Genomic DNA, 55,667 nt, shown 5'->3' with positions numbered 1-55,667 from the left:
GACCTCGCGGTCGGCGGCGATCAGCACCAGGTCGGCGTCGGCGATTTCCTGCTCGGTCAGGGGATCGCCCGCGCCGACCGAGCCCTGGGTTTCGACGCGCAGCGGGTAGCCGAGCTGGCGGGCCGCCTCTTGCAGGCCCTCGGCCGCCATGAAGGTATGGGCGATGCCGGTGGGGCAGGAGGTGACGGCGACGATGCGCGGCGGATGCCCGGCCGTGGATTGCGCCGTGGATTGGGCCGTGGACTTGGCGGCGGGGGCGGCGGCCGGGGCGGCGGTGTCCAGCCCGTCCAGCGCGCGGGCCGGGTCGGCCAGCACGGCTTCGAGCGTCAGGTGGCGGTTGGCGCGGGCGGCCAGCGCGTCGCCGGCCTGGCCGCTGGAGCCGACCAGCAGCAGCGTGTCGTCGGCGCCCGGCGCGTCGTCGGGCAGCGGGGCGAGGACGCCGTGCGCGGTGCGGATCTCGATATCCAGCGTGCGGCCGGTTTCGCGCGCGGCGCGGCGCAGGGCCTCGCCCGCGAGGACGCCGGTGACGCTTTCCTCGCCTGCTTCGATGACGGCCAGTATGTGCTTCATGTTGTCTCTCCCGCCCCGCCGGCTTCTGTGCGTCCGGCTGTTGCGATCGTTACCTTGCCCATCAGGGCCCGGACCGCGTCGCGGCCCGGCAGATTGGGGCCGGCCAGGCCGAGCTTGCCGACCGCGAAGGCGGTGGACAGGCGCGCGATGTCCGGCAGCGCCAGGCCATCGGACAGCGCGGCGACCAGGCCCGCGACCATGGAATCGCCCGCGCCGACGGTGCTGGTGACCGACTCCGCCCGCAGGCGCGCGGTGAGCGCGGTCGTGCCCGAAAGGAACAGCGCGCCGTCCGCCCCCATCGAGACCACCACCAGGTCGACCCCCCTGGCCAGCAGCCGGGCCGCGACGCGCTGGGCGTCGTCGGCCGTGGCGACGGGTTCGCCCGCCCAGTCCGCGAGTTCGCGCAGGTTCGGCTTGACGATGTCGGGCGGCGTGTCGCCCTGGAGCGCCAGCATCAGCGGCGTGCCGCTGGTGTCGAGCAGCACCCGCGCGCCCTTTTTGCGCAGCCGGGCGATCAGGCCGGCATAAAGATCGGGCGGGCAGCCGGGCGGCAGGCTGCCGGACAGGACGATCAGGCTGTCGGAGCCGGCGAAATCCTCGATCTGCGCGCTTTGCCGTTCGACGGCGACGGCATCGACGGTGGCGCCGTCCATGTTGATGTCGGTGGTGTCGCGGTCGTCGACGATCTTGAGATTGACGCGGGTGGCGCCGGGGATGCGCAGGAAACGGTCGACGATCTGCTTTTCCGCGCACAGGGCCTGGAACGATTCCGCATTGTCGCGGCCCAGCAGGCCGAAGGCGGTGACCGCGATGCCCCAGTCGGCGAGGCAGCTTGCGACGTTGACGCCCTTGCCGCCCGCGTTCTGCCGCACGGCGCGGGCGCGGTGGACTTCGCCGGGGGTCAGGTGATCGACCGTGATGGTCTGGTCGATCGCCGGGTTGAAGCTGACGGTGGCGATGCGCATCACGATTCCTTTCCGGCCGGCGCCGCGTCCGGAGCCGTGGTCGGGGCGCCGTCCAGGGCCCGGACGGCGTCGGGGGTGCCGGCCTGCAATGCCCGCGCGGCCAGGGCGCGCAGGTCGGCCAGGCTGGTGCCGCGGATCCGTGCCTTCACGGCGGGGATGTCGCGCGGGGTCATCGACAGTTCGTCGACGCCGAGCCCGGTGAGCAGCGCCGCGCCGAACGGGTCGCCCGCCAGGCCGCCGCACACGCCGACCCAGCGGCCGTGGCGGCGCGCGCCCTCGACCGTCTGCGCGATCAGGTTCAGCACGGCGGGGTGCAGGCTGTCGGCCTCGCTGGCCAGCTCGGGGTTCTGCCGGTCGATGGCCAGGGTGTATTGCGTGAGGTCGTTGGTGCCGACCGAGAAGAAATCGGCATGTTCCGCCAGGACATGGGCCTGCACCGCCGCGGCAGGGACCTCTATCATGATGCCGATCGGCACCGACGGCGCGTCGAACTCGGCGCGGATGGCCTCGCACCGTCCGCGCAGCGCGACCAGTTCGGGCACCGAGGTGATCATCGGGAACATGATCAGCAGTTCGCCGCCCGCCTTCGCCGCCCGGTAGAGCGCGCGCAACTGCGGGTCCAGCAGGTCGGGCCGGCGCAGCAGCAGCCGGGCGCCGCGCACGCCCAGGAAGGGATTCTCCTCGTGCGGCAGGTCGAGATGCGGCACCTGCTTGTCGCCGCCGATATCGAGCGTGCGCACGATCAGCGGGCGGTCGCCCAGGGCCTCGATCATGTCGCGATAGACCGTGTACTGCTCGTCCTCGCTGGGGGTTTCGCCGCGTTCGAGGAACAGGAACTCGGTCCGCATCAGGCCGACGCCCTCGGCCCCCTGCGACAGGCAGAACGCCACCTGGTCGGGGCGGTTGACGTTGGCGCCGATGGCGACGCGATGTCCGTCGGTCGTCTCGGCGGGGTTGGCGCGCTTTTCTTCCTCCGCCGCGCGCAGGCGGGCGCGCTCGGCCAGCCATGCGCGGGCCGATTCCAGGTCGGCTTCAGCCGGGTCGAGCCAGATGCGCCCGGTATCGCCATCGACGATCGCCGTGGTGCCGGGCGCCAGGGCCAGCAGCCCGGGGCCGCCCGCCACGGCCGAGGGCAGGCCCAGCGTGCGCGCCAGGATCGCGCTGTGCGAGGTCGGGCCGCCCAGCGCGGTGGCGATGCCGGCCACGCGGTCGATGTCCAGTGTGGCCGTGTCGGAGGGCGACAGGTCGGAGGCGACCAGGATGCAGGGTTCCTCCGGCAGGTCGGCCAGCGTGCCGGTGCCGAGGTCGGGATCGATCTGCGCCAGGACGCGGCGCCCGACATCGCGCAGGTCGGCCGCCCGCGCGGCCAGGACCGGGTTGCCGAGCGAGGCGAGCTGCGTCGCCATCCGCTCGATCGCCTCGTGCCACGACCAGGCGACGCCGTGGCCCTCGACCATGATCTGGCAGGTCAGCGTGATGAGGTCCGTATCGTCGAGCAGGCCGGCCTGCGCGACGAAGATCGCCGCGTCGCCGGCGCCCAGGCGGCGCGTCGTCTCGTCGACCAGCGCCGCCATCTGCGCGCGCGTGCGGACCAGCGCGCCGTTGAGCAGCGCGCCGCCGGCCGCGAGATCGACCGGCTTGTCCGGCACGTCGGCCTCGGTGGCGGCGAGGATGTGGATCCGGCCGATGGCCAGGCCGGGGCTGGCGGCGACGCCGGTGACGAGGCGGGGCGTGCCGACCGGCGTCCAGCCCTTCAGCGGCCCGGCCTTGGCCGCCGCCGCCGCCTTTTCCGCCGCGCGGGCGGCGTCGGCCTTTTCCTGCGCCGTCAGCCGGGTGACGACGCCGTGAAACCGGTCCAGCGCCGCGCGGGCGTTGGCGCCGCCGGCCGAGATCACGATCGTGTCACCAGCCTTCAGGCCGAGTTGCAGCAGCGCGACCAGGCTGCGGGGATCGGCGGCCTCGGTGCCATGGCGCACGCGCAGCGGCGCGCCGGCGCCCTTGGCGGTTTCGGACCAGGTGGAGGCCGGACGGGCGTGCAGGCCGGTGGGATAGTCGACGATCCACTCGACCCGTTCGGGATAATCCTCGGCGGCGCCGGTGGGGGCGGGGGCCGGGGACTCGTCGCGCAGGGCGGCGGCGATGACCTCCGGGTCGTGCGTCGTGGCCAGCGCGCGCAGGCGGTCCTCGTTCTGGATCAGGCGCGTCAGGCGGCGGAGGATCGCGATATGGCTGTCCGAGCCGGCGGCGATGCCGACGACCAGGTGGGCGACCTGCCCGGGATTCCATGTGATGCCATCGACGAATTGCAGGACCACGATGCCGTCGCGCCGCACCAGCCCCTTGTCCTCGCCCGTGCCGTGCGGGATGGCGACGCCCGAGCCGAGATAGGTGTTGGCCACCTGTTCGCGCCGGATCATGCTCTCTTCGTAGCCGGGGGCCACGCAGCCGGCGGCGACCAGCAACTGCCCCGCCTGGCGAATGGCGTCTTCCTTGTCCGCCGCGCGGGCATCGATTCTGATCAGGGTTTCGACCTCGCGGCCGAAGGATGGGGTGGGGGACATTCGCTGGCCGCTCCGTCTTCTTATTTTAGAAATTCTTATTTGAAAAATAGGGAAAACGTTCTCTGATGTTTTTGTCAATAGACAGGATACGGGAACGATGCCATGGGCATACGCTCTTTGCGTGTATGCCCTTTCATGCAGCATGTGGAGGGAGAACGTTTTCCCGATGAACGTCGGAATCAAGGATGTCGCCCGAGTGGCGGCGGTCTCGCCCGCCACGGTGTCGCGGGTGCTGGCCGGGCGGACCGTCGACCCGGTCATGCGCGACCGGGTGCTGGAGGCGGTGCGCGAGACGGGCTATCGCCCCAATCTCGCGGCGCGGCGGCTGCGCTCGCGCCATACCAAGACCATCGGCCTGATCGTCGCGGATATCCGCAACCCGTTCTTTACCGCCGTGTCCCGCACGGTGGAGGCCATCGCCTACGACCATGGGCTGCGCGTCATCTTCTGCAATACCGACGAGGATGCGGCGAAAGAGGCGATGTATATGCAACTGATGCAGGAAGAGCGCGTGACCGGCGTGATCCTGGCGCCGACGCGCGAGGGGGCGGACAGGATCGCGCATCTGGAGAGCGACTTTCCGATCGTGCTGATCGACCGTGCCGCGCCCAATGCCTCGTGCGACAGCGTGGTGCTGGATAACGAGGCCATGGCGGCGCGGCTGGTCGTGCATCTGCACCGGCTGGGGCATCGCCGCATCGCCGGGCTGTTCGGCACCGACACCGTGACCGGGCGGGAGCGCTGCGACGGATATGAGCGGGCCATGGCCGAATGCGGCATCCCCGGCGAGGTCGTGCCGGTACCGCATGAACGCGAGCAGGCGCAGCGCGTGATCGCGGCCCTGCTGGGGGACGTGGCGCGGCGGCCGAGCGCGCTGGTCGTCAGCAACAGCGTCATGCTGCAAAGCGTGCTGCGGGTCGCCGACACGCTGGGGCTGGAGATTCCCCGCGACCTGGCCCTGACGAGTTTCGACAACGAGCCGTGGATGGAATTCGTCGCCGGGGGGCTGAGCGTGATCGAGCAGCCGGTGGAGGAAATCGGGCGCACCGCCGTGACGATGCTGCTGGACCGGCTGGACCATGCGGATTGCGTCACGCGCCGGGTCGTGCTGGCGGGACGTTTCATCGCCAGGGGGTCGGGGGGCCGGGGAGCCGAGGCCTGATCGCGGCCCGGAAAACCGTCGCCCGGAAAAAAGAAGACAGGAAAAAGAGAGGAGACTGCCGATATGAAACCGCCGATTGGTCGTGACACGAAATTGTGCATGTCGCTGTCCGGCAGGCCCGGCAATGCCGGGTCGCGGCTGCATAACCGGCTCTATGAGCTGCTGGAGCTGGATTATATCTACAAATCCTTCAGCACCACCGACCTGCCGGCGGCGATCGGCGGGGTGCGGGCGCTGGGGATCCGGGGCTGCGCGATCTCGATGCCGTTCAAGGAGGCGGTGATTCCGCTGATCGACCGCATGGAGCCGTCGGCCCGGGCGATCGAGAGCGTCAATACCATCGTCAACGACGATGGCGTGCTGATCGGCCACAATACCGACTACATCGCGGCGCGGACGGTGCTGGCCCAGCGCGGGGTGGACCCCGCGACCCCCTTCCTGCTGCGCGGCAGCGGCGGCATGGCGCGCGCGGTGGTGGCGGCCCTGCGGGACAGCGGCTTCACCGACGGGACGGTCGTGGCCCGCAACGAGGAGGCCGGCCGGCGCCTGGCCGAGGAGTATGGCTATCGCTGGCGGGCCGACCTGCCCGGGCAGGGGGCGCCGCTGCTGATCAACGTGACGCCGCTGGGCATGGAGGGGCCGGACAGCGCGGCGCTGGCCTTTCCCGAAGCGATGATCGATGCCTGCGCCGTCGCCTTCGACGTGGTGGCGCTGCCGCCGGAGACGCCTTTCCTGAAGGCCGCGCGGGCACGCGGGAAGACCGTCATTTCCGGGGCCGAGGTGATCGTGTTGCAGGCGATCGAGCAGTTCGTGCTCTATACCGGCATCCGGCCGTCGGCCGCCGACATGCGCGAGGCGGTGCTGGCCGCGCACGGACCCGCCACCGCCGACGCGCTGGCGCTCTCGGCGGGCTGAACCCCGGCCGCGCGGGTGCCTATGCGCGGAGCGCCATCCGCGCGGCCGTGACCATCGCCGCCAGGGTGTAGAAGCCGATCAGCGTGTGCGCCATGCCGGCGTAATGGGGCATCAGCAGCATCAGGGCGGCCGCCGCGGCGCAGGCGGCGAGGCAGCAGAGAAAGAAGGTCCGTGAGGCCTGCATGGTTCCGGTGTCCTTTTCAGACCGGGGTGAGGGCCGGGCGGCCGGCCAGGATGGCGTCGACATTGTCCAGCGCCAGCATGCACATGTCGGTGCGGGTTTCCACCGTGGCGCTGCCGACATGGGGCGTCATGAACAGGTTGGGCAGCGCCAGCAGGCGCGGGTCGGGATCGGGTTCGTTGCGGCAGACATCCAGCCCGGCGCCGGCCAGGTGCCCGTCCTTCAGCGCCGCGATCAGCGCGCCCTCGTCCACCAGGCTGCCGCGCGCGGCGTTGACGAAGATGGCGCCGCGCGGCAGCAGGCCGAACAGTTCGGTGGTCATGACCGGCTGTCCGTCCTTGCTGCCCGGCATGTGCAGGCTCAGGATGTCGCACCGGGGCAGCATGGCGCGCGGGTCGGCGAAATAGGTGGCGCCCTCTTCCAGTTCCGGCGCCAGGCGGCTGCGGTTGGAATAGAGGACCGTCATCTCGAAACCGCGCGCCCGGCGGGCGACGGCGCGGCCGATGCGGCCCATGCCGAGGATGCCGAGCGTCTTGCCCGTGACCTGGGTGCCCAGCATTTCGTCCATGCCCAGGCCCCGGCCCCAGCCCGCCGCGACCAGGGCCAGATATTCCTTCGCCCGGCGCGCCGCCGCGAGGATCAGCATCATCGCCAGGTCGGCGTTGCTGTCGGTCAGCACGTCGGGCGTGCTGGTCAGGGCGATGCCCCGCGCGCGAATCGCGGGGATGTCCAGATGGTCGGTGCCGACGCTGATGGTGGCGATGACGCGCACGCTGTCCGGCAGGGCGGCGACGGTGGCGGCGGAGACCGGCGTGCTGCTGGTCACCAGCACCGCGTCGGGGCGGAAGGCCCGGGCCTGCGCGACCAGTTCCTCCGCCGTCAGCTTGTGGTCCGGGGCGGGCGGGGCGTCGTAGTCCCGGGCGATCCGGGCCTGGGCCGCGGCCAGAAGATGCTGCGAGACGATCAGGCGGGGGCGGGTCGGGGACATGGGGCGGCCTTTATGTCTTGGGGCGGCGGGCTTCGTGCGACAGGATCGGTCCATTGCCGGTGCGTGTCCAGACGGCCGGCGTGACGGGAGGACAGCACGATGGGCGGCGGGATGGACATCACACCCGAGATCATGATCCAGGCCTATTCGATCGGCCTGTTTCCCATGGCGCCGGACGCGCGGTCGCCGCGCCTGGAATGGTATGACCCCGAATCGCGGGGGGTGCTGCCGCTGGACGGGTTCCATGCGCCCCGGCGGCTGCTGCGCACCGTGTTGTCCGACCGGTTCGAGATCGTGTCCGACCGCGATTTCGAGGCGACGATCCGGGCCTGCGCCGCGCCGGCGCCGGGGCGCGAGGAGACGTGGATCAACGAGCGGATCGTCCGGCTGTTCTGCGACCTGCATGCGCTGGGCCATGCCCACAGTGTGGAAAGCTGGCAGGGCGGCGAACTGGTGGGCGGCCTGTACGGGGTGGCGATCGGCGGGGCGTTCTTCGGCGAAAGCATGTTCAGCCGGGCCCGCGATTCGTCGAAGGCGGCGCTGGTCTCGCTGGTCGCGCGGCTGCGGCGGGGGGGATTCACGCTGCTGGATACCCAGTTCGGCACCGCGCATCTGGCGCTGTTCGGCGGGATCGAGATCCCGTCATGGCGCTACAAGGCGCATCTGGCGGCGGCGTTGCGCCTGCCGGCCCGCTGGCCGGACGAGACGCGGCCCCGCGAGCGCGAGGCGATCCGTCATGAAATTATCGCCATGCGGGATGCGAGGGGCGCCGACGCGATTTCGTCCGGCGGCGGAAGCGGTTAGGGTCGGCGGGCATGATACGGAAGCAGGAAGGGAATTCGGGACCATGATCCATCCGACAGGGGCGCGCGCGGGCCTGGCTGGCGCGCTGGCGGTGAGCCTGATGATGGCCGGCGCGACGCGGCCGGCGCGTGCGCAGGCCGACGCGGACCATCCGCCGCTGGCCCCCGCGCGCGACGTGCAGGTGGAATATTCCGTCCAGCCCGACGGCGCGCCGGCGCCGAAGACGATCGAGGCGTGGTTTACCGCGAATGGCGGGATGATGCGGATCGACAGTCCCGAGGGCATGGGATCGACCATTCTGAACCGCACCACGCGCCAGGTGACGATCGTCCTGAACAAGCAGAAGGTCTATACGCAGTTCGACGCGCGCAACGGCATTCGCAACCCGTTCCTGCTGGACTTGCAGATGCAGTATACCCGCAAGGGCACGGCGCGGGTCGCCGGCGTGCCCTGCACGGAATGGGGCGTGGTGTCGGGGCGCGGGACCGCGACCGCCTGCGTGACCGATGACGGCGTGATCCTGCGCGAGGACGGGGTGGACGGCGACGGCATGAAGGGGCGGCTGGAGGCGACGCGCGTCATCTACGGACCGCTGCCGGCCAGTACGTTCCAGCCGCCCGCCGGCTACCAGATGGTGACGCGCCATCGGGTTGCGCCGTCGCATGCGCTGGGCGGCGGGCAGCCCGTGACCGGGGGAACGGCGCAGTCCGGCCGATGAGCGGGCCGTGGCGCCGGCTGGCGCCGGCGGCGCTGGCCGTGGCCCTGGCGCACGCGGCCGGCCCGGCGGCGCGGGCGGCGGAGGACGCGCCCTTCGTCACGCCGCAGCGGGATGTCGATATCCGCTATGCGCTGGCCTCGCCCGATCCGTCGGTGCCGTTGCAGCACCAGCGCATGCGCTGGTCGGCCGGCACGCGCCGGCAGCGCGTGGACCCCGAGGGCTCCGCGACCTACATGATTACCGATTATCGGGCGGGACGGCTGACGGTCGTGGACCTGGCGCGCGGCGCGCGGACGGTGATTCCCGCCCCCGGTCCGGCGCTGTCGGAACCGGGGCAGCGGGCACCGGGGGACTGGTCGCGCGGCGAGACGCTGCTGGTGGCCGGCGAGCAATGTACCGTCTGGCACACGCGCGACACCGACGGCCGGGTCAGCGATGTCTGCTACAGCGACGAGGGCGACTTGCTGCAAGCGGCCCAGGGCGACCGGATCGTGGTGCGGGCCGAGCAGGTGAGCCATGCCGCCCAGCCGGAGGCGATCTTCGTGCCGCCGGACGGGCTGAGGACGATCCAGGCCGCCCATCCCTGACGGGCCGGCCGGGCGGGGGTGGTGGCGAAAATGGGGCGAAACCTGCCCGTAAATCGCCATCAGCCGGTGGTGTTCTTCCTTTTACGCGGGGCGCACGGTTCGCTCCCGTTCTGAAGGAAAGGGTACGGCCATGCATAAAATCGCGCGGCTTCTGCTGGTGGTTCCGGTGATGGCGGCGGGTCTGGCCGCCGCGGCCCCGGCGGCCCATGCGCAATGGTACGGCCACGGATATGGCGGCCCCGGTCCCGGCTGGCATGGTGGCTGGCATGGCGGCTATTACGGGCATGGTCCCGGCTGGGGTGGCCGGGGGTATTACCGTCGCGGCCCCGGCGTAGGCGGCGCCTTTATCGGCGGGTTGATCGGCGGGGCGCTGATCGGCGCGGCGGGAAGTGCCATCGCGGCCGAGGCCTATGGGCCCCCGCCGCCGCCTCCTCCGCCGCCCCCGCCACCCCCTCCGCCGCTGGTCTATGCGCCCTATGGGTATGCCTATCCGGCCTATTGACCGGGGGCCGAGAGCCGTGACGCGGCCTGCATGACGTCGGCGACGTGGCCGGGGACCTTGACGTTGCGCCAGACATGGGCGACCCGGCCATCGGCGTCGATCAGGAAGGTCGCGCGTTCGATGCCCATGTATTTGCGGCCGTACAGCGTCTTTTCGACCCATACGCCATAGGCCTCGGTGACCGTGCCCGTCGCGTCGGAGGCCAGGGGGAAGGCGAGGTTCTGTTTCGTCGCGAAATTGTCGATCGCCTTCATCGAATCGCGCGATACGCCGATGACGGGCAGGCCGGTGCCGCCCAGCGCGGCCAGGGCTTCCTGGAAATCGCAGGCCTCTGTGGTGCAGCCGGGGGTGCTGGCCTTGGGGTAGAAATACAGGACGAACGGCCGGCCCTTCATCGCCGCCAGGCTGACCTGGCGGCCCTTGCTGGCCGGCATGGCGAAATCGGGCGCCGGGGCGCCGATGGCGGGGAAAAGCGGGGTGTCGGCCATGGTCGGGTCTCCGTTCGGGTCCTGTCGGACTATCTTGAGGGCTTTGGCGTCGTCTGCAAGCGATCGGCCGGGTCTTCGACCGGGCCGATCAGGGTGGTGAACAGGGCGCGCACCGTGTTCGCGAGGGCGTCCATCGCCGAAAGGGCGGCTTCGATCGACGGGGCCTCGATCTCGCGCAGCAGGATGTCGCGCGTGGCGGGGGGGATGGCGGCGAGGTCGGCCGGAGGGTGGGCGCCGAAGAGCAGGCGCAGCATGCTCTGCACCGAGCGCCAGGTGCGGTCGGCGCCCAGCAGGACGCGCGCGGCCGCCGGGTCGAGCGCGCCATGCCGGGCCAGCAGGCGCAGGGCGTCGCGGGTGCAGGGCGCGCGCACCGCCGCCGTGCCGACGGCCAGTTGCAGCGTCTGGGCGATGAATTCCACATCCATCAGGCCGCCCGGCCGGCGCTTGATGTCCAGCGGCCCCGACGGCGGCAGGTCGCGCGCGATACGGGCGCGCATGGCGCGGGAATCGTCCAGGATCGTCCGGCGGCCCGACGGGTCGCCGTCCAGCGCGTGGCCGATCGCGGCGCGCGTGGCGCGGACCAGCGTCGGCGCGCCCGCGACCACCCGGGCGCGGGTCAGGGCCATGCGTTCCCACGTCCAGGCGCTTTCGGCGTGGTAGCGGCGGAAGGCCTCCAGCGACAGGGCGACCGGGCCCTTGGAGCCGGAGGGCCGCAGGCGCATGTCGACCTCGTAGAGCGGCCCTTCCGGTCCCGGGGCGGTCAGGGCGGCGATGACGCCATGGGCCAGCCGGACGAAATACTGCCCCACGGGCAGGGGGCGCGGCGGCAGGCCGCCGTCGCGGGCGGCGGCGCGGGGCGGGACCACGCTGTCGGCGACCTCGGCGGGGTGGTCGTAGATCAGCATCAGGTCGAGGTCCGAGCCCGGCATCATCTCGCGCGATCCGGCCTTGCCCAGCGCCACCACCACCATCGCGCCGCCGGGGACGCGGCCGTAGCGGTCGCGATGTTCGGCGGTGACGCTGCGCAGCAGGCCGCGAATCACCGAATCGGCCATGTCGGTGCGGGCGCGGCTGGCGGTGTCGACGTCCAGGCGATGTTCCAGCCGGGCGGTGGACAGGCGAAATTCCTCGCCGCGCACCAGGCCGCGCAGGACCGGCAGGAGTTGTTCGGTCGAGGCGGCGGCGGCCACGTGCTGGCGGACCAGTTGGGCGGGCGGCAGGTCGGAGGTGCTGGAATCGGCTTCGTCGTCGCCGATGCCGCCCAGCAATCCTTCCAGCGCCGCCGGGGTTTCCGCCAGGTGGTCGGCCAGGAAGGGCGAGCCGTCGAGGATGGTGGCGATGCGGCCGATCAGCGCCGGATTGCGTTCCAGCAGGGAGAGGAACTGCACCCCGGCCCATTGCCGCGCCAGCATGGCGTCGAACCGGCGCAGGCAGGTCAGCGGGTCGCGGCGCTGGCCGAAGCTGGACAGCAGGCCGGGCATCAGCCGGCGCAGCAGGCTGCGGGCGCGGTCGGAACGCAGCGCGCGCAGGCGGTTGCCGCTCCAGCGGGCCAGCAGGGCCAGGGCATCGGGGATGTCGGCGCCCGGGAAGCCGGCGCGGCGGAGATGGTCGGCCATGTCCTCGGCCTCGGGGTCGATCGTGGCGTCGGTGCCCTGGGATTCGGCGAACTGGCGTTCGAAGATCCGCCGAGACTCCTGCATGATCGGCAGCATCATGCCGGCCAGGGCGCGGCCGCCGTCTTCCTGCATGAAGGTCGCGTAGGCGTTGAAGGCGTCGCGCGTCGCGGGCAGGCGGTGGGTCTGGTGGTCGGCCTGCATTTGCAGGCGGTGTTCGGCGCGGCGCAGCATGCGATAGGTGCGGGCCAGGCTTTCGCCCTGCGGGCGGGGCAGGATGCCGGCGCGGACCAGGCGCCGCAGGGCGCCGAGCGTGGTGGGGTCGCGCAGTTCGGGCTGCCGGCCGCCCCAGACCAGTTGCAGGGCCTGGGCGACGAATTCGACCTCGCGGATGCCGCCCTGGCCCAGCTTCAGGTCGTGGCCCAGCAGCCAGTCGCGGGCCAGGCCCGGGTCGTGGACCGTGCGGTCGCCCAGGCGCGACAGGCCGGTATGGCCGGCATTGCGGTGGCGGTCGATGCGCGCCTTCATGTCGTGCAGGTCGTCGATCACCGCGAAGTCGAGATGGCGGCGCCAGATGAACGGGTGGATCGCGCGCAAAAAGCGGCGGCCGGCGCCGATATCGCCCGCGACCGGGCGGGCCTTGGTCATCGCCGCGCGTTCCCAGGTCTGGCCCATGCTTTCGTAATAGGCGATGCCGGCGGGAAAGGAGATGGCCGGCGGGGTGGCCGACGGGTCGGGGCGCAGGCGCAGGTCGGTGCGGAAGACGTAGCCGTCGGCATCGCGTGCTTCCATCAGGCCGACAAGGTCGCTAGTCATGCGGATGAAGATCCGGCGCAAATCCTCGTGGCCCGGATGGCAGTCGGGATCGTAGAGCACGATCAGGTCGATATCCGAGGAGTAGTTCAGTTCCCGCGCACCCAGCTTTCCCATCGCCAGCACGACGAATCCGCTGCCCCGGGTCGGGTGGGCCGGGTCCGGCAGAGCGAGTTGCCCCGTATCATGCGCCGTCCGCAGCAGATGTCTGACCGCTTCGTCCAGCGCGCCTTCGGCCAGGCGGCTGAGGGCGAGGGTCACTTGTTCCAGCGTCCACAATCCGCCGATATCGGCCAGGGCGATGGCCAGCGCGGCCTGGCGCTTGGCGGCGCGCAGCGTCGCGGCGATGGCGGCGCGGCCGTCGCGCGGGGTCAGGGCCGCCATGCTCTCCAGCGCCGCGGCCATGCCCGCGTCGGGGCCCTCGGCCAGCAGGCGGGCGAACGGGACGGGGTCGCGCCGGACCAGTCCGGCCAGGTAGGGGCTGTTGCCGCCGATCGCCGCCAGCATCGCCGCCACGCCCTCGGCCGCCAGCAGGGCCGGGTCCAGCGCGTGGTCGCGCCACGATGCATCCACGTCCTCGCGCAGCAGGGTGGCGCCGCGCGGATCGGCGGGGGCGGGCCAGGCGCGGGCCGTCCAGGCGGGCGCGGTTCGGGCGGGCGCGGTTCGGGCGGGAGCGGTCCGGGCGGGGCGGGGTGGGGGCATGGGGCGTCCTGGTCCGGAAGACGGCGGAGCATGGAGGCCGTCGGCCGGGCCGCACCCTGGACGGCCCGATGACCCGAGGTCAAGGCCCCCTGCCGTCCGGGTCGCGGCGGTGGCGGCGTATCCTGTCGGCCGTGGCGGCGGGATGCGTGATCGTGCCGGTGCTGGCCCTGTCCGGGCTGGCGGCGTGGCTGTCGTGGCGGCCGGTCGACGTGACGCCGCTGGCGCGGCTGGCGCTGGCGCGGGCGATGCCGCCCGGCGCGGCAGGGCGGCTGGAACTGGGGCGGATGCGGGTCGGCTGGGACTGGCTGCATCGCGGCCTGGCCGCGCCGCTGGAGGTGACGGCCGAGGAATTGCGCCTGCGCCGGGTCGATGGCGGCGTGGCCGAGCGCGTGGGGGCGCTGCGGCTGGTGCTGGCCAGCGGGCCGCTGCTGCATGGCCGGCTGGTGGTGCCGGACCTCGTGATGTCCGGGGCGCGTCTGGCGCTGCGGCGGGGGCGGGATGGGGCGATCGGCCTGGATAGCGGGCTTGCGTCGGGCGGGGGCACGGCGGGGTTGCCGGTCGACCCCAGGCAGATGGAGCGGCTGGCGCTGGACGATGTCGCGGTGACGCTGCGCGATCTGGCGTCGGGGCGGACCTGGCGGGCCGAGGGCGTGACGGCCGACCTGCATGCGGTGCGCCATGGCGCGCTGTTCGGGCTGGCCGGCCATGCCGCGGCGACGCTGGCGGGGCCGGGCTTGCTTGCATCGGTACGGGCCGATGGCCAGGCGGATGGGGCGGGGCTGGTGTGGCATGTCGCCACCACGGCGGTGATGCCGAGCGCGCTGGCGCCGCTGATGCCGGGGCTGGCGCATGTCGGCCTGCCGGTCGGGCTGGAGGGCACGATCTCGCTGGCGGGCGGCGGGGGCGGGTTGATGGCGCGGCCGGTGAGGGCGCGCCTGCGGGTGCGGGCCGGCGACGGGCGGATCATGACCGGGGCCCATGGGGTGATCCGCGTGGCCGGGGGGATGGCGGATCTCGCGGCCGATTTCACCCCCGCCGCCGGTGGCGGCATGATGCCGGGCGGGGCGAAGGTCCGGCTGGAGACGCTGGAGGCCGGCATCCTGCCCTCTGACCGGCCGGCGGGCGTGCCGGGCGACACCATCACGCTGGAGGCGCGCGGGACGCTGGATATTGCCAGCCTGGCCGGCCCGGGGGCGATCGCGGCGACAGTGGAGGGGAGCATTCCCGCGCTCGATTTCGCGACCCTGGGCGGCTACTGGCCCGAGGGGGCGATGAAGGGCGCGCGGGCGTGGGTGACGCGGAACATTACCCATGGCGCCGCGCATGGCCTGCATGTCGCGATCGGGCTGGGCAGCGTGGCGGGGTGGCGAGGGATCGCCATGCGGTCGATGACCGGCGGGGTCGTCGGTTCGGACCTGGAACTGCACTGGCTGCGGCCGATCGCGCCGATCCGGGGGGTGGGCGCGGTCTTGACCTTCGAGGGGCCCGATGTGCTGTCGATCGCCTTCGATGGCGGCGTGCAGACGGTCGCGGGGGGCGGGCGGCTGGCGGTGGGCGACGGGTCGATGCGGATTGCCGGCCTACAGCAGAAGGACCAGACCGGCGACATCGCGACGACCCTGCGCGGCGCTCTGCCCGACGTGCTGGCCCTGCTGGCCGAGCCGCGCCTGCATCTGCTGTCGCGCCATCCGGTCGCCTTCGACCATCCCGGCGGCAACGCGCGGGTGAGGCTGCATCTGGTCCTGCCGCTGGACGACAAGGTGTCGGTGGATCAGATCCGGCTGAACGGCCATGCCGATATCGACCATCTGCACCTGGGCAATGTGGTGCAGGGGCGGGCGCTGGATGACGGGCGGATGGCGCTGGATGCCACCACCGAGGGGCTGACCATGCGGGGGACCGCGTTGTTGGGCGGCATGGCGTCGGAACTGACCTATGGCATGGATTTTCGCGGCACGCCGGATGTCCGCGCCACCGAGAGCGCGCATGCGCTGATCCATGTCACGCCCGAAAGCGCCGCGCGCGCGGGGTTCGATGCCGGGCAGCGCTTCCGTGGCAGCGCGGAGCTGGATGTCGCGTATGACCGTTTCCCCGACCGGACCGGGCGGGTGGCGCTGAACCTGGATCTGGCGAAGGCCGCGCTGACCATTCCGGTATGGAGCAAGCAAATGGGGCAGCCGGCGGCGGCCTCGGCGCGGCTGGGGCTTGAGGATGGGCGGCTGGTGTCGGTCGAGGCGATCCATGCCGCGGGGCCCGACCTGCTGATCGACGGCCGGGCGACCATGGGGCGTGGCGGCGCGCGCGCCCTGGTGATGCGCGGCTTCCGCGTCGGCCGGTCGCGCGGGGATGCGACGGTGGGCGTGTCGCCGCGCCCGGCCGACCCGCTGCGGGTGACGGTCCATGCCCCGGTGCTGGACCTGTCGCCGCTGCTGGCGCCCGCGCCGGCGGCCGCGCCGAAGCCGGCCGGCTATCACATGCCCGAGGCCGCGTCGGGGCGAGTGCATGGGCCGCCGGGGCGAAGCTGGCTGATTGATGCCGATGTGCGGACCCTGTTCTATGCGCGCGATGCCAGCCTGACCGGGGTGCGGGCGCATCTGGAGGATAATGGCGTGCGCCTGACCCGGATGCGGTTTTCCATGGCCGGGCCGGCGCCGGCCAGTGCGACCCTGACGCCGGAGCGCGACGGACGGCATCTGTGGGCCCGTGTCGAGAATCTGGGCCTGATGCTGCGCGCGATGGGGGTGACGGCGCAGGTCGAGGGCGGCCGGGCGGTGATGCGGGGCGTGTTCGACGATTCGCAGCCCACCGCGCCCTTTGCCGGCGTGCTGACCGTCGAACCCATCATGGTGCGGCAGGTGCCGCGGATGGTGCGGCTGGCCAACAATGCCTCGCTCTATGGCTGGGTGCAGTCGGTGCCGGCGCCGGGATTCGCGATCCGCAACGTCTCGCTGCCGTTCACCTTTCGCGACGGGGTGCTGGCGGTGCATGACGGAGTGGCCAGCAATGCCTCGCTGGGCGTGACGCTCCAGGGGCCGGTCGACCTGGACCGGGGGACGCTGGACCTGAAGGGGACGATCGTCCCCGCCTTCGCGGTGAACACCATTCCCGGCCACATGCCCGGCGTGGGGCGGCTGATGAGCCCGGAGAAGGGCGGGGGGCTGCTGGCGGCGACCTTCGTGGTCGACGGGACGCTGGACAGTCCGGCGCTGCGGGTCAATCCGTTCTCGATCTTTCTGCCGGGCGTGATGCGGCGGCTGGTCGAGTAGGTGGGCGGGTTGGAGAGAGTGGCGATGTCCGACGGTCTGGGGGCCGGTGTGTGGGGGCTGGTGGCGCTGGCGGCGATCGCGATCGCGGGTGCCCTGGTGCTGATGGCCCGGCGGGGACGTGGGGCGGACGGAGGCGACCTGCTGGCGCGGATCTATGTGATGGTGGAGCGCGAATCGGCCGCGCGGCTGGCCGAGGGCGAGGCGCAGCGCGGCCGGCTGGACCAGTTGCGCGCCGAGACCGCCGACCGGCTGGGGACGATGGCGCAGTCCCTGACCCGCGACCTGGCCGAGGCGCGGCTGATGCAGGGCGCGGCGCTGCGCGAGATCGCGGAGGCGTCGGCGCGGCAGATCGAGGCGGTGCGCGCCACCGTGGACGAGCGGCTGCACGAGGCGGTGGAGCGGCAGATGCAGACCTCGTTCCAGCGGGTGCTGGAACAGTTCACGGCGATGCAGAAGGCGATGGGCGAGGTCTCGGCGATGACGGCGCAGATCGGCGACCTGAAGCGCCTGTTCTCCAACGTCAAGACGCGCGGCGGGTGGGGTGAGGCGCAGTTGCGTGCGATCCTGGACGACGTGCTGCCGGCCGGGGCCTATGAGGCCAACCGCCGCCTGCGCGAGGGCAGTTCGGAGGTCGTGGAGTTCGCGGTGCGGATGCCGGTGAAGGCTGCCGTGCCGCCGCTGCTGGCGATCGATTCCAAATTCCCGACCGAGGCGTACGAGCGGCTGCTGGATGCCGTGGAGCGGGTGGACGCGGAGGCCGAGCGGGCCGCCCGCCGCGCGCTGGAAACGACGGTGAAGATCGAAGCGCGCAAGATCGCGTCCAAATATATCGTGCCGCCGGTGACGGTGGAATTCGCGGTGCTGTACCTGCCGACCGACGGGCTGTATGCCGAGGTCGCGCGGATTGCCGGGCTGATGGACGAGATCGGGCGGACCTGCCGGGTGCTGGTCATGGGCCCCGGCCTGCTGCCGGCCATGCTGCGGACGATCCATCTGGGCTATGTTACCCTGGCGCTGGAGGAGCGGACGGACGGCATCGCCCGCCTGCTGGGGGCCACGCGCCAGGAGATGCTGCGGATGGACGGGGTGCTGGAACGGCTGGCGCGCAATGCCTCGGCCATGTCATCGTCGATCGACGAGGCGCGGCGGCGGACCCGGGTGGTGGCGAAGCAGTTGCGCGGGCTCGACGGGATCGATCCGGATGGCGTGCCGCCGGTCGGCGAGGACGTGGCGGGGCCAGGTGAAACCGAATTTAATGGAGCTTGAGGCGGGGTGCGATCATGCCTGACCGGACCATGAATGCGATATCGACCACGGAACCGTTTGCCCAGGGTGGGGAAGGTGGACCGGACCGCGAGGGCTGGCCCCGGGTGCTGCTGGTCGAGGATGACGGCAAGATCGCCCAGGAAGTGGCCGACGAGCTGGAAAGCCGGGGCTTTGCCGTGCGCCATGTCCAGACCGGGCCGGCCGGGCTGGCGGCGGCGCTGGCCGAGACGTTCGACGTGATGATCGTGGACCGGATGCTGCCCGAGATGGATGGGCTGACGCTGATCGAGACCCTGCGCGGGCGCCAGGTTTCCAGCCCGGTGCTGGTGCTGTCGGCGCTGTCGGCGGTCGATGACCGGGTGAGCGGGCTGAAGGCCGGCGGCGACGACTACCTGACCAAGCCCTTCGCGATGGAGGAGCTGGCGGCGCGGCTGGAGGCGCTGATGCGCCGGCCCAACAATACGCGCGAGACCATGCTGCATGTCGGGCCGCTGAGCATGGACCTGATCGAGCGCACGGTGACGCGGGACGGGCAGGAGATCGACCTGCTGCCGCGGGAATTCCGGCTGCTGGAATATCTGATGCGCCGGCCCAACCAGGTGCTGACCCGCACCATGCTGCTGGAAGATGTGTGGCATTACCGCTTCGTTCCGCAGACCAACCTGGTGGACGTTCATATCGGCAAGCTGCGGCGCAAGATCGACGAGGCGGGCGCCGTGCCGCTGATCCAGAGCATCCGGGGCACCGGATTCATGCTGCGCGTGGCCGAATAGCCCATGCAGCCGGGCGAGGTGCTGCGCACCGCGACCTTTCGCCTGACGCTGGCGGTGGTGGTGGCGATGATCGGCACGGCGGCGCTGCAATTCGCTGTCGGATATTCCCAGACCAAGGCGTTCGAGTTCCGGCGCACCGACGAATTGCTGCATCGCGAGGCCACCCTGCTGGCGCCGGAACGGCCGCAGGACCTGGAGCACAAGATCGGCGAGCGCGCGACCGACGACCTGCGCGTGGTGATCAACCAGGCCGCGCTGTTCGATTCCGCGCATCATCACATCGCGGGCGACCTGCGGACCTGGCCCGAGGGGCTGGTGGTCGACGGGCATGTCCATGAGCTGACCGTCCGGCCCAACGAGGACGAGCCCTATGTGCTGCGGATCCTGGCCGTGCCGGTGGCCGGCGACCGGGTACTGGTGCTGGGGCGCGGCCTGCACATGATCGCGGAATGGCGGCTGATGATGCGCCATTCGCTGCTGGTCTCGATCGTGCCGACGGTGCTGTTCGCGCTGCTGTGCGGCATCGTGCTGAGCCATCGCGCCCTGGGCCGGGTGGCGCGGATGCATGAGGCGATCGACCGGATCATGGATGGCGACCTGCATGAGCGCCTGCCCGCCGGACGGCAGCGCGACGAGATGCAGCGCCTGGCCGGCAGCGTGAACCGCATGCTGGACCGGCTGGAGCATCTAATGGGCGAGATCCGCGATGTCGGGAACGATATCGCCCATGACCTGCGCACACCCCTGGACCGCGCGCTGGCCGGCACGCTGTCGGCCGACGACCTGCGCACCGTCATCGCGCGGGCGATCGACGACCTGGACCAGTGTTTTTCCGTCATCACCGCGCTGCTGCGGATCGCGGAGATCGAGAATGCCCGGCGGCGGGTCGGGTTCGCGGTGCTGGACCTGAACGAGATCGCGGCCGATATCGTGGACCTGTACGAGCCGATCGCCGAGGGCAAGCAGATCCGGCTGGAACTGCTGGCGGCGCCGGTGCCGGTGCCGGTGCATGGCGACCGCGACCTGCTGATCGAGGTGCTGGCGAACCTGATCGACAATGCCTTGAAATTCACCGATACCGGCGGCGATGTCACGCTGGCGACCTTTCCCGACGGCCAGGGCGGGGCGCGGCTGGAGGTGGCCGATACCGGCATCGGTATCATGCCCCAGGAGCGCCAGGCGGTGCTGAACCGGTTCTATCGCTCGGACAAGAGCCGCCATGTGCCGGGCAGCGGGCTGGGGCTGAGCCTGGTCTCGGCCATCCTGCGCCTGCACAACGCGCATCTGAGCATTTCCAGCGCCCGCCGGCACGATGCGCGGCCGGGCGCGCTGTTCGGCGTCGTGTTCCCGCCGCCCGCGCCGGTTGCCATTCCGCCGGCCTGAGCAGGGTCTTTAAATGGAAATTTCATTGGCGCATCGGCACGGCGTGCTAACGAAGCGCCCGAACGATCGGGAGTGACGACGATGCACGCTTGCGGGCCAGATCGCAGGGGCGTGGGGAACAGGGCGGACGGACGGCGCGCGACTCCGCGCGCAGGGGGTTCGCGCCGCGCATGAACGCCATTGTCGTCACCGCGCTCAAGCGGCCCTATACGTTCGTCGTCCTTTCGATCCTGATCGTCGTCTTCGGTGTCCGGTCGATGGTCCAGACTCCGACCGACGTCTTTCCCAGCATCAAGATCCCCGTGGTCGCGATCGTCTGGGGCTATACCGGCCTGATGCCGGAAGACATGTCCGGCCGCGTGATCTATTATTACGAGCGCGCGCTGACCGCGACCGTCAACAATATCGAGCATATCGAAAGCCAGTCCTATTACGGGCGCGGCATCGTCAAGGTGTTCTTCCAGCCGGGCACCGATACCGCGGTCGCCCAGACGCAGATCACGTCGGTTTCGCAGACCGTGATCAAGCAGATGCCGACCGGCATGACCCCGCCGCTGGTGCTGACCTACAACGCGTCCTCGGTGCCGGTCCTGACGCTTCAGGTCTCGTCGGATTCGATGACGGCGTCGCAGATCTACGACATGTCGTCGAACCTGATCCGGCCGGCCCTGGTGTCGGTGGCGGGGGCGGCGATCCCCAACCCGTATGGCGGCCAGCCGGGCAACATCATGGTCGAACTCGACCAGGCCAAGCTGCTGGCGCACGGGCTGTCGGCGACCGACGTGGGCAACGCGCTGGGCAAGCAGAACATCGTGCTGCCGGCGGGCGACCAGCAGATCGGCGCCTTCGACTGGATGGTGCAGACCAACGCCTCGCCGCGCGAGATCGATACGTTCAACGAGATCCCGGTCAAGCAGGTGGGCAATTCGGTGGTCTATCTGCGCGACGTGGCGTGGGTGCATTCGGGCGGGCCGCCGCAGACCAACATGGTGCTGGTCAAGGGGCACCAGGCGGTGCTGATCGTCATCATGAAGAGCGGCGATGCCTCGACCCTCGACGTCGTGTCCGGGGTGAAGGCGCTGCTGCCCTCGGTCACCGCGACGCTGCCGCCGGGCGTGCAGATCCATATCCTCAACGACGCCTCGACCTTCGTGAAGGACGCGGTGCGCGACGTGGTCCAGGAAATGGGAACCGCCGCCCTGCTGACCAGCCTGGTGGTGCTGCTGTTCCTGGGCTCGTGGCGCTCCACGGTCATTATCGCCACCTCGATCCCGCTGGCCATGCTGTGCTCGATCATCGGGCTGGGCTGGGCCGGGCAGACGATCAACGTCATGACGCTGGGCGGGCTGGCGCTGGCCGTCGGTATCCTGGTCGACGACGCCACCGTCATGATCGAGAATATCGATGCCCATCTGGAGATGGACAAGGATCTGGAAACCGCGATCATCGACGCGGCCAACCAGATCGTGGTACCGACCTTCGTCTCCACGATGTGCATCTGCGTCGTCTGGATGCCGCTGTTCCAGCTGACCGGCGTGGCCGGGTGGCTGTTCATGCCGATGGCCGAGGCCATCATCTTCGCGATGATCGCCTCGTTCATCCTGTCGCGGACGCTGGTGCCGACCATGGCGAAATACCTGCTGGCGGCCCAGGTGGCGGCCCATGACGCCGCCAGGCACGGCCACGCGCCGCCGAAAGGGGTCTTCGGCCGCTTCCAGCAAGGGTTCGAGGCGAAATTCACCGCCTTCCGCCACCGCTATCGCGACCTGCTGACCGGGCTGGTGGCGTCGCGCACGCGCTTTCTCGCGTCCTTCCTGGCGCTGGCGGTCGGCTCGATGCTGCTGCTGATCTTCGTCGGCCAGGATTTCTTCCCCGAGATCAATTCGAATGCGCTGGCGATCCATATGCGCGCGCCGATGGGGACCAAGCTGAACGTGTCCGGCAAGATCTCGATGCTGGTCAGCGACGAGATCCATGCCCTGCTGCCGGGGCAGGTCGACAGTATCGTGGCGAATTGCGGGTTGCCCTTCAGCGGACTGAACCAGGCCTTCATCCCGACGCCGACCGTCGGCACCCAGGATTGCGACCTGACCGTCACGCTGCATGACGACGACTCGCCGGTCGCGTCCTTCCGCAACATCCTGCGGCGTGGGCTGGCCGAGCGTTTCCCGGGCACCGAGATCACGTTCATGCCTGCCGACCTGACCGCGAAGATCCTCAATTTCGGCCTGCCCGCGCCGATCGACGTGCAGGTCAGCGGCCGCGACCTGATGGATAATTTCACCTTCGCCCAGCATCTGGCGGAACGGCTGCGCCATGTGACCGGCCTGACCGACGTGACGGTGCAGGAGCCGATGAACACGCCCACCCTGCGGGTGAACGCGCGCCGCTCGTTCGCGCTGGGGACCGGGCTGACGGAGGCGGATGTCGCCAACAATACGCTGGCGACCCTGTCGGGCAGCGGGCAGGTCTCGCCGACCTACTGGCTCGACCCCAAGACCGGGGTGTCGCATCTGGTCGATATCCTGACGCCGCTGCAATTCCTGCAGACGCTGAACGACCTGGAGACGATCCCGATCGACCGGGGCGACGGCAACCCGACCGGCGCGCCCCCCCAGATCCTGGGCGGGCTGAGCCAGATCGTGCAGACGGGGACGCCGGGGGAGGTCGGGCACTATAATATCATGCCCGTGTTCGACATCTACGCCACCAATGACGGGCTGGACCTGGGCACGGTCTCGCGCGCTGTGAACCGGGTGGTGGACGCGTCGCGCCACGACCTGCCGCGCGGCTCCAGCATGGTGGTGCGCGGGCAGGCGACGACGATGAACGGCGCCTATCGCCAGCTTGGCATCGGCCTCGCGATGTCGATCCTGCTCGTGTACCTGATCATCGTCGTCAATTTCCAGTCGTGGCTGGATCCGTTCATCATCATCACCGCGCTGCCCGGCGCGCTGGCGGGGATCTCGTGGAGCCTGTTCCTGACGCACACCACGCTGTCGGTGCCGGCGCTGACGGGCGCGATCATGTGCATGGGCACCGCGACCGCGAATTCGATCCTGGTCGTGGCCTTTGCCCGCGAGCGGCTGGACGTGCATGGCGATGCCGTGAAGGCGGCGATCGAGGCCGGGTTCGAGCGTATCCGGCCGGTGCTGATGACGGCATCGGCCATGATCATCGGCATGCTGCCGATGTCGCTGAGCAATTCGCAGAACGCGCCGCTGGGCCGGGCGGTGATGGGGGGCCTGATGATGGCGACGGTGGCGACGCTGCTGTTCGTGCCCTGCGTCTTCGCCCTGCTGCATGGCCGGCGATCCGAGAGACATAGTAGCGCCGAAGGAGAACGCGCATGAGCGCCGTGGAACAGACCCGCGGGCCGGGACCAGCCGGACAGGGACCGTCGCGACGCGGGAAGCTCCTGGCCGGCGCCGGCGTCATTCTCGCCCTGGTGGTGGTCGGCGGCGGGATCATCCAGCGGCAGGCGCATCTGGCGTCGCTGCGCCACCGGACCGAGGACGCCGCGATCCCCCGGGTGCAGCTTGTTTCGCCCGCCAGGGGGCCGAGCATCCGCACGCTGGACCTGCCGGGCAATATCTCGGCCTGGTACCTGGCGCCGATCTATGCCCAGGTCTCGGGCTATGTGCGCATGTGGTACAAGGATTTCGGCGCCGAGGTGAAGGCGGGCGACGTGCTGGCCACCATCGACACGCCGGGGCTGGATGCGCAATACGCGGCGTCTAAGGCGAATTTCGACGTGGCGATGGCGCGCTACAAGCTGGCGCAGATCACGGCCAGGCGCTGGAAGGCGTTGCAGGGTACCCAGGCCGTGTCGCAGCAGGAAGTCGACGTGCAGGCCGCGAACGCCGAGGCCGAGCAGGCGCAGGTGGAAGCCGCGCGGCATGAGGTGTCGCGCTATGCGGCGCTGATCGGATTCAAGCAGATCGTCGCCCCGTTCGACGGGGTGGTGACCTCGCGCCTGGCCGATGTCGGCGACTATGTGAATGCCGGCGGCGGCGATGTGAGCGCGCACGGGACGGCGACGGAGCTGTTCAGCGTCGCCGACGTGCATCGCATGCGCGTGTTCGTGTCCGTGCCGCAGGATTACGCCGACATCATCAGCCCGAAGCTGACGGCCGAGGTGACGGTGCCGCAGCATCCGGGCCGGGTGTACAAGGCGACGTTCCTGGCCACCGCCGCCGCGTTCAACGCCGCCACCCGGACCGTGACCACCGAGCTGACGCTGGACAACAGCGACCGCACCCTGTGGCCCGATTCCTACGCCACGGTCCATTTCAGCGCGCCGGGCGACCCGACGATCCTGGTGATTCCGGAGGGGGCGCTGATCTTCCGCGCCGAGGGCATGCAGGTGGCGCTGGTCGACGAGCATAACCGCGTGCGCCTGCATAATGTGACGGTGGGGACCAATCTGGGCACGATGGTGCAGATCCGCGGTGGGCTGAAACTGACCGATCGGCTGATCAACAACCCCTCGGCGGGCCTGCTGGACGGGCAGGAGGTGCGGGTGGTGGATGCGACGCCGGGCTACAACGCGCAGGCGGGCACCAGCCCGGAGCCGGCGCGCACCGATGATGTCCGCGCCATGCCGAACGATCGGTCCGGCTCGGAGGAGGCGGGAGCCCGTCAATGACCCTGTCCTCTCCCGCGCGGCGAGCGCGGCGCCATTCCGCCCGCCGGCTGCGGCATGCGGCCCGTCTGGCCGGCGGCCTGGCGCTGTTGGCCGGCCTGGCCGGGTGCGACATGGCGCCGTCCTATCATCCCGATCATTTCGTCCTGCCCGACGACTGGAAGGGCGCGGGCATGATGCGCTATGCCGCGCCCGATGCGGCGGCGCTGCGGGGGGACTGGTGGACGCTGTTCAACGACCCGGCGCTGAACCGGCTGGAAGAGCAGGCCAATCGCGTCAACCCAGACCTACAGGTGGCGGCCGAGACGTTTACCCAGGCGCGCGACATGGCGGCCGAGGCCCAGGCGGGCCTGTATCCGCAGGTCGCGCTCGGCGCGGGTGCCGGAAAAAACAAGGCGTCGCAGCATCGGCTGTGGCGCGGGCATGGCGCGACCGGCCCGACCTACATGTCGTCGGAGCAATATAGCGGCACCGCGACCTGGGAGCCCGATTTCTGGTCGGCGATCCGCAACCGCAAGCGGATGCGGGTGCAGGAGGCGCAGGAACGCGCGGCGGATTACGCGGTGACGCGGCTGAGCATCGATGCCGAACTGGCGTCCGACTATATCGCCCTGCGCGGGCTGGACGTGCAGGACGCGGTCTATCGCGACTCGATCCGCACCTACACGCTCGCGGTGCAGATCACCCGCATGCGCCAGGCCGGGGCGATCGCCGCCGGGCTGGACGTGTCGCGCGCCGAAAACCAGCTCTATGCCACCCAGGCGCAGGAAACCGACCTGCTGGCGCGGCGGGCCGTGCTGGAACATGCGATCGCGGTGCTGGTGGGCGTGGCGCCGGCATCGTTCCATCTGGAGCCGGAAAGCCAGATGCATTTCCCCGACGTGGGGGTGCCGCTGCTGCTGCCCTCCGCCCTGCTGGAACGGCGGCCGGACGTGGCGGCCGCCGAGCGGGAGATGGCGCAGGCCAACCGGGCCATCGGCGTGTCGCGCGCCGCGTTCTATCCGAACGTGTCGGTGAACGCGATGACCGGGTTCATGGATAACGGCTTCACGCTCGCCGACCTGTCGAACAGCATGTATTCCTATGCCGTGCAGGCGGTGATGCCGCTGTTCCAGGGCGGGCTGCGCCGCGCCGAGCTGCAACGGACCTGGTCGCAATATCGCCTGGCCGAGGACAATTATCGCGGCGTGGTGCTGGGGGCGTTCCAGGATGTCGAGGACGGGCTGACATTGACCGGGCAGTTGCGCGCCGAGCTGAAGCAGCAGCACCAGTCGGTGCAGGCCGCGGTGCGGACCCAGGGCATGACCATGGCGCTGTATACCGGCGGGCTGACCAACTACCTGGACGTGGTGGTGGCGCAGATCGCCGCCCTGACCGCGCGCATCGCCGAGGTGCAGGTCGAGACCCGGCGGCACCAGGCGACGGTGGCGCTGGTGCGTGCGCTGGGCGGTGGGTGGTCGCGGGCCCAGTTGCCCTCGGACAAGTCGGTCATGCCCTTCGCGCCGCTGCAATATGAGGGGCTGCGCGTGCCCAAGGAGGCGGGCGGCATCGCGACCGGCAGCGGGCCGGACCAGTTGAACCTGACCGGGGCCGGACTGGGTGGGACGGGCTTGACAAGGCCGGTGCAATAGGGGTAGGGACCCGCCTCTTACGGAACGCGGGAGGCCGCGTCCGCCGTCTTGCACGGTGGACCGGCCGCACGAACCGCGGTCCGGGTGAAACAGTCAGGAGCCCCGGATATGGCCAAAAAGATCGTTGGCTACATCAAGCTACAAATTCCCGCCGGCAAGGCGAATCCGTCGCCGCCGGTCGGCCCGGCGCTGGGTCAGCGCGGCCTGAACATCATGCAGTTCTGCAAGGAGTTCAACGCCAAGACGCAGGGCCTCGAGCCCGGCATGCCGATCCCGGTCGTCATCACCGCCTTCGCCGACCGCACCTTCACCTTCATCACCAAGACCCCGCCGAACACCTATTTCCTGATGAAGGCGGCGAACATCAAGAAGGGCAGCTCGACGGTCGGCAAGTCGGCCGCCGTCGGCAGCGTGACGATGACGCAGCTGCGCGAGATCGCCGAGCAGAAGAAGCAGGACATGAATGCCAACGACATCGACGGGGCCGTGCGGATGCTGATCGGTTCCGCCCGCTCGATGGGCCTTACGGTGGTGGAGGGCTGATCCCATGGCCAAGAACAAGCGTCTGACGGCCGGCCAGGCCTCTGTCGACCGGAACAAATCCTATGGCCTGGACGAGGCGATCGGCCTGGTGAAGCAGACCGCGACCGCCAAGTTCGACGAGACGATCGAGATCTCGCTGAACCTGGGCATCGATCCGCGCCATGCCGACCAGATGGTCCGCGGCCTGCTGTCGCTGCCGAACGGCACCGGCAAGACCCTGCGCGTGGGCGTGTTCGCCCGTGGCGCGAAGGCCGAGGAGGCTCTGGCCGCCGGGGCCGACGTGGTGGGTGCCGAGGACCTGGCCGAGAAGATCCAGGCTGGCGAGATCGCCTTCGACCGCTGCATCGCGACCCCCGACATGATGGCGCTGGTCGGCCGGCTGGGCAAGATCCTGGGCCCGCGCGGCCTGATGCCGAACCCGAAGCTGGGCACGGTGACCATGGATGTGAAGGGCGCCGTGACGGCGGCCAAGTCCGGCCAGGTCGAGTATCGCGCCGAGAAGGCTGGCATCATCCATGCCGGGATCGGCAAGGCGTCGTTCGACAGCGACAAGCTGATCGAGAACATCCGCGCCTTCGTCGATGCGGTGCAGAAGGCCAAGCCGACGGGTGCCAAGGGCACCTATCTGCGCAAGGCCGCCCTGTCCTCGACGATGGGCCCCGGCGTGCGCGTCGATGTGTCCTCGTTCTCGGCGGGCTGAGACCACGAGATGACGTGAGGCCTGGAAGGGCCTTGCGGACAGGAGGCGGGGCGCTTCGGGGTCCCGTTCTTCCGAACCTGTCCATGACCGGATGTGGCGTTTGCCTTGATGGGCCCCCGGGCCCGCAGCCGGAAGACGGGGATTGCCGGATTGGGGCGGTCATGCCGCCCGCACTGGTTGTTCCGTTGTTCACAGGACAGGCGAACCGGAGGATGGGCCGCGAGGTCGTATCCTCCTAGGGCAAACCCGGCCTGTTGGGGCATCCCCGGCAGGTCACGACGGAGACGGGAATTGGACCGTACGGAGAAGCGGGAGTTTGTTGCCTCCCTCGCGGCCGTGTTCGCCGAGACGTCCATGGTTGTCGTTACCCGCAATGACGGGCTGACGGTGGCCGATGCGACGATTCTGCGGCAGCGCGTGCGTGCGGCTGGAGCGACTTACAAGGTCGCGAAGAACCGGCTGGCCAACCTCGCCCTGGCAGGGACCCGATTCGAAGGCATTTCGCCGCTGCTGAAGGGGCCGACCGCGATTTCGTGGTCTGCCGATCCTGTGGCCGTGGCCAAGGTGCTTGTCGAGTTCGCCAAGACCAACGAAAAGCTCGTTCTGCTCGGTGGAGCGCTCGGCACCCAGACATTGAATGTCGATGGGGTGAAGGCGCTGGCCGAACTGCCGTCCCTGGATACGCTCCGGGCGCAGCTGGTGGGGATGATCTCCACGCCGGCCACGCGCATCGCGGGTGTGCTCCAGGCGCCGGCCGGACAGCTTGCGCGGGTTTTCGGCGCCTACGCCAAGAAGGACGAGGCTGCCTGAGCCATCTGCGCCCCGCACGCGCGGGGCGAGGAAATTTGCACAGTCTCGTGAAATCGGGATTGTGTTGCGCCAATCAGTATATACATTAGGAAGACCAAATCATGGCCGATCTGACCAAACTCGTTGACGAGCTGTCTGCCCTCACGGTTCTCGAGGCCGCCGAGCTCTCGAAGCTGCTGGAAGAGAAGTGGGGCGTTTCCGCCGCCGCTCCGGTGGCCGTTGCCGCCGCGCCGGCTGCCGCCGCCGCTGCCCCGGTTGAAGAGCAGACCGAGTTCACTGTCGTCCTGGCCAAGGCCGGCGACAAGAAGATCAACGTCATCAAGGAAATCCGCACCATCACCGGTCTGGGCCTGAAGGAAGCCAAGGACCTGGTCGAGGGCGCGCCGAAGACCGTGAAGGAAGGCGTGAACAAGGACGAAGCCGAGAAGATCAAGAAGGTTCTTGAAGAGAACGGCGCGTCTGTCGAGGTGAAGTAATCTGCCGGATGGGCGGCCCCGGGGCTGTCTCTCCTGCTTGATGCCAGGTGAGGGCGGGAAACCGGAAGGTGCCCGCCCCCTTGGCCGTTCTGGCGCCCTGACCGCGAGGTCTCGGGCGCCTTCGGCGGTAGAAGGCCCATTCTTCGGGGTGGGCGGGGGCGCCGGATTCCGGTGCCCAGGCATGGATGGTTTGTGATGATCCGCTTTCGGTCGCCGTGGCCCCGGGTTCCGGGCGCGGAAAGGTCCGGGTCGTCGGGGATGGGGGCAGGATAGACGATGAACGCCATTACGAAATCGTTCACGGGACGCAAGCGCATCCGCAAGAGCTTCGGGCGGATACCCGAAATCGCTCCGATGCCCAATCTGATCGACGTGCAGCGCGCCAGCTACGAGGCGTTCCTGCAAATGAACGTGTCGCCCGACAGTCGGACGCAGACCGGCTTGCAGGAAGTGTTCCGTTCGGTTTTTCCGATCAATGACTTTGCTGGGCGCGGGCGCCTGGAGTTCGTGCATTACGAACTCGAAGAGCCGAAATACGACGTCGAGGAATGCATCCAGCGCGGCCTGACCTTCGCCGCGCCGCTGAAGGTGGTGCTGCGCCTGATCGTGTGGGATGTCGACGAGGACACCGGCTCGCGCTCGATCCGCGACATCAAGGAGCAGCCCGTCTATATGGGCGACATGCCGCTGATGACGGATAACGGCACCTTCATCATCAACGGGACCGAGCGCGTCATCGTCAGCCAGATGCATCGCAGCCCCGGCGTGTTCTTCGACCATGACAAGGGCAAGACCCATTCGTCGGGCAAGTTCCTGTTCGCCGCCCGCGTCATCCCCTATCGCGGCTCGTGGCTCGATTTCGAATTCGACAGCAAGGACCTGATCTACGTCCGCATCGACCGCAAGCGGAAGCTGCCGGTGACGACGCTGCTGTACGCCCTGGAAGGCGAGGCATCGGCCGCCGCCCGCGCCGCCAAGATCGCCGAGGGTGGCGATGTGGACGCGCTGGAAATCCGGGGCATGGATGCCGACGAGATCCTGGGCTATTTCTACAATCAGGTCGTCTTCACCAAGACCCCCAAGGGCTGGGCCCGGCCGTTCGACGCCGAGTCGTTCCGTGGCATGAAGCTGCTGGAGCCGCTGGTGGACGCGCAGAGCGGCGACGTGGTGGCCGAGGCCGACGCCAAGCTGACCGCCCGCATGGTGCGCAAGATCGCCGAGACGACCAAGGAAGTGCTGGTGGGCGCCGCTGGCCTGGTCGGGCGCTACGTGGCGCATGACCTGGTCAATCCCGAGACCGGCGAGATCTATGCCGAAGCCGGCGAGGAACTGACCGAGGCCCGGCTGGAGGCGATGGAGGCGGCCGGCGTCGATCGCCTGCCGACGCTGGCGATCGACGCGGCCAACGGCCCGTGGATCCGCAACACGCTGGCGGTGGACAAGAACGGTTCGCGCGATGACGCGCTGACCGACATCTATCGCGTGATGCGCCCGGGCGAGCCGCCGACGCCGGAAACCGCCGAGGCCATGTTCTCGGGCCTGTTCTTCGACGCGGACCGCTATGACCTGTCGGCGGTCGGCCGCGTGAAGATGAACATGCGCCTGGGCCTGGATGCGCCGGATACGATGCGCGTGCTGCGCAAGGAAGACATCCTGCGCACCGTCAAGATCATGTGCGAGCTGAAGGACGGGCGCGGCGCGATCGACGATATCGACAATCTGGGCAACCGTCGCGTCCGCTCGGTCGGCGAGCTGATGGAGAACCAGTATCGCGTCGGCCTGCTGCGCATGGAACGCGCGATCCGCGAGCGCATGGGCTCGGTCGATATCGACACCGTGATGCCGCACGACCTGATCAACGCCAAGCCGGCGGCGGCCGCGGTGCGCGAGTTCTTCGGCTCGTCGCAGCTCAGCCAGTTCATGGACCAGACCAACCCGCTGTCGGAAGTGACGCACAAGCGCCGCCTTTCGGCGCTTGGGCCGGGCGGCCTGACCCGCGAGCGCGCGGGCTTCGAGGTGCGTGACGTGCATCCGACCCATTATGGCCGGATCTGCCCGATCGAGACGCCGGAAGGGCCGAATATCGGCCTGATCAACTCGTTGGCGACCTATGCCAAGGTGAACAAATACGGCTTCATCGAGACCCCGTATCGTCTGGTGCGCGACGGCGTGTTGCAGGATGGCTGGAAATACCTCTCCGCCATGGAAGAGGAGAAGCTGATCGTCGCCCAGGCCGATGCGAAGCAGGATGTCGAAGGCCGCCTGACCGACGAACTCGTCTCGGTGCGCCGTGGCGGCGATTTCCGCCTGGTGAAGCCGGAGGAGGTCACGGCCTGCGACGTGTCGCCCAAGCAGCTTGTTTCCGTCGCGGCGGCGCTGATCCCGTTCCTGGAGAACGATGACGCCAACCGCGCGCTGATGGGATCGAACATGCAGCGCCAGGCGGTGCCGCTGGTCCGCTCCGACGCGCCGCTGGTCGGCACGGGCATGGAAGCGGCCGTGGCGCACGATTCGGGCGCGACGATCGTGGCCCGGCGCAGCGGTGTGATCGACCAGATCGACGGCGCGCGCATCGTGGTCCGGGCGACCGACGCGGCCGGGGCGACCCAGGGTGTCGATATCTACCGGCTGCGTAAATATATGCGCTCGAACCAGTCGACCTGCATCAACCAGCGGCCGCTGGTGCGCGTGGGCGACCAGGTGCTGGCCGGCGACATCATCGCCGACGGTCCGTCGACCGAGCTGGGCGAACTGGCGCTGGGGCGGAACGTGCTGGTCGCGTTCATGCCGTGGAACGGGTACAATTTCGAAGATTCGATCCTGATTTCGGAGCGGATCGCGCGCGATGACGTCTTTACCTCGATCCATATCGAGGAATTCGAGGTCATGGCCCGCGACACCAAGCTGGGCCAGGAGGAAATCACCCGCGACATTCCCAATGTCGGCGAGGAAGCGCTGCGCAACCTCGACGAGGCAGGCATCGTCTATGTCGGCGCCGAGGTGAACCCGGGCGATATCCTGGTCGGCAAGGTGACGCCGAAGGGCGAGAGCCCGATGACGCCGGAAGAGAAGCTGCTGCGCGCCATCTTCGGCGAAAAGGCGTCGGACGTTCGCGATACCTCGCTGAAGCTGCCGCCCGGCACGACCGGGACGATCGTCGATGTGCGCGTCTTCTCACGTCGTGGTGTCGACAAGGACGAGCGCGCGATGGCGATCGAGCGCGCCGAGATCGAGCGTCTGGCCAAGGACCGCGACGACGAGCGCGCGATCCAGGAGCGGTCGTTCTACAACCGGCTGCGCGAGCGGCTGGTGGGCCAGGTCTCCGGCACCGGCTTCAAGGGGCTGCGGTCGGGCACCGAGATTACCGAGGAGGTGCTGGCCGAGCATCCGCGCGGGGCGTGGCGCAACATCACCGTGGCGTCCGACCCGGTGATGGTCGAGCTGGAAGTGCTGCGGCGCGAGTTCGATGCCGCGGTGGCGCGCATCCAGGCGCGGTTCGAGAGCAAGGTCGAGAAGCTGCAACGCGGCGACGAACTGCCGCCCGGCGTGATGAAGATGGTCAAGGTGTTCGTCGCGGTGAAGCGCAAGCTCCAGCCCGGCGACAAGATGGCCGGCCGCCATGGCAACAAGGGCGTGGTCTCGCGCGTCGTGCCGGTGGAGGACATGCCGTTCCTGGAGGACGGCACGCCGGTCGATCTGGTGCTGAACCCGCTGGGCGTGCCCTCGCGCATGAATGTCGGGCAGATCCTGGAGACGCATCTGGGCTGGGCCTGCGCCAATATCGGCAAGGGGATCGGCGGGCTGGTGGACGAGTATCAGCGGACCGGCGAGAAGAAGCAGGAACTGCTGGAGCGCCTGAAATCGGTCTATGGCGACAAGGTGTATGACGACGCCATCGCCACCCTGCCCAACGAGCAATTGGTCGAACTGGCGAACAACCTGCGCAAGGGCGTTCCGATCGCGACCCCGGTGTTCGACGGGGCGTCGATTCCCGATATCGAGGCGATGCTGGTCGATGCGGGGGTCAACAAATCGGGCCAGTCGCAGTTGATCGATGGGCGCACCGGCGAGAAGTTCGAGCGTGTGACCACGGTGGGCTACATCTACATGCTGAAGCTGCATCACCTGGTCGACGACAAGATCCATGCCCGGTCGATCGGTCCGTATTCGCTGGTCACGCAGCAGCCGCTGGGCGGCAAGGCCCAGTTCGGCGGCCAGCGTTTCGGCGAGATGGAGGTCTGGGCGCTGGAAGCCTATGGCGCGGCCTACACGCTCCAGGAAATGCTGACGGTGAAGTCGGACGACGTGTCCGGCCGCACCAAGGTCTACGAGGCGATCGTGCGCGAGCAGGACGATTTCGAGGCCGGTATTCCCGAGAGCTTCAACGTCCTGATCAAGGAACTGAAGTCGCTCGGCCTGAACGTGGACCTGGAGCAGAGTGGCGACTGACGTGGACGTCGGTCACACCATTCCGTCTCTGTCTGTTCTTTTTTCATGGATGGGAGCGGCCCGGCGGGCTGTTTCCATCCATTTCCCCCAGGGGGTTTGCGGCGCATGAACGAACTCATGAAGATCCTGGGCCAGACTGGCCAGACCACGGTCTTCGACCAGATCAAGATCCAGCTCGCCTCGTCCGAGCAGATCCGGTCGTGGTCGTACGGCGAGATCAAGAAGCCCGAGACCATCAACTACCGGACCTTCAAGCCCGAGCGCGACGGCCTGTTCTGCGCGCGGATCTTCGGGCCGATCAAGGACTATGAGTGCCTGTGCGGCAAGTACAAGCGCATGAAGTTCCGCGGCATCATCTGCGAGAAATGCGGTGTCGAGGTCACGCTGGCCAAGGTGCGCCGCGAGCGGATGGGCCATATCGAGCTGGCCAGCCCGGTCGCGCATATCTGGTTCCTGAAGTCGCTGCCCAGCCGGATCGGCCTGATGGTCGACATGACGCTGAAGGATCTGGAAAAGATCCTGTATTTCGAGAGCTATGTGGTGCTGGAGCCCGGCACCTCGCCGCTGAAGCAGTACAGCCTGCTGACGGAAGACCAGTATCTCGACGTCATGGACGAGCATGGCGAGGAAGGGATCGAGGTCGGGATCGGTGCCGAGGCCATCAAGAAGGTCCTGGAGCGGATCGACTGCAAGGCGGACAAGGATCGGCTGCGCCAGGAGCTGAAGGACACGACGTCCGAGGCCAAGCGCAAGAAGCTGGTGAAGCGGCTGAAGCTGATCGAGGCCTTCGCCGAGAGCGATTCGCGCCCCGAATGGATGATCATGGACCTGATTCCGGTGATTCCGCCGGAACTGCGTCCGCTGGTCCCGCTGGATGGCGGCCGGTTCGCGACCTCGGACCTGAACGACCTGTATCGCCGCGTCATCAACCGCAACAACCGTCTGAAGCGGCTGATCGAGCTGCGCGCGCCGGACATCATCGTCCGCAACGAAAAGCGCATGCTCCAGGAATCGGTCGATGCGCTGTTCGATAACGGCCGTCGGGGCCGCGCGATCACGGGCGCCAACAAGCGGCCGCTGAAATCGCTGTCCGACATGCTGAAGGGCAAGCAGGGCCGCTTCCGGCAGAACCTGCTGGGCAAGCGCGTCGATTATTCCGGCCGTTCGGTGATCGTGGTCGGGCCGGAGCTGAAGCTGCACCAGTGCGGCCTGCCCAAGAAGATGGCGCTGGAGCTGTTCAAGCCGTTCATCTACTCGAAGCTCGAAAAATACGGACACGCCACCACCATCAAGGCCGCGAAGCGGATGGTGGAGAAGGAACGCCCCGAGGTGTGGGATATCCTCGAAGAGGTGATCCGCGAGCATCCGGTGATGCTGAACCGCGCGCCGACGCTGCATCGCCTGGGTATCCAGGCGTTCGAGCCGGTGCTGATCGAGGGCAAGGCGATCCAGCTTCATCCGCTGGTCTGCACCGCCTTCAACGCGGATTTCGACGGCGACCAGATGGCCGTGCATGTTCCGCTGAGCCTCGAGGCGCAGTTGGAAGCGCGCGTGCTGATGATGTCGACCAACAACATCCTCAGCCCCGCCAACGGCAAGCCGATCATCGTGCCGTCGCAGGATATCGTGCTGGGGCTGTACTATCTGAGCCTTGAGACGCCCGAGTTCCGCGCGACCCCCGATCGGAACGAGTATGACGCCGAGGGCCGGATCACGGTGCAGGGCGCGTCGTCCTTCGCCACGGTCGGCGAGGTGGAGTATGCCCTGTCGGCCGGTGCCATCAAGCTGCATGACAAGATCATCGCGCGGTACGAGACGGTGGATGCCGACGGCAAGCCCGTGCGCCAGACCGTGATCACCACGCCGGGTCGCATGCTGATCGCGCAGATCCTGCCGCGTCATGCGGCGATCCCGTTCGCGCTGATCAACAAGCAGTTGACGAAGAAGAACGTGTCGGACGTGATCGACGCGGTCTATCGCCATTGCGGCCAGAAGGAAGCGGTGATCTTCTGCGACCGGATGATGGGGCTGGGCTTCCGTCATGCGGCGAAGGCCGGCATCTCGTTCGGCAAGGACGACATGATCATCCCGACCGAGAAGAAGGGCCTGGTCGAGCGGACCGCCAGCGAGGTGAAGGAGTTCGAGCAGCAATATCAGGACGGCCTGATCACCGCCGGCGAGCGCTACAACAAGGTGGTCGATGCCTGGTCGCGCTGCACCGACGAGGTGCAGGCCGCGATGATGAAGGAGATCTCGCGCCAGGAGGTCGGCAAGGTCACGAACTCGGTGTGGATGATGAGCCATTCCGGTGCCCGTGGGTCGCCGGCGCAGATGAAGCAGCTTGCCGGCATGCGCGGCCTGATGGCCAAGCCGTCGGGCGAGATCATCGAGCAGCCGATCATCGCCAACTTCAAGGAAGGCCTGTCGGTTCTCGATTACTTCACCTCGACCCACGGCGCCCGCAAGGGGCTGGCGGATACCGCGCTGAAGACCGCGAACTCGGGCTATCTGACGCGTCGTCTGGTCGACGTGGCGCAGGATTGCATCATCGTCGAGGAGGATTGCGGCAGCGAGCGCGGCCTGACCGTGCGTGCGGTGATGGATGGCGGCGAGGTGGTGTCGTCGTTGTCCGAGCGGATCCTGGGGCGGACGGTCGCGGCCGACGTGCTGGACCCGGCGACCGGCGAGGTGCTGGTGAAGCGCGACCTGCTGATCGACGAGGCGCTGGCCGAGAAGATCGAGACGGCGGGCGTCGAGAGCATGCTGATCCGCTCGGTGCTGACCTGCGAGAGCCGGGTCGGTGTCTGCGGCCTGTGCTATGGGCGCGACCTGGCGCGCGGCACGCCGGTCAATATCGGCGAGGCGGTGGGCGTGATCGCCGCCCAGTCGATCGGCGAGCCGGGCACGCAGCTGACCATGCGGACCTTCCATATCGGTGGCGCGGCGCAGCGTGGCGCCGAGCAGTCGATGGTCGAGGCGTCGCGTGACGGGCATGTGACGATCAACAACCGCAACGTGGTCCATAACAGCCAGAACGTGCCGATCGTGATGTCGCGGAACTGCGAGATCCTGCTGACGGACGAGAAGGGGGTCGAGCGGGCCCGCTTCCGCGTGCCGTACGGCGCGCGCCTGCTGGTGGAGGAAGGGGCCACGGTCGCGCGTGCCCAGAAGCTGGCCGAGTGGGATCCGTATACCCTGCCGATCATCACCGAGCAGTCGGGAACGGTCGAGTATCTGGACCTGATCGACTCCATCACGCTGGTCGAGCGGATGGACGAGGTGACGGGCCTGACCTCGAAGGTGGTCGTCGACTACAAGCAGGCGGCCAAGGGGGTGGACCTGCGTCCGCGCCTGCAACTGAAGGATGCCAACGGGCACGTCATCAAGCTGGCCAACGGCAATGACGCCCGCTACTTCCTTTCGCCCGATTCGCTGCTGTCGGTGGAGAACGGGGCGCAGGTCAGCGCCGGCGACGTGCTGGCCCGCATCCCGCGCGAGGGCTCGAAGACCCGTGACATCACGGGTGGTCTGCCCCGCGTCGCCGAACTGTTCGAGGCGCGGCGCCCGAAGGACCATGCGATCATTTCCGAGACCGACGGCCGAGTCGAGTTCGGCAAGGATTACAAGGCCAAGCGCCGGGTGATCGTGAAGAACGACGAGACGGGCGAGGAGACGGACTACCTGATCCCGAAGGGCAAGCATGTCTCGGTCCAGGAAGGCGATTTCGTCCGGGTGGGCGATCCGCTGGTCGATGGGCCGCGCGTGCCCCACGACATCCTGAAGGTGCTGGGTGTCGAGGCGCTGTCGGACTATCTGGTGAACGAGATCCAGGACGTCTATCGACTCCAGGGCGTGAAGATCAACGACAAGCATATCGAGGTGATCGTTCGCCAGATGTTGCAGAAGGTCGAGATCCTGGAGCCGGGCGACACGACCTATCTGGTCGGCGAGACGGTGGATCGGATCGAGTACGAGACCGAGAACACGAAGCGCCTGAACATGGGCGAGCGCCCGGCCGCGGCCATGCCCGTGCTTCAGGGCATCACCAAGGCGTCGCTCCAGACCCAGTCCTTCATCTCGGCGGCCTCGTTCCAGGAGACGACCCGTGTCCTGACCGAGGCGGCCACGGCCGGCAAGCGCGACACGCTGAACGGCCTGAAGGAGAACGTGATCGTCGGGCGCCTGATCCCGGCGGGAACGGGCAGCGTGATGAACAAGCTGCGGGCGATCGCGGCGGGGCAGGACCGCCAGCGCCTGGCGCAGGTGCGGCCTGTGGTGACCAAGGCCGGGTGATCTGCCCGGGCGGCGTTGGTGCCTGTGGAAAGGGCCGGGTGGCGACACCCGGCCCTTTTCTTTTGCCGGCGGGGTCTGTATCTGATGGGCCGACCGGATCGCGCCGAATCGGAAGGCTTGGCGGGATCGGGGCGCGTCGCGATGGCGCGATGGCCGGCCTGCCGCGACTGCATGCCCGCCATCGCCGGCGCGGCGGGATAATCTGGCGGGAATCGGCCGCGAATCCCGAGGTAACACTTGACTCAAGGGCGGGGGCTTCGTAGGTTCCGCGCCCTCGGCTAGCCCCGTCTTGCAGGACGTCGTTGGCCGTCGAATGCAGCATGCAAGCATGCGGTGCCGTGGCCCGAAAGGGTCGCCAAGGCCGGATGTCAATATGATGCCCAGGCGAATGATCCTCATTCGGTGGGATTTTGTTGTGAACGACAGTCGGCAACCTGAGATGCGGTTGGCCGGCCGAAATTTGTAAGGATCGGGAAAGGCGTATGCCGACCATCAACCAGCTGATCGCCAAAGGCCGCGAGCCCGCAGCCAAGCGCAATAAGGTGCCTGCTCTGCAAGGTTGCCCGCAGAAGCGCGGTGTCTGCACCCGCGTCTACACAACCACACCGAAGAAGCCGAACTCGGCGCTGCGTAAGGTTGCGAAGGTGCGTCTGACGAACGGCTATGAGGTCGTCAGCTACATCCCCGGTGAAGGCCACAACCTGCAGGAGCACAGCGTGGTCCTGATCCGTGGTGGCCGCGTCAAGGATCTTCCGGGCGTTCGTTACCACATCCTGCGTGGCGTTCTGGATACCCAGGGTATCGCCAAGCGTCGTCAGCGTCGCTCGCTCTATGGCGCGAAGCGTCCGAAGTAAAAGGAATAACCAGGCATGAGTCGCCGTCATCGCGCCGTGAAGCGCGAGATTCTTCCCGATCCGAAATTTGGTGATGTCGTCATCACGCGCTTCATGAATGCGCTGATGTATGACGGCAAGAAATCCACCGCCGAAGGCATCGTCTATGGTGCGCTCGAGGTGCTGCGTCGCCGTGGTGGCGCGGCCGCCGATCCGGTTGTGATGTTCCACAGCGCGCTGGACAACGTGAAGCCGGCCGTCGAGGTCCGCTCGCGTCGCGTCGGTGGTGCCACCTACCAGGTGCCCGTCGAAGTGCGCACGGAGCGCCGCCAGGCGCTGGCGATCCGCTGGCTGATCGACGCCTCGCGCAAGCGCGGCGAGAACACCATGCAGGAGCGCCTGTCCAACGAGCTTCTGGACGCGGTCAACAATCGTGGGTCCGCCGTGAAGAAGCGTGAGGACACGCATCGCATGGCCGAGGCCAACAAGGCGTTCAGCCATTACCGCTGGTAAGAGGCGCTGCTCCGGTCTAAAGACCGGCACGCTTCCGGTTAGGAACATTTCAACCCGACTCCCGGCCCGAGGGCCGAGGTAACGGAGATAGACGATGGCAAAGGCTAAATTCGAGCGGACGAAGCCGCACTGCAATATCGGCACGATCGGTCACGTCGACCATGGCAAGACGTCGCTGACCGCCGCGATCACCAAGACGCTGGCGAAGACCGGCGGCGCCACCTTCAAGGCGTATGACCAGATCGACGCGGCGCCGGAAGAGCGCGCCCGTGGCATCACGATCTCGACCGCCCACGTCGAGTACGAGACCGCCGCGCGCCACTACGCGCACGTCGATTGCCCCGGCCACGCCGACTATGTGAAGAACATGATCACCGGTGCGGCGCAGATGGACGGCGCCATCCTGGTGGTGTCGGCCGCCGACGGCCCGATGCCGCAGACCCGCGAGCACATCCTGCTGGCGCGCCAGGTCGGCGTTCCGGCGCTGGTCGTGTTCCTGAACAAGGTCGACCAGGTTGACGATCCGGAACTGCTGGAACTGGTCGAGATGGAAGTGCGCGAGCTTCTGTCGGCCTATCAGTTCCCCGGCGACGATATCCCCATCGTGAAGGGCTCGGCCCTGGTGACGCTGGAAGATGGCGATCCGGAGATCGGCGAGAACCGCGTGCGCGACCTGATGGACGCCGTGGACGCCTATATCCCGCAGCCGGAGCGTCCGATCGATCGTCCGTTCCTGATGCCGATCGAAGACGTGTTCTCGATCTCGGGCCGTGGCACCGTGGTGACCGGCCGCGTCGAGCGTGGCGTGGTGAATGTCGGTGACGAAATCGAGATCGTCGGCCTGCGCGCGACGCAGAAGACGACGGTGACGGGCGTCGAGATGTTCCGCAAGCTGCTGGACCGCGGCGAGGCCGGCGACAATATCGGTGCGCTGGTCCGTGGCACGAAGCGCGAGGACGTGGAGCGTGGCCAGGTTCTGGCCAAGCCGGGTTCGATCACGCCGCACACGAAGTTCAAGGCCGAGGCGTACATCCTGACGAAGGAAGAGGGTGGCCGTCACACGCCGTTCTTCACCAACTATCGTCCGCAGTTCTATTTCCGCACCACCGACGTGACGGGTGTCGTTCACCTGCCCGAGGGTACGGAAATGGTCATGCCGGGCGATAACGTCGCCATGGATGTCGAACTGATCGCGCCGATCGCCATGGACGAAGGTCTGCGTTTCGCGATCCGCGAAGGCGGCCGCACCGTCGGCGCCGGCGTGGTGGCCTCGATCACGGCCTGATCGGGTTCGTAACCAGAACTGGCGACCCCGGCCGGAGCGATCCGGCCGGGGTCTCCTTTGGCGGCTCGGGTTCCCCCGAACCATTGAAGTTGGACTGAATAGACGATGGACAACCAGAACATCCGCATTCGCCTGAAGGCGTACGATCATCGGGTGCTCGATAACAGCACCAAAGAGATCGTCAATACGGCGAAGCGTACGGGTGCGCGGGTTCGGGGTCCTATCCCGCTGCCGACGCATATCGAGAAATTCACCGTTAACCGCTCTCCCCATGTGGACAAGAAAAGCCGCGAGCAGTTCGAAATTCGGACTCATCGCCGGCTGCTCGACATCGTCGAGCCGACCCCGCAGACCGTGGACGCTCTCATGAAGCTCGACCTCGCCGCTGGCGTGGATGTCGAGATCAAACTTTAAGGTCCAGACGATGCGCACCGGATTGATCGCAAAGAAGCTGGGCATGACCCGGCTGTTCAAGGAAGACGGCACCCATGTGCCCGTCACCGTCCTGCATATCGACAATGTGCAGGTGGTGGATGTCCGCACCCAGGAGCGCGACGGCTATACCGCCGTGCAGCTCGGGCTCGGCAACGCCAAGGTGAAGAACGTCTCCAAGCCGAACCGCGGCCATTTTGCCCGCGTGAAGGTCGAACCCAAGAAGAAGCTGGTTGAATTCCGCGTTGCGGAAGATGCCGTGCTGGAAGCAGGCGCCACGCTCTCCGCCACCCATTTCGTGGTGGGGCAGAAGATCGACGTGACGGCCACCAGCAAGGGCAAGGGCTTCGCCGGCGCCATGAAGCGCTGGAATTTCGCGGGTCTCGAAGCTTCGCATGGCGTGTCCATCAGCCATCGTTCGCATGGCTCGACGGGTAACCGCCAGGATCCGGGCAAGACCTTCAAGAACAAGAAGATGGCCGGGCACCTGGGCTCCGAGCGCGTGACCACCCTCAACCTCGAGGTGGCGGCGGTGGATGCCGAGAAGAACCTGCTCCTGGTCCGTGGCTCCGTGCCCGGCGCCAAGAACGAGCTGGTGCTGGTTCGTGATGCGATCAAGAAAGCCCGTCATGCCGAGGCGCCGTATCCGGCGGCCCTGGTTGAGGCTGCGGGCTGAGGATAGAGGGCAATGGATTACGAAATCAAAACCCTCGACAACGGGAGCGCCGGCACCGCCGTGCTTCCGGACGAGATTTTCGCGGCGACGCCGCGGGCCGACATCATGGCGCGTGTGGTGCATTGGCAGCTGGCCAAGCGCCGCGCTGGCACGCACAAGGTCAAGGGGATGGGCGAAGTCTCCGGCACGACCAAGAAGCCGTACCGCCAGAAGGGCACGGGTAGCGCCCGCCAGGGCTCGCTGCGTGCGCCGCAGTACCGTACCGGCGGCGCCGTTCACGGCCCCGTGGTGCGCGATCACGGCTACGACCTGCCCAAGAAGGTGCGTCGCCTGGGCCTGATCTCGGCGCTGTCGCAGAAGGCCGCCGAAGGCAAGCTGGTGGTGCTGGATGCCGCGACCTCGTCGGGCCGCACCGCCGAGCTGGCCGCCAAGGTGCAGGCGCTGGGCTGGAAGTCCGCCCTGATCGTCGATGCGACGGTCGAGGAGAATTTCGGCCGCGCCACCCGCAACCTGCCGAAGATCGACGTGCTGCCGACGGTCGGCGCGAACGTCTACGACATCCTCAACCACGACGTGCTCGCGATCACCCGCGCCGGCGTCGAAGGCCTGAAGGAGCGCCTGGCATGACCAACGTGCTCGCAATCCGCAAGAAGGCGGAGCGCATGTCGCGCGAGACGATGTACGACATCGTGCGCGCGCCGCTGATCACCGAGAAGGCGACGGCGCTGTCCGAGAAGAACCAGGTGGTCTTCAAGGTCGCGATCGACGCTACCAAGCCGGAGATCAAGGTCGCGGTCGAAGGTCTGTTCGGCGTGAAGGTCCTGGGCGTGAACACGCTTGTCCAGAAGGGCAAGACGAAGCGCTTCAAGGGCCGCCCGGGCCAGCGTTCCGATGTGAAGAAGGCGTTTGTGCAGCTTGCCGAGGGTCAGTCCATCGACCTGACCGCGAAGCTGGTCTGACGCGGGGTAGCAAGACATGGCACTGAAGCACTTTAATCCGGTCACTCCCAGCCTGCGCGGAACGGTCCTGATCGACCGCAAGGAGCTGTGGAAGGGCAAGCCCGTCAAGGCTCTGACCGAAGGCAAGAACAAGTCCGGCGGACGCAACAACCATGGGCGCATCACCTCGCGCTTCATCGGTGGCGGCCACAAGCAGTCCTATCGCTTCGTCGATTTCAAGCGGCGCAAGTTCGATGTGGCCGGCACGGTCGAGCGTCTGGAATACGACCCGAACCGCACCGCCTTCATCGCGCTGGTGAAGTATGAGGACGGCGAGCTGGCCTATATCCTGGCGCCGCAGCGCCTGAAGGTGGGCGACCAGGTGGTGTCGGGCGCGCGCGTCGACATCAAGCCGGGCAACGCGATGCCGCTGTCGGCCATTCCGGTCGGTACGATCGTGCATAACATCGAGCTGAAGCCGGGCGCCGGCGGCAAGATCGCCCGTTCGGCCGGCACGTACTGCCAGCTGGTCGGCAAGGATGCCGGCTATGCGCAGATCAAGCTGCAGTCGGGCGAGCTGCGCGTCGTGCGTGGCGAGTGCATGGCGACGGTCGGCGCGGTATCGAACCCGGACAACATGAACCAGCATATGGGCAAGGCCGGTCGCGGCCGCTGGCTGGGTCGTCGTCCGCATAACCGCGGCGTCGTGATGAACCCGGTCGACCATCCGCATGGTGGTGGCGAAGGCCGCACCTCGGGCGGCCGTCATCCGGTCACGCCGTGGGGCAAGCCGACCAAGGGTTACAAGACCAGGGTTAACAAGCGTACGGACAGTCTGATTATCCGTCGCCGGAAAACCGGTAAGTAAGGGGCAAGGAAGATGGCACGTTCCGTCTGGAAGGGCCCGTTCGTGGACGGGTATCTGCTGAACAAAGCCGATGCGTCGCGCGCGTCGGGCCGTAACGAAGTGATCAAGATCTGGTCGCGTCGCTCGACAATTCTGCCGCAGTTCGTCGGTCTGACGTTCGGCGTCTATAACGGGCACAAATTCCTGCCCGTTCAGGTGTCGGAGAACATGGTGGGGCACAAGTTCGGCGAGTTCTCGCCGACGCGGACCTTTACCGGTCACTCCTCGGACAAGAAGGCGAAGCGGGGCTGATATGAGCAAGCCTAAGCATCCGCGCACGCTCGCGGAAACCGAGGCGCAGGCCGTGACGCGGAACCTCCGCGTCAGCCCGCGCAAGCTGAACCTGGTCGCGGCGCTGATCCGCAACAAGCCGGCGGCGCAGGCCGTGGCGACGCTGACCTTCTCCAAGCGCCGCATCGCGCACGACGTCAAGAAGACGCTCCAGAGCGCGATCGCGAACGCCGAGAACAATCATCAGCTGGATGTCGACCAGCTGGTGGTGGTGCGTGCCGAGGTTGGCAAGTCGATCGTCATGCGCCGCTTCCATGCGCGTGGCCGTGGCCGTTCTTCGCGGATCGAGAAGTTCTTCAGCCATCTGAAGATCGTCGTCGCCGAGAAGGCGGCCGAGGCTGAGACAACCGAGCAGAAGGCGGCCTGATCATGGGACATAAAGTCAATCCGATCGGGCTGCGGCTCGGCATCAACCGCACCTGGGACAGCCGCTGGTATGCGGGCGCGGATTATTCCCGCCTGCTGCATGACGACCTGAAGCTGCGCGCGCATCTGCGGCGCAAGCTGTCGGGCGCGGGTGTGTCGCGCGTGGTGATCGAGCGTCCGGCGAAGAAGCCCCGCGTGACGATCTATGCCGCCCGTCCGGGCGTCGTGATCGGCAAGAAGGGCCAGGATATCGATGTCCTGCGCAAGGATCTGACCCGCATGGCGAAGACCGACGTTGCGCTGAACATCGTCGAGATCCGCAAGCCCGAGATCGACGCGACGCTGGTGGCCGAGAACATCGCCCAGCAGCTGGAGCGCCGCGTGGCCTTCCGCCGCGCCATGAAGCGCGCCGTGCAGTCGGCGATGCGTCTGGGCGCGCAGGGCATCCGCATCAATTGCGGCGGCCGCCTGGGCGGGGCCGAGATCGCGCGGGTCGAGTGGTATCGCGAGGGGCGGGTGCCGCTGCACACGCTGCGCGCGGACATCGATTACGGCGTCGCCACGGCGAAGACCACCTATGGCACCTGCGGTGTGAAGGTGTGGATCTTCAAGGGCGAGATCCTTGCCCAGGACCCGTTGGCGCAGGATCGTCGCGCCGCCGAGCAGGCCCCGCAGCGCTGAGCGGCGGGACCTTAGGACCGAGAACGGCGCCAGGCGGCGCGTGAGGATTTAGAACAATGCTTTCTCCCAAGCGGACAAAGTACCGCAAGGCCCACAAGGGCCGCATTCATGGGCTGGCGAAGGGTGGAACGACACTGAATTTCGGTGCGTTCGGCCTGAAGGCCCTGGAGCCGGAGCGGGTGACCGCCCGGCAGATCGAGGCTTCCCGCCGGGCCATCACCCGCGCGATGAAGCGTGCCGGCCGCGTCTGGATTCGGATCTTCCCCGATCTTCCGGTCTCGACAAAGCCTGCCGAAGTGCGTATGGGCTCCGGCAAGGGATCGCCGGAATTCTGGGTGGCCCGTGTGAAGCCGGGTCGTATCCTGTTCGAGATCGAAGGCGTTTCGCCGGAGCTGGCGCGCGAAGCGCTGGCGCTGGGCGCTGCGAAGCTGCCGATCAAGACCAAGTTCGTGACCCGCATCGGAGAGGCGTGAGATATGGCAAAGGCAACCAAGCCGGCCGATCTGCGTGCCAAGACCGCGGAAGAACTGGAGGCGCTTCTCATCGACCTGAAGCGCGAGCAGTTCAACCTGCGGTTTCAGCGCGCGACCGGCCAGAATGAGGGACAGGCGCGTGTTCGGACGGTGCGTCGCGAGATCGCCCGTCTGAAGACGATTGCGTCCGAGGCGTTGAAGAAGAGTGCAGCCGGCGCGGGTGCGTCGGCCGCGAAGTCCTGAAGGGAGACGGGCGATGCCGAGGCGCGTCCTGAGCGGACGGGTGACCAGCGACAAGATGGACAAGACGGTGACCGTCCTTGTCGATCGTCGAGTCATCCATCCGCTCTACAAGAAGTTCATCCGCCGTTCGAAGAAATACGCGGCGCATGATGAGCTGAATGAGTGCAAGGTTGGCGACACGGTGCGCATTGAGGAATGCAAGCCGATCTCCAAGCGCAAGACCTGGACCGTGACCGTCCGGAACGGAGCCCCGCTGGGCGCCGCCGGCGCCGAGTCCGGCGCGCAGGCGTAAGAAGGGCATAGGTTATGATCCATCCCGAGACCAACCTGGACGTCGCCGATAATTCGGGCGCGCGTCAGGTGCAGTGCATCAAGGTGCTGGGCGGTTCCAAGCGGAAGACTGCCTCGGTCGGCGACGTGATCGTCGTGTCCGTGAAGGAAGCGATCCCGCGCGGCAAGGTCAAGAAGGGCGACGTTCACCAGGCGGTGATCGTGCGTACGTCCTACCCCGTGCGGCGTCCCGATGGCAGCGCCATCCGCTTCGACCGGAATGCGGCCGTCCTGATCAACAAGCAGCAGGAGCCGATCGGCACCCGCATCTTTGGGCCGGTCGTCCGTGAACTGCGTGCGCGCAAGTTCATGAAGATCATCTCGCTGGCGCCGGAGGTGCTGTAATGGCCGCGCGTATCAGGAAGGGCGACCAGGTCGTCGTCACCACCGGGTCCTCGAAGGGGACTCGCGGCGAGGTGCTGTCCGTGCTGCCCGGTGACAACAAGGCCGTGGTGCGCGGTGCCGCGGTGGCCAAGCGCCACACGCGCCCGAACCGCATGGGTGAGCAGGGAGGCATCATCGAGAAGGAGATGCCGATCCACCTGTCGAACCTGAAGCTGGTCGATCCCAAGAGCGGCAAGCCGACGCGCGTCGGTTTCCGGGTTCTGGAAGATGGCCGCAAGGTCCGCGTCGCCAAGGCGACCGGCGAAGTCATCGAAGGCTGAGGAGGCGCGGATGTCCGAAGTACAAGCCACCCGCGCGGTGCCGCGTCTGCAGAAGCGTTTTCAGGACGAGCTGCGCGCGAAGCTGCGCGAAGAGTTCGGCTACAAGAACGTGATGCAGGTTCCGCATCTCGAGAAGATCGTCATCAACATGGGTGTGGGCGAGGCCGCCGGCGACCAGAAGAAGCTGGACACCGCCGTTGCCGAGCTGACGCTGATCGCCGGACAGAAGCCGGTCAAGACGATCGCCAAGAAGGCGATCGCCGGCTTCAAGATCCGCGCGGGCCTGCCGATCGGCTGCAAGGTGACCCTGCGCCGCGCCCAGATGTACGAGTTCCTCGACCGTCTGGTGACCATCACGCTGCCGCGCGTCCGCGATTTCCGCGGCCTGCCCGGCAACAAGGGTTTCGACGGCCATGGCAACTTCGCCATGGGCATGAAGGAACAGATCGTGTTCCCGGAAATCGAATACGACAAGGTCGACGATATCCGGGGCATGGACATCATCTTCGTCACCAGTGCGAAGACGGATGCGGAAGCGAAGGCTCTTCTGAAGGCGTTTGATCTGCCCTTCGCCGCGTAATCGCGGCGATTGGGGCTTCCGCCCAGAGGTCAGAAGACCTATTAGACACGTTGTTTGGAAAACCGTCGGGATGGCCCGACAGGTTCCGGAGGGTAGAACAAGGCATGGCCAAGATCTCCGCCGTTAACCGGAATGCCAAGCGTCAGCGCATGGCAGGACGGGACAAGGCTAAGCGGATTGCGCTCAAGAACATTGTCATGGACCGGACGCTTCCGGTCGAGGACCGGTTCGAGGCAACTCTGAAACTCGCAGAGCTTCCCCGCAATGGTTCGCGCGTGCGCGTGCGTCTGCGGTGCAAGCTGACCGGGCGTTCGCGCGCCAATTACAGGAAGTTCGAACTCTGCCGTATCGCGCTGCGCGATCTGGCTTCCAGTGGCCAGATCCCTGGCATGGTCAAGTCGAGCTGGTAAGGGCAGGGAACGATGTCACTTTCTGATCCGTTGGGTGATATGCTCACCCGGATCCGCAACGCGCAGCGCGCGCGTCATGCGGCCTGTATCGCGCCGGCTTCCAAGCTGCGCGCCAATGTTCTCGAAGCGCTGCGTCGCGAGGGCTATATCCGGGGCTACGCCCAGGAAGAGGTGCGCAAGGGCATCGCCCAGTTGCGCATCGAGCTGAAATACCTGGATGGCGAGCCGGTCATCAAGGAGATCCATCGCGTGTCCAAGCCGGGCCGCCGGGTCTATTCGAAGATCAAGGAACTGCCGCGGGTCTATGCCGGCCTGGGCGTCTCGATCCTGTCGACGCCGCGTGGCGTCCTGTCCGATGCGGAAGCCCGCGCTGCCAATGTTGGCGGCGAGGTCCTCTGCCGCGTGTTCTGAGGAGGGATACATGTCGCGTGTAGGCAAATATCCCGTCGAGGTTCCGTCGGGCGTCCAGGTTTCGATCGTCGATGGCGTGTTCGTGGCCAAGGGCAAGCTGGGCGAGCTGAAGCTGCCGCTGTCGCACCATGTCGAAACCGAGATCGCGGACAACAAGGTCGCGGTTCGCCCGGTCGGCACGCAGGCGCAGGCCCGCATGATGTGGGGCACGACGCGCGCGCTGGTGGCCAGCATGGTCAAGGGTGTGTCCGAAGGGTTCTCCAAGACCCTGGAAGTGACCGGCACCGGCTATCGCGCCGCCGTGCAGGGCAGCAACCTGGTCATGAATCTCGGCTACTCGCATGACATCGTCTATGCGATCCCGCCGGGCATCAAGATCTCGACGCCGCGTCCGACCGCCATCGTGGTCGAGGGCGTGGACAAGCAGCGGGTCGGCCAGGTTGCGCTGGATATCCGCAGCTTCCGCAAGCCCGAGCCGTACAAGGGCAAGGGTGTCCGCTACGACACCGAGACCATCCGTCGCAAGGAAGGCAAGAAGAAGTAATGAGCACGCAGCAGGATCTGCGGGAGCGTCGGCGTCAGCGTCTGCGCTTCCAGCTTCGCCGCAAGGGCGGCGGGCGTCCGCGCCTGTCGGTGTTCCGGTCAGGCAAGAACATCTATGCCCAGGTCATCGACGATGCCGCCGGGCGTACCCTTGCCGCCGCTTCGAGCCTGGACAAGGCGCTGCGCGAGCAGCTGAAGACCGGTGCCGATTCCGACGCGGCGAGCGCGGTCGGCAAGCTGGTTGCCGAGCGCGCGGTGGCGGCCGGTGTGACGCAGGTCGTCTTCGACCGCGGTTCGTATCTGTATCATGGGCGCATCAAGGCCCTGGCGGAGGCTGCCCGCGAGGGTGGTCTCGCCTTCTGAGGAAAGGGGCACGCAATGGCACGTGAACCGAGAGAAGGCGGCCGGGGTGGCCGCGATCGTGACCGCGAGGGCGATGACCTCGTCGACAAGCTGGTCACGATCAACCGCGTTGCGAAGGTCGTCAAGGGCGGCCGTCGCTTCGCCTTTGCCGCGCTGGTCGTGGTGGGTGACCAGAAGGGTCGTGTCGGCTATGGCGCCGGTAAGGCCCGCGAGGTGCCCGAGGCGATCCGCAAGGCGACCGAGCGCGCCAAGCGCGCGATGATCCGCGTTCCGATGAAGGAGGGCCGCACCCTCCATCATGACGTGGCGGGTCATTTCGGCGCCGGCAAGGTGGTGCTGCGGTCGGCCGACGCCGGCACGGGCATCATCGCCGGTGGACCGATGCGCGCCGTGTTCGAGAGCCTGGGCATCAACGACGTGGTGGCCAAGTCGCTGGGCACGCGGAACCCGCACAACATGGTCAAGGCGACCTTCGATGCGCTGGAGCGTTGCGCCAGCCCGCGTTCGGTCGCCAACCGTCGCGGCAAGAAGGTGTCCGACATCCTGGGCCGCCGCGAGGTGGCTGGGGCCGCGGAGGTGAGCGCCGATGTCTGAGGGCAAGACCGTTCGCGTCACGCAGGTGGCGTCGGGCAACGGCCGCAAGCCGGGCCAGCAGGCGACGCTGGTCGGGCTCGGCCTGAACAAGATCGGCCGCACGCGTGAACTGGAGGATACTCCCTCGGTGCGCGGCATGATCACCAAGGTGGCCCACCTCGTGAAGGTGGAGGATTGAGATGAACCTCAACGAACTGCGCGATAACGCGGGCTCGCGCTATCGCAAGAAGCGCCTGGGGCGCGGCATCGGGTCCGGCAAGGGCAAGACGTCGGGCAAGGGCGTGAAGGGCCAGAAGGCGCGTGAGGGCGTGTCCCTCAACGGGTTCGAGGGTGGTCAGCTTCCGCTGTATCGCCGTCTGCCGAAGCGCGGCTTCAAGAACATCTTCCGCAAGGTCTATGCCCCGGTGAACCTGGGTGCCCTGGACCAGGCGATCGAGGCTGGCAAGATCGATGCCGGCGCGACCGTGACCGAGGATGTGCTGCGGGCGGCCGGCCTGGTGGGGTCCGGCAAGTTCGCCGGCGTCCGCCTGCTGGCGAAGGGCGAACTGGCTCGGCCCGTGACCATCGAGGTCGCGGGGGCTTCGGCCACCGCCATCGCGGCGGTCGAGAAGGCCGGCGGGACCGTCCGGGTTGCCAAGGCGGCGCAGGACGAGGCGACGGTTTCGGCTTGAGCCTGGTTCCGGGACGGCGTGCCCGTCATGCCGCCCCGGACCGGCCCCGGCGTTGTCTCTTGCGTTGGTGCAAGGCGACGCCTTACACTCCTTGCTGATGTGTCATGACAGCGTCCCGTTTCGTGCGGTGACGCTGTTGTTGTTGAAAGGGACGGGCGCATGGCCTCCGCGGCCGAGCAGCTGGCTGCCAATCTGAATTTCAGCTCCTTCGCCAACGCGACGGAACTGAAGAAACGAATTTGGTTCACCCTGGGGGCGCTGATCGTCTACCGCCTGGGGACCTATATTCCGGTTCCCGGTGTCGACGCGACGGTCATGGGCCAGCTTCTGGCGCAGCACCAGGGCGGTATCCTGGGCATGTTCGACATGTTCACCGGCGGCGCGCTGGGCCGCATGACGGTCTTCGCCCTGAACATCATGCCCTATATCAGTGCGTCGATCATCGTGCAGCTGATGTCGTCGGCGATTCCCTCGCTGGAGAACCTGAAGAAGGAAGGCGAGCAGGGGCGGCGCAAGCTGAACGAATATACCCGCTACCTGACGGTACTGATCGCGCTGTTCCAGGCCTATGGTATCGCCGTCGGGCTGGAGAACATGCATAGCGCCGCCGGATCGGCGGTGATCGCGCCGGGGATGTTCTTCATCGTGTCCTGCGTGGTGACGCTGCTGGGCGGCACGATGTTCCTGATGTGGCTGGGCGAGCAGATCACCTCGCGCGGGGTGGGCAACGGCATTTCGCTGATCATCTTCGCCGGTATCGTCGCCAACCTGCCGCATGCGCTGGCCAGCCTGTTCCAGCTTGGCTACACGGGGGCGCTGTCGCCCTTCTTCGTGCTGGTGTTCCTGGTTTTGGCGGCGCTGACCATCGCCTTCATCGTCTTCATGGAGCAGGCGCAGCGCCGGGTGGTGATCCAGTATCCCAAGCGGCAGGTCGGTCAGCGGATCTATGGCGGCGACTCGACCCACATGCCGTTGAAGGTGAATACCGCCGGGGTGATTCCGCCGATCTTCGCGTCGTCCGTGCTGCTGATCCCCGTCACGATCGCGGGGTTCATGAACAACGCGTCGATGCCTGGATGGCTGTCGTTCCTGGGGCAGGAACTGGGGCAGGGGCAGCCGCTGTACATGCTGTTCTATGCCGCGATGATCGTCTTCTTTTCGTATTTCTATGCCGCCGTGACGTTCAACCCGCAGGAGACGGCCGATAATCTGCGCAAGCAGGGCGGCTTCGTTCCCGGGATCCGGCCCGGCGCGAATACGGCGGCCTATTTCGACCGGATCCTGACGCGGCTGACGACCATCGGCGCGGCCTATCTGGTGGCGGTGTGTCTGCTGCCGCAGGTCCTGATCAGCCATTATAACGTGCCGTTCTATTTCGGCGGGACCAGCCTGATCATCATCGTGTCGGTGACCATCGATACCGTGACGCAGATCCAGTCCCATCTGGTGGCGCACCAGTATCAGGGGCTGATGCGGCGGGCGCGCGGGAAGGGCAAAGGGCGGTGAACGTCATATTTCTCGGCCCCCCGGGGGCCGGCAAGGGCACCCAGTCCAAGCGGCTGGAGGCGCGGTACGGCATCGCGCAGATTTCGACCGGCGACATGCTGCGGGCCGAGGTCGCGGCCGGGACGCCGATCGGCAGGGAAGCGAAGGCGCTGATGGATTCGGGGCAGTTGGTCCCCGATGACGTGATCATCGCCATGCTCGAATCGCGGATCGGGCAACCCGATTGCGCGAAGGGATTCATCCTCGACGGTTTCCCCCGCACGGAGGGGCAGGCGGCGGCGCTGGATTCGATGCTGAAGCGGCGGGGCGCGCGAATCGACGTCGTGCTGTTTCTGGAGGTCGATGAGAACGCGCTGGCGGACCGGATCGCCGGCCGCTTTACCTGCAAGACCTGCGGGGCGGGATATAACGACCTGTTCAAGAAGCCGAAGGTCGAGGGCACCTGCGATGTCTGCGGCGGGCATGAGTTCGTCCGCCGCGAGGACGATCGGCGGGAGACCGTGGCCGCCCGCCTGGCGGCCTACCGCGCGCAGACGGCGCCGATCCTGCCTTATTACGAGGCTGAGGGACGGCTGTTCCGGGTGGATGGCATGGCCGACATCGATGCGGTGACGGCACAGGTCTTCAGGATCATGGACGAGATCACGAAGAAGTGATCGCTATTCATTGACTCTCTCGGGCGCGCGGGTATATTGCGCGCCCTCAAGGTAGCGGCTCGCCATGTCCCTGCGGCATGGTGCGCCGAGATTACGAATCCGATTGATGATGGGGTTGACCGGCGGTGCCGGCACGTTCACGACGCTCCGGCTAGCCGGTGGTGTGGAAAAGCCCCGGCGACGATCTAAAGGGCCCGTTCGACGCGGGCAGACAGGAGTAAGTGGCGTGGCGCGTATTGCCGGCGTGAACATCCCAACCAACAAGCGGGTAACGATTGGCCTGCGGTATATTTATGGCATCGGGCCGACCAAGGCCGAGCGGATCTGCCAGCAGCTCGAAATTCCGGCCGAGCGCCGGGTGAACGAGCTGTCGGACGACGAGATCCTGAAGATCCGCGAGCTGATCGACAGCGAATACCGCGTCGAGGGTGATCTGCGCCGCGAAGTGGCGATGAACATCAAGCGCCTGATGGACCTGGGTTGCTACCGTGGCCTGCGCCACCGTCGCGGACTTCCGGTTCGTGGCCAGCGGACGCACACCAACGCCCGTACCCGCAAGGGCAAGGCGGTGGCGATCGCCGGCAAGAAGAAGGCTACCCGCTAAGCGGCTCTCGCCGCATTCGCGGCCGGTGCCGGTGCCCCCGGGTTTCGGGGTGCGTCGGGCGCTGGTCGCGTCGATGAACAGACAGGACCAGGAAGACTATGGCGAAGGCTGCTGCTCCGCGTATTCGGAAGAAAGAGCGGAAGAACATTATCTCGGGGGTGGCGCATGTGCTCTCCACCTTCAACAATACGATGATCACGATCTCCGATGCCCAGGGCAACGCGATCGCGTGGTCTTCCGCCGGTGCCCAGGGCTTCAAGGGTTCGCGCAAATCCACCCCGTACGCGGCGCAGGTCGCGGCCGAGGATGCCGGGCGCAAGGCGCGCGAGCATGGCATGGAGACGCTTGAGATCGAAGTGTCGGGTCCGGGTTCGGGACGCGAGAGCGCGCTGCGCGCGTTGCAGGCGGTCGGGTTCGCGATCACCTCGATCCGCGACATGACGCCGGTGCCGCATAACGGCTGCCGCCCGCGCAAGCGCCGCCGCGTCTGATTCTCGGGCTCGGGTTCGTTTTCCGCCGGCCCTGGTGCCGGCGGGGTTGAGTGTCATCAGGCATCCGTTCGCACGGGTGCCGTCTGCCTTGGTGCAGATCAGTTTTGAAAGGCCATCATCTTGGTCCTCCAGAAAAACTGGCAATCTCTGATCAAGCCGGAGAAGCTGGAAGTCGAGCCGGGCGGGCAGCCGACGCGTATAGCGACCGTGGTGGCGGAACCGCTGGAGCGTGGCTTCGGCATGACGCTCGGCAATGCTATCCGGCGGGTGCTGCTGTCGTCCCTGCAAGGGGCGGCGGTAACGGCGATCCAGATCGACGGCGTGCTGCATGAATTCTCGTCGGTGGCCGGCGTCCGCGAGGATGTGACGGACATCGTGCTGAACATCAAGCAGCTCGCGCTGCGGATGCATGGCGAGGGGCCGAAGCGCATGGTGCTGACGGCCACCGGGCCGGGCGAAGTGCGCGCGGGCCAGATCCAGACCGGCCACGATATCGAGGTGATGAACCCCGACCTCGTGATCTGCACCCTCGACGAGGGCGTGAAGTTCGGGATGGAATTCACCGTCAACCTCGGCAAGGGCTATGTTCCCGCGGCGGCGAACCGCCCCGAGGACGCGCCGATCGGCCTGATTCCGGTGGATGCCATCTATTCGCCGGTGCAGCGCGTGTCCTACAAGGTCGAGCCGACCCGCGTGGGCCAGGTGACCGACTATGACCGGCTGCTACTGACGGTCGAGACGAATGGCGCGGTGACGCCCGAGGATGCGGTGGCCCTGGCCGCGCGAATCCTTCAGGACCAGTTGCAGCTGTTCATCAATTTCGACGAGCCGCGTCCGGTCCGGACCGAAGAGCCGCAGGACGACCTGCCGTTCAACCGGAACCTGCTGCGTAAGGTCGATGAGCTGGAACTGTCGGTTCGTAGCGCCAACTGCCTGAAGAACGACAATATCGTCTATATCGGCGATCTGGTGCAGAAGACCGAGCAGGAGATGCTGCGGACGCCGAATTTCGGCCGCAAGTCCCTGAACGAGATCAAGGAAGTCCTGACGTCGATGGGGCTGTCCCTTGGTATGAACGTGCCGGCCTGGCCGCCGGAAAATATCGAAGACCTGGCCAAGCGGCTCGACGAGCCCTTCTGACCGGAAAGACAGGAAGACTTTATCATGCGTCACGGTGTTGCCGGCCGGAAGCTCGGCGTTACCTCCACCCATCGCGCCGCCATGTTCCGTAACATGGCTGTCGCGCTGATCAAGCACGAGCAGATCACCACGACCCTGCCCAAGGCGAAGGAGCTTCGCCCGGTGGTCGAGAAGCTGATCACGCTCGGCAAGCGCGGCGATCTGCACGCCCGGCGCCAGGCCTATGCGCAGCTGCGTGACGATGTGATCGTCTCCAAGCTGTTCGCGGCCGTGGCCGAGCGCTACAAGGCCCGTAGCGGCGGCTATACGCGCGTTCTGCGCGCCGGGATCCGCCATGGCGACGCCGCCGACATGGCGGTGATCGAACTGGTCGATCGCGATGTCTCCGCCAAGGGTCAGGATAGCGGCCCGCGTCCGGAAGCCGCTTCGGAAGAAGATCTGGCGGCGTAAGCTTTACGCCTGCCGCTTGATGAGAAGACCCGGCCCTTGGGCCGGGTTTTTTTATGCCTGAACGGGTGGACGCGGCTGGTGGTTCCCCGCCCGGCGGAGCCGCGTGCCGGGCCGCTGCGCCGCTCCCGCCCGAATGGAAAATCTTTTCCCCGGGAGGGCGGAGGCATTCGCCGCGAGGGAAACCATGATCGTGCGCTACGTTTGCCTTCAGCTTGCAGGGGCGCACGCATCATGATGGGTTTGATACGCGACAGGCTGGCGGAGAAGGGGGGATGGCCGCGGCTGGCGGTCGTGTGCGGCACGCCTGCCGTCCTTGCGCTGGCGTTCGGCCTGGCGGCGGGGTGGCTGACGCCGGGCCGGCTGACGGCCGGAACGTTCATGCGGACATTTCGCCTGGTGGACGGGCCGCATCCGGGCTTTCGGCGCAACCATGCCAAGGGGCTCTGCGTGACGGGGTGGTTTGAGGGCAGCGGGGCGGGGGCCGCGCTTTCCCGTGCTCCGCTGTTCGGGCGGGTGCGGTCGCCGGTCGTGGGGCGGTTCGCGCTGGCCGGCGGGATGCCGTTCCAGGATGACGAACCGAACACAGTGCGCAGCCTCGCGCTGAGGATCATGCCGGCGCATGGGGGCGAGTGGCGCATGGGGATCAATGATATTCCCGTCTTTGTGGTGGTAAGCACCCGGCGAGTGACGCCTTGCTGAATTTTCTGGTCTGGGTCAGCTATGAGGCATGAGCGACACAAGAGATCAGAATGGTACACTACCTGCGAGCCTCGCAGGTAGTGTTGCAGACAGGCTCCAAAGGAGCGGTGGA

General features: G+C 67.7%; 57 protein-coding genes (1 of these 57 running past the window's edge). 50 read left to right on the top strand and 7 right to left on the bottom strand.

What is annotated here, in order from left to right; all coding sequences use genetic code 11:
• The 3 genes in view from HLH48_RS05390 to ptsP are tightly spaced (each overlapping or abutting the next) and all read right to left on the bottom strand, a layout consistent with a single transcriptional unit that may run on beyond the window.
• Window positions 1-570 carry the 5' portion of a PTS fructose transporter subunit IIC gene (locus HLH48_RS05390; protein WP_182996479.1) on the bottom strand. Its footprint begins 1,191 nt before the window's first position, so only the first 570 of its 1,761 coding nucleotides appear in the window; its start codon is at window positions 568-570; its stop codon lies off the left edge, out of view.
• A complete protein-coding gene (gene pfkB, locus HLH48_RS05385; protein WP_182996602.1) occupies window positions 567-1,535 on the bottom strand; it encodes a 1-phosphofructokinase in 969 nt (322 codons plus the stop codon). Before pfkB ends, HLH48_RS05390 begins: the two co-directional genes overlap by 4 nt.
• Entirely contained in the window at window positions 1,535-4,096 is a 2,562-nt protein-coding gene (gene ptsP / locus HLH48_RS05380; RefSeq protein WP_182996478.1) for a phosphoenolpyruvate--protein phosphotransferase, read from the bottom strand. Before ptsP ends, pfkB begins: the two co-directional genes overlap by 1 nt.
• Window positions 4,097-4,262: 166 nt before the next feature.
• On the opposite strand from ptsP, the gene HLH48_RS05375 reads away from it, so the two are divergent.
• The gene (locus HLH48_RS05375; protein WP_182996477.1) at window positions 4,263-5,258 is read left to right on the top strand and encodes a LacI family DNA-binding transcriptional regulator; all 996 of its coding nucleotides are present in this window, start codon (window positions 4,263-4,265) and stop codon (window positions 5,256-5,258) included.
• 63 nt (window positions 5,259-5,321) lie between these two features.
• The gene (locus tag HLH48_RS05370; RefSeq protein ID WP_182996476.1) at window positions 5,322-6,173 is read left to right on the top strand and encodes a shikimate 5-dehydrogenase; all 852 of its coding nucleotides are present in this window, start codon (window positions 5,322-5,324) and stop codon (window positions 6,171-6,173) included.
• A 19-nt stretch (window positions 6,174-6,192) separates the two neighbouring features.
• On the opposite strand, the gene HLH48_RS05365 is transcribed toward HLH48_RS05370, so the two are convergent.
• Together HLH48_RS05365 and HLH48_RS05360 are read right to left on the bottom strand one after the other, a co-directional pair.
• A complete protein-coding gene (locus HLH48_RS05365) occupies window positions 6,193-6,357 on the bottom strand; it encodes a hypothetical protein (protein WP_182996475.1) in 165 nt (54 codons plus the stop codon).
• Between the two features lie 16 nt (window positions 6,358-6,373).
• Window positions 6,374-7,342, bottom strand: coding sequence for a 2-hydroxyacid dehydrogenase (locus tag HLH48_RS05360; protein ID WP_182996474.1), 969 nt, complete (start codon window positions 7,340-7,342; stop codon window positions 6,374-6,376).
• Window positions 7,343-7,453: 111 nt separating this feature from the next.
• On the opposite strand from HLH48_RS05360, the gene aat reads away from it, so the two are divergent.
• The 4 genes from aat to HLH48_RS05340 all read left to right on the top strand — a co-directional run bounded on the left by aat (window position 7,454) and on the right by HLH48_RS05340 (window position 9,953).
• Window positions 7,454-8,146, top strand: coding sequence for a leucyl/phenylalanyl-tRNA--protein transferase (gene aat, locus HLH48_RS05355; RefSeq protein ID WP_246386947.1), 693 nt, complete (start codon window positions 7,454-7,456; stop codon window positions 8,144-8,146).
• A 43-nt stretch (window positions 8,147-8,189) separates the two neighbouring features.
• Entirely contained in the window at window positions 8,190-8,864 is a 675-nt protein-coding gene (locus tag HLH48_RS05350) for a DUF4412 domain-containing protein (protein ID WP_182996472.1), read from the top strand.
• Window positions 8,861-9,451: a hypothetical protein gene (locus HLH48_RS05345; protein WP_182996471.1), complete on the top strand. Its 591-nt coding sequence runs from the start codon at window positions 8,861-8,863 to the stop codon at window positions 9,449-9,451. The genes HLH48_RS05350 and HLH48_RS05345 overlap by 4 nt, the downstream gene beginning before the upstream one ends.
• Before the next feature lie 130 nt (window positions 9,452-9,581).
• A complete protein-coding gene (locus tag HLH48_RS05340; protein ID WP_182996470.1) occupies window positions 9,582-9,953 on the top strand; it encodes a hypothetical protein in 372 nt (123 codons plus the stop codon).
• Here the strand turns inward: HLH48_RS05340 and bcp are convergent.
• Both bcp and HLH48_RS05330 read right to left on the bottom strand, forming a co-directional pair.
• Window positions 9,947-10,441 (bottom strand): thioredoxin-dependent thiol peroxidase, encoded by a 495-nt coding sequence (gene bcp / locus HLH48_RS05335; protein WP_182996469.1) that lies wholly within the window; start codon window positions 10,439-10,441, stop codon window positions 9,947-9,949. The two genes, HLH48_RS05340 and bcp, sit on opposite strands and share 7 nt — an antisense overlap.
• Window positions 10,442-10,470: 29 nt before the next feature.
• Window positions 10,471-13,569 (bottom strand): bifunctional [glutamine synthetase] adenylyltransferase/[glutamine synthetase]-adenylyl-L-tyrosine phosphorylase, encoded by a 3,099-nt coding sequence (locus HLH48_RS05330; RefSeq protein WP_182996468.1) that lies wholly within the window; start codon window positions 13,567-13,569, stop codon window positions 10,471-10,473.
• A 68-nt stretch (window positions 13,570-13,637) separates the two neighbouring features.
• Here HLH48_RS05330 and HLH48_RS05325 point away from each other — a divergent pair, with 68 nt between their 5' ends.
• The 44 genes from HLH48_RS05325 (at window position 13,638) to HLH48_RS05110 (ending at window position 55,555) form a co-directional block, all read left to right on the top strand.
• Window positions 13,638-16,835 (top strand): AsmA-like C-terminal region-containing protein, encoded by a 3,198-nt coding sequence (locus HLH48_RS05325; RefSeq protein WP_182996467.1) that lies wholly within the window; start codon window positions 13,638-13,640, stop codon window positions 16,833-16,835.
• Between the two features lie 24 nt (window positions 16,836-16,859).
• Window positions 16,860-18,101: a DNA recombination protein RmuC gene (locus HLH48_RS05320; RefSeq protein WP_182996466.1), complete on the top strand. Its 1,242-nt coding sequence runs from the start codon at window positions 16,860-16,862 to the stop codon at window positions 18,099-18,101.
• Window positions 18,102-18,115: 14 nt separating this feature from the next.
• Window positions 18,116-18,874 carry a response regulator transcription factor gene (locus HLH48_RS05315; RefSeq protein WP_373320236.1) on the top strand — a complete coding sequence of 253 codons (759 nt, stop codon included), beginning with the start codon at window positions 18,116-18,118 and terminating at the stop codon, window positions 18,872-18,874.
• Between the two features lie 3 nt (window positions 18,875-18,877).
• The gene (locus tag HLH48_RS05310) at window positions 18,878-20,257 is read left to right on the top strand and encodes a sensor histidine kinase (RefSeq protein ID WP_182996465.1); all 1,380 of its coding nucleotides are present in this window, start codon (window positions 18,878-18,880) and stop codon (window positions 20,255-20,257) included.
• Between the two features lie 170 nt (window positions 20,258-20,427).
• Window positions 20,428-23,610 (top strand): efflux RND transporter permease subunit, encoded by a 3,183-nt coding sequence (locus HLH48_RS05305; protein WP_182996464.1) that lies wholly within the window; start codon window positions 20,428-20,430, stop codon window positions 23,608-23,610.
• Entirely contained in the window at window positions 23,607-24,905 is a 1,299-nt protein-coding gene (locus HLH48_RS05300; RefSeq protein ID WP_182996463.1) for an efflux RND transporter periplasmic adaptor subunit, read from the top strand. Before HLH48_RS05305 ends, HLH48_RS05300 begins: the two co-directional genes overlap by 4 nt.
• Window positions 24,902-26,533, top strand: coding sequence for an efflux transporter outer membrane subunit (locus HLH48_RS05295; protein WP_182996462.1), 1,632 nt, complete (start codon window positions 24,902-24,904; stop codon window positions 26,531-26,533). The genes HLH48_RS05300 and HLH48_RS05295 overlap by 4 nt, the downstream gene beginning before the upstream one ends.
• A gap of 108 nt (window positions 26,534-26,641) precedes the next feature.
• The gene (gene rplK / locus HLH48_RS05290; RefSeq protein ID WP_182949585.1) at window positions 26,642-27,076 is read left to right on the top strand and encodes a 50S ribosomal protein L11; all 435 of its coding nucleotides are present in this window, start codon (window positions 26,642-26,644) and stop codon (window positions 27,074-27,076) included.
• Between the two features lie 4 nt (window positions 27,077-27,080).
• On the top strand, window positions 27,081-27,776 hold the full coding sequence (rplA, locus tag HLH48_RS05285; RefSeq protein ID WP_182996461.1) for a 50S ribosomal protein L1: 696 nt from the start codon (window positions 27,081-27,083) through the stop codon (window positions 27,774-27,776).
• Window positions 27,777-28,067: 291 nt separating this feature from the next.
• Complete coding sequence (gene rplJ, locus HLH48_RS05280) at window positions 28,068-28,586, top strand: 50S ribosomal protein L10 (protein ID WP_182949581.1); 519 nt, start codon at window positions 28,068-28,070, stop codon at window positions 28,584-28,586.
• 101 nt (window positions 28,587-28,687) lie between these two features.
• Window positions 28,688-29,062, top strand: coding sequence for a 50S ribosomal protein L7/L12 (rplL, locus tag HLH48_RS05275; protein ID WP_182996460.1), 375 nt, complete (start codon window positions 28,688-28,690; stop codon window positions 29,060-29,062).
• Window positions 29,063-29,338: 276 nt separating this feature from the next.
• On the top strand, window positions 29,339-33,511 hold the full coding sequence (gene rpoB, locus HLH48_RS05270) for a DNA-directed RNA polymerase subunit beta (protein WP_182996459.1): 4,173 nt from the start codon (window positions 29,339-29,341) through the stop codon (window positions 33,509-33,511).
• A 105-nt stretch (window positions 33,512-33,616) separates the two neighbouring features.
• On the top strand, window positions 33,617-37,804 hold the full coding sequence (gene rpoC / locus HLH48_RS05265; protein WP_182996458.1) for a DNA-directed RNA polymerase subunit beta': 4,188 nt from the start codon (window positions 33,617-33,619) through the stop codon (window positions 37,802-37,804).
• A 482-nt stretch (window positions 37,805-38,286) separates the two neighbouring features.
• Entirely contained in the window at window positions 38,287-38,658 is a 372-nt protein-coding gene (gene rpsL / locus HLH48_RS05260) for a 30S ribosomal protein S12 (protein WP_003621118.1), read from the top strand.
• A gap of 15 nt (window positions 38,659-38,673) precedes the next feature.
• Entirely contained in the window at window positions 38,674-39,150 is a 477-nt protein-coding gene (rpsG, locus tag HLH48_RS05255) for a 30S ribosomal protein S7 (RefSeq protein WP_182949575.1), read from the top strand.
• 94 nt (window positions 39,151-39,244) lie between these two features.
• A complete protein-coding gene (gene tuf / locus HLH48_RS05250) occupies window positions 39,245-40,435 on the top strand; it encodes an elongation factor Tu (protein ID WP_182996457.1) in 1,191 nt (396 codons plus the stop codon).
• Between the two features lie 105 nt (window positions 40,436-40,540).
• Complete coding sequence (rpsJ, locus tag HLH48_RS05245) at window positions 40,541-40,849, top strand: 30S ribosomal protein S10 (protein WP_012227960.1); 309 nt, start codon at window positions 40,541-40,543, stop codon at window positions 40,847-40,849.
• Window positions 40,850-40,859: 10 nt separating this feature from the next.
• The gene (rplC, locus tag HLH48_RS05240; protein WP_182996456.1) at window positions 40,860-41,543 is read left to right on the top strand and encodes a 50S ribosomal protein L3; all 684 of its coding nucleotides are present in this window, start codon (window positions 40,860-40,862) and stop codon (window positions 41,541-41,543) included.
• A 12-nt stretch (window positions 41,544-41,555) separates the two neighbouring features.
• The gene (gene rplD, locus HLH48_RS05235) at window positions 41,556-42,170 is read left to right on the top strand and encodes a 50S ribosomal protein L4 (protein ID WP_182996455.1); all 615 of its coding nucleotides are present in this window, start codon (window positions 41,556-41,558) and stop codon (window positions 42,168-42,170) included.
• 35 nt (window positions 42,171-42,205) lie between these two features.
• A complete protein-coding gene (locus HLH48_RS05230; RefSeq protein WP_174787951.1) occupies window positions 42,206-42,502 on the top strand; it encodes a 50S ribosomal protein L23 in 297 nt (98 codons plus the stop codon).
• Window positions 42,503-42,518: 16 nt separating this feature from the next.
• Complete coding sequence (gene rplB / locus HLH48_RS05225; protein WP_182996454.1) at window positions 42,519-43,349, top strand: 50S ribosomal protein L2; 831 nt, start codon at window positions 42,519-42,521, stop codon at window positions 43,347-43,349.
• A 12-nt stretch (window positions 43,350-43,361) separates the two neighbouring features.
• Window positions 43,362-43,640 carry a 30S ribosomal protein S19 gene (rpsS, locus tag HLH48_RS05220; protein WP_007399623.1) on the top strand — a complete coding sequence of 93 codons (279 nt, stop codon included), beginning with the start codon at window positions 43,362-43,364 and terminating at the stop codon, window positions 43,638-43,640.
• 1 nt (window position 43,641) lies between these two features.
• Complete coding sequence (rplV, locus tag HLH48_RS05215) at window positions 43,642-44,046, top strand: 50S ribosomal protein L22 (protein ID WP_182996453.1); 405 nt, start codon at window positions 43,642-43,644, stop codon at window positions 44,044-44,046.
• Window positions 44,047-44,048: 2 nt separating this feature from the next.
• A complete protein-coding gene (rpsC, locus tag HLH48_RS05210; protein WP_182949563.1) occupies window positions 44,049-44,726 on the top strand; it encodes a 30S ribosomal protein S3 in 678 nt (225 codons plus the stop codon).
• A gap of 56 nt (window positions 44,727-44,782) precedes the next feature.
• Window positions 44,783-45,199, top strand: coding sequence for a 50S ribosomal protein L16 (gene rplP / locus HLH48_RS05205; protein ID WP_182996452.1), 417 nt, complete (start codon window positions 44,783-44,785; stop codon window positions 45,197-45,199).
• A gap of 3 nt (window positions 45,200-45,202) precedes the next feature.
• Entirely contained in the window at window positions 45,203-45,442 is a 240-nt protein-coding gene (rpmC, locus tag HLH48_RS05200; RefSeq protein WP_182996451.1) for a 50S ribosomal protein L29, read from the top strand.
• Window positions 45,443-45,455: 13 nt separating this feature from the next.
• Entirely contained in the window at window positions 45,456-45,734 is a 279-nt protein-coding gene (gene rpsQ, locus HLH48_RS05195; RefSeq protein ID WP_182996450.1) for a 30S ribosomal protein S17, read from the top strand.
• 14 nt (window positions 45,735-45,748) lie between these two features.
• Complete coding sequence (rplN, locus tag HLH48_RS05190; protein WP_042059420.1) at window positions 45,749-46,117, top strand: 50S ribosomal protein L14; 369 nt, start codon at window positions 45,749-45,751, stop codon at window positions 46,115-46,117.
• Complete coding sequence (gene rplX / locus HLH48_RS05185) at window positions 46,117-46,437, top strand: 50S ribosomal protein L24 (RefSeq protein WP_182996449.1); 321 nt, start codon at window positions 46,117-46,119, stop codon at window positions 46,435-46,437. The genes rplN and rplX overlap by 1 nt, the downstream gene beginning before the upstream one ends.
• 10 nt (window positions 46,438-46,447) lie before the next feature.
• Window positions 46,448-47,017: a 50S ribosomal protein L5 gene (gene rplE, locus HLH48_RS05180; protein ID WP_182996448.1), complete on the top strand. Its 570-nt coding sequence runs from the start codon at window positions 46,448-46,450 to the stop codon at window positions 47,015-47,017.
• 104 nt (window positions 47,018-47,121) lie between these two features.
• The gene (rpsN, locus tag HLH48_RS05175) at window positions 47,122-47,427 is read left to right on the top strand and encodes a 30S ribosomal protein S14 (protein ID WP_182996447.1); all 306 of its coding nucleotides are present in this window, start codon (window positions 47,122-47,124) and stop codon (window positions 47,425-47,427) included.
• 12 nt (window positions 47,428-47,439) lie between these two features.
• Window positions 47,440-47,838: a 30S ribosomal protein S8 gene (rpsH, locus tag HLH48_RS05170; RefSeq protein WP_182996446.1), complete on the top strand. Its 399-nt coding sequence runs from the start codon at window positions 47,440-47,442 to the stop codon at window positions 47,836-47,838.
• Between the two features lie 10 nt (window positions 47,839-47,848).
• Window positions 47,849-48,382, top strand: coding sequence for a 50S ribosomal protein L6 (rplF, locus tag HLH48_RS05165; protein WP_182996445.1), 534 nt, complete (start codon window positions 47,849-47,851; stop codon window positions 48,380-48,382).
• A complete protein-coding gene (rplR, locus tag HLH48_RS05160) occupies window positions 48,382-48,744 on the top strand; it encodes a 50S ribosomal protein L18 (RefSeq protein WP_182996444.1) in 363 nt (120 codons plus the stop codon). The genes rplF and rplR overlap by 1 nt, the downstream gene beginning before the upstream one ends.
• Window positions 48,745-48,759: 15 nt before the next feature.
• Window positions 48,760-49,338 carry a 30S ribosomal protein S5 gene (gene rpsE / locus HLH48_RS05155; RefSeq protein WP_182996443.1) on the top strand — a complete coding sequence of 193 codons (579 nt, stop codon included), beginning with the start codon at window positions 48,760-48,762 and terminating at the stop codon, window positions 49,336-49,338.
• Entirely contained in the window at window positions 49,331-49,516 is a 186-nt protein-coding gene (gene rpmD, locus HLH48_RS05150) for a 50S ribosomal protein L30 (RefSeq protein WP_114727505.1), read from the top strand. The genes rpsE and rpmD overlap by 8 nt, the downstream gene beginning before the upstream one ends.
• Window position 49,517: 1 nt before the next feature.
• Window positions 49,518-50,009 carry a 50S ribosomal protein L15 gene (gene rplO, locus HLH48_RS05145; RefSeq protein WP_182996442.1) on the top strand — a complete coding sequence of 164 codons (492 nt, stop codon included), beginning with the start codon at window positions 49,518-49,520 and terminating at the stop codon, window positions 50,007-50,009.
• 159 nt (window positions 50,010-50,168) lie between these two features.
• Complete coding sequence (secY, locus tag HLH48_RS05140) at window positions 50,169-51,515, top strand: preprotein translocase subunit SecY (RefSeq protein WP_182996441.1); 1,347 nt, start codon at window positions 50,169-50,171, stop codon at window positions 51,513-51,515.
• Window positions 51,512-52,171, top strand: coding sequence for an adenylate kinase (locus tag HLH48_RS05135; RefSeq protein ID WP_182996440.1), 660 nt, complete (start codon window positions 51,512-51,514; stop codon window positions 52,169-52,171). The genes secY and HLH48_RS05135 overlap by 4 nt, the downstream gene beginning before the upstream one ends.
• Window positions 52,172-52,397: 226 nt before the next feature.
• Window positions 52,398-52,775 carry a 30S ribosomal protein S13 gene (gene rpsM, locus HLH48_RS05130; RefSeq protein ID WP_182996439.1) on the top strand — a complete coding sequence of 126 codons (378 nt, stop codon included), beginning with the start codon at window positions 52,398-52,400 and terminating at the stop codon, window positions 52,773-52,775.
• 98 nt (window positions 52,776-52,873) lie between these two features.
• Window positions 52,874-53,266, top strand: coding sequence for a 30S ribosomal protein S11 (gene rpsK / locus HLH48_RS05125; RefSeq protein WP_182966076.1), 393 nt, complete (start codon window positions 52,874-52,876; stop codon window positions 53,264-53,266).
• Between the two features lie 120 nt (window positions 53,267-53,386).
• Window positions 53,387-54,406: a DNA-directed RNA polymerase subunit alpha gene (locus tag HLH48_RS05120; protein ID WP_182996438.1), complete on the top strand. Its 1,020-nt coding sequence runs from the start codon at window positions 53,387-53,389 to the stop codon at window positions 54,404-54,406.
• 24 nt (window positions 54,407-54,430) lie between these two features.
• Window positions 54,431-54,856: a 50S ribosomal protein L17 gene (gene rplQ / locus HLH48_RS05115; protein ID WP_182996437.1), complete on the top strand. Its 426-nt coding sequence runs from the start codon at window positions 54,431-54,433 to the stop codon at window positions 54,854-54,856.
• Window positions 54,857-55,087: 231 nt separating this feature from the next.
• Window positions 55,088-55,555, top strand: a complete 468-nt coding sequence (locus tag HLH48_RS05110) for a catalase family protein (protein ID WP_246386944.1) — start codon at window positions 55,088-55,090, stop codon at window positions 55,553-55,555.
• Window positions 55,556-55,667: the final 112 nt, after the last annotated feature.

This window comes from Gluconacetobacter sacchari, assembly GCF_014174255.1.
GTDB classification, from domain to species: Bacteria; Pseudomonadota; Alphaproteobacteria; order Acetobacterales; family Acetobacteraceae; genus Gluconacetobacter; species Gluconacetobacter sacchari.
This window is presented reverse-complemented; position numbering and strand designations above follow the sequence as displayed.

What these genes read in the sequence shown, in the direction of transcription:
- pfkB (WP_182996602.1), bottom strand. Translation starts at nt 1,535, where the DNA reads ATGCGCATCGCCACCGTCAGCTTCAACCCGGCGATCGACCAGACCATC.
- ptsP (WP_182996478.1), bottom strand. Translation starts at nt 4,096, where the DNA reads ATGTCCCCCACCCCATCCTTCGGCCGCGAGGTCGAAACCCTGATCAGA.
- HLH48_RS05375 (WP_182996477.1), top strand. Translation starts at nt 4,263, where the DNA reads ATGAACGTCGGAATCAAGGATGTCGCCCGAGTGGCGGCGGTCTCGCCC.
- HLH48_RS05370 (WP_182996476.1), top strand. Translation starts at nt 5,322, where the DNA reads ATGAAACCGCCGATTGGTCGTGACACGAAATTGTGCATGTCGCTGTCC.
- HLH48_RS05365 (WP_182996475.1), bottom strand. Translation starts at nt 6,357, where the DNA reads ATGCAGGCCTCACGGACCTTCTTTCTCTGCTGCCTCGCCGCCTGCGCC.
- HLH48_RS05360 (WP_182996474.1), bottom strand. Translation starts at nt 7,342, where the DNA reads ATGTCCCCGACCCGCCCCCGCCTGATCGTCTCGCAGCATCTTCTGGCC.
- aat (WP_246386947.1), top strand. Translation starts at nt 7,454, where the DNA reads ATGGACATCACACCCGAGATCATGATCCAGGCCTATTCGATCGGCCTG.
- HLH48_RS05350 (WP_182996472.1), top strand. Translation starts at nt 8,190, where the DNA reads ATGATCCATCCGACAGGGGCGCGCGCGGGCCTGGCTGGCGCGCTGGCG.
- HLH48_RS05345 (WP_182996471.1), top strand. Translation starts at nt 8,861, where the DNA reads ATGAGCGGGCCGTGGCGCCGGCTGGCGCCGGCGGCGCTGGCCGTGGCC.
- HLH48_RS05340 (WP_182996470.1), top strand. Translation starts at nt 9,582, where the DNA reads ATGCATAAAATCGCGCGGCTTCTGCTGGTGGTTCCGGTGATGGCGGCG.
- bcp (WP_182996469.1), bottom strand. Translation starts at nt 10,441, where the DNA reads ATGGCCGACACCCCGCTTTTCCCCGCCATCGGCGCCCCGGCGCCCGAT.
- HLH48_RS05330 (WP_182996468.1), bottom strand. Translation starts at nt 13,569, where the DNA reads ATGCCCCCACCCCGCCCCGCCCGGACCGCTCCCGCCCGAACCGCGCCC.
- HLH48_RS05325 (WP_182996467.1), top strand. Translation starts at nt 13,638, where the DNA reads ATGACCCGAGGTCAAGGCCCCCTGCCGTCCGGGTCGCGGCGGTGGCGG.
- HLH48_RS05320 (WP_182996466.1), top strand. Translation starts at nt 16,860, where the DNA reads ATGTCCGACGGTCTGGGGGCCGGTGTGTGGGGGCTGGTGGCGCTGGCG.
- HLH48_RS05315 (WP_373320236.1), top strand. Translation starts at nt 18,116, where the DNA reads ATGCCTGACCGGACCATGAATGCGATATCGACCACGGAACCGTTTGCC.
- HLH48_RS05310 (WP_182996465.1), top strand. Translation starts at nt 18,878, where the DNA reads ATGCAGCCGGGCGAGGTGCTGCGCACCGCGACCTTTCGCCTGACGCTG.
- HLH48_RS05305 (WP_182996464.1), top strand. Translation starts at nt 20,428, where the DNA reads ATGAACGCCATTGTCGTCACCGCGCTCAAGCGGCCCTATACGTTCGTC.
- HLH48_RS05300 (WP_182996463.1), top strand. Translation starts at nt 23,607, where the DNA reads ATGAGCGCCGTGGAACAGACCCGCGGGCCGGGACCAGCCGGACAGGGA.
- HLH48_RS05295 (WP_182996462.1), top strand. Translation starts at nt 24,902, where the DNA reads ATGACCCTGTCCTCTCCCGCGCGGCGAGCGCGGCGCCATTCCGCCCGC.
- rplK (WP_182949585.1), top strand. Translation starts at nt 26,642, where the DNA reads ATGGCCAAAAAGATCGTTGGCTACATCAAGCTACAAATTCCCGCCGGC.
- rplA (WP_182996461.1), top strand. Translation starts at nt 27,081, where the DNA reads ATGGCCAAGAACAAGCGTCTGACGGCCGGCCAGGCCTCTGTCGACCGG.
- rplL (WP_182996460.1), top strand. Translation starts at nt 28,688, where the DNA reads ATGGCCGATCTGACCAAACTCGTTGACGAGCTGTCTGCCCTCACGGTT.
- rpoB (WP_182996459.1), top strand. Translation starts at nt 29,339, where the DNA reads ATGAACGCCATTACGAAATCGTTCACGGGACGCAAGCGCATCCGCAAG.
- rpoC (WP_182996458.1), top strand. Translation starts at nt 33,617, where the DNA reads ATGAACGAACTCATGAAGATCCTGGGCCAGACTGGCCAGACCACGGTC.
- rpsL (WP_003621118.1), top strand. Translation starts at nt 38,287, where the DNA reads ATGCCGACCATCAACCAGCTGATCGCCAAAGGCCGCGAGCCCGCAGCC.
- rpsG (WP_182949575.1), top strand. Translation starts at nt 38,674, where the DNA reads ATGAGTCGCCGTCATCGCGCCGTGAAGCGCGAGATTCTTCCCGATCCG.
- tuf (WP_182996457.1), top strand. Translation starts at nt 39,245, where the DNA reads ATGGCAAAGGCTAAATTCGAGCGGACGAAGCCGCACTGCAATATCGGC.
- rpsJ (WP_012227960.1), top strand. Translation starts at nt 40,541, where the DNA reads ATGGACAACCAGAACATCCGCATTCGCCTGAAGGCGTACGATCATCGG.
- rplC (WP_182996456.1), top strand. Translation starts at nt 40,860, where the DNA reads ATGCGCACCGGATTGATCGCAAAGAAGCTGGGCATGACCCGGCTGTTC.
- rplD (WP_182996455.1), top strand. Translation starts at nt 41,556, where the DNA reads ATGGATTACGAAATCAAAACCCTCGACAACGGGAGCGCCGGCACCGCC.
- HLH48_RS05230 (WP_174787951.1), top strand. Translation starts at nt 42,206, where the DNA reads ATGTCGCGCGAGACGATGTACGACATCGTGCGCGCGCCGCTGATCACC.
- rplB (WP_182996454.1), top strand. Translation starts at nt 42,519, where the DNA reads ATGGCACTGAAGCACTTTAATCCGGTCACTCCCAGCCTGCGCGGAACG.
- rpsS (WP_007399623.1), top strand. Translation starts at nt 43,362, where the DNA reads ATGGCACGTTCCGTCTGGAAGGGCCCGTTCGTGGACGGGTATCTGCTG.
- rplV (WP_182996453.1), top strand. Translation starts at nt 43,642, where the DNA reads ATGAGCAAGCCTAAGCATCCGCGCACGCTCGCGGAAACCGAGGCGCAG.
- rpsC (WP_182949563.1), top strand. Translation starts at nt 44,049, where the DNA reads ATGGGACATAAAGTCAATCCGATCGGGCTGCGGCTCGGCATCAACCGC.
- rplP (WP_182996452.1), top strand. Translation starts at nt 44,783, where the DNA reads ATGCTTTCTCCCAAGCGGACAAAGTACCGCAAGGCCCACAAGGGCCGC.
- rpmC (WP_182996451.1), top strand. Translation starts at nt 45,203, where the DNA reads ATGGCAAAGGCAACCAAGCCGGCCGATCTGCGTGCCAAGACCGCGGAA.
- rpsQ (WP_182996450.1), top strand. Translation starts at nt 45,456, where the DNA reads ATGCCGAGGCGCGTCCTGAGCGGACGGGTGACCAGCGACAAGATGGAC.
- rplN (WP_042059420.1), top strand. Translation starts at nt 45,749, where the DNA reads ATGATCCATCCCGAGACCAACCTGGACGTCGCCGATAATTCGGGCGCG.
- rplX (WP_182996449.1), top strand. Translation starts at nt 46,117, where the DNA reads ATGGCCGCGCGTATCAGGAAGGGCGACCAGGTCGTCGTCACCACCGGG.
- rplE (WP_182996448.1), top strand. Translation starts at nt 46,448, where the DNA reads ATGTCCGAAGTACAAGCCACCCGCGCGGTGCCGCGTCTGCAGAAGCGT.
- rpsN (WP_182996447.1), top strand. Translation starts at nt 47,122, where the DNA reads ATGGCCAAGATCTCCGCCGTTAACCGGAATGCCAAGCGTCAGCGCATG.
- rpsH (WP_182996446.1), top strand. Translation starts at nt 47,440, where the DNA reads ATGTCACTTTCTGATCCGTTGGGTGATATGCTCACCCGGATCCGCAAC.
- rplF (WP_182996445.1), top strand. Translation starts at nt 47,849, where the DNA reads ATGTCGCGTGTAGGCAAATATCCCGTCGAGGTTCCGTCGGGCGTCCAG.
- rplR (WP_182996444.1), top strand. Translation starts at nt 48,382, where the DNA reads ATGAGCACGCAGCAGGATCTGCGGGAGCGTCGGCGTCAGCGTCTGCGC.
- rpsE (WP_182996443.1), top strand. Translation starts at nt 48,760, where the DNA reads ATGGCACGTGAACCGAGAGAAGGCGGCCGGGGTGGCCGCGATCGTGAC.
- rpmD (WP_114727505.1), top strand. Translation starts at nt 49,331, where the DNA reads ATGTCTGAGGGCAAGACCGTTCGCGTCACGCAGGTGGCGTCGGGCAAC.
- rplO (WP_182996442.1), top strand. Translation starts at nt 49,518, where the DNA reads ATGAACCTCAACGAACTGCGCGATAACGCGGGCTCGCGCTATCGCAAG.
- secY (WP_182996441.1), top strand. Translation starts at nt 50,169, where the DNA reads ATGGCCTCCGCGGCCGAGCAGCTGGCTGCCAATCTGAATTTCAGCTCC.
- rpsK (WP_182966076.1), top strand. Translation starts at nt 52,874, where the DNA reads ATGGCGAAGGCTGCTGCTCCGCGTATTCGGAAGAAAGAGCGGAAGAAC.
- rplQ (WP_182996437.1), top strand. Translation starts at nt 54,431, where the DNA reads ATGCGTCACGGTGTTGCCGGCCGGAAGCTCGGCGTTACCTCCACCCAT.
- HLH48_RS05110 (WP_246386944.1), top strand. Translation starts at nt 55,088, where the DNA reads ATGATGGGTTTGATACGCGACAGGCTGGCGGAGAAGGGGGGATGGCCG.